The 55,250-nt window shown below is 72.0% G+C and carries 56 protein-coding genes and 1 pseudogene (2 of these 57 only partly in view); 26 read left to right on the top strand and 31 right to left on the bottom strand.

The features are described 5' to 3' along the window. Positions 1-83: the 5' portion of a LysR family transcriptional regulator gene (locus ABD331_RS28190; RefSeq protein WP_344480789.1), read on the bottom strand. The gene continues 805 nt to the left of window position 1, outside the view; only the first 83 of its 888 coding nucleotides appear in the window; it begins with the start codon at positions 81-83; its stop codon lies beyond the left edge, outside the window. A gap of 72 nt (positions 84-155) precedes the next feature. Here ABD331_RS28190 and ABD331_RS28185 point away from each other — a divergent pair, with 72 nt between their 5' ends. Both ABD331_RS28185 and ABD331_RS28180 read left to right on the top strand, forming a co-directional pair. Then, entirely contained in the window at positions 156-824 is a 669-nt protein-coding gene (locus tag ABD331_RS28185) for a type 1 glutamine amidotransferase domain-containing protein (protein WP_344480787.1), read from the top strand. A gap of 95 nt (positions 825-919) precedes the next feature. After that, positions 920-1,879: an alpha/beta hydrolase gene (locus ABD331_RS28180; RefSeq protein ID WP_344480785.1), complete on the top strand. Its 960-nt coding sequence runs from the start codon at positions 920-922 to the stop codon at positions 1,877-1,879. Here ABD331_RS28180 and ABD331_RS28175 read toward each other — a convergent pair. Continuing rightward, the gene (locus ABD331_RS28175) at positions 1,876-3,042 is read right to left on the bottom strand and encodes a helix-turn-helix domain-containing protein (RefSeq protein ID WP_344480782.1); all 1,167 of its coding nucleotides are present in this window, start codon (positions 3,040-3,042) and stop codon (positions 1,876-1,878) included. The two genes, ABD331_RS28180 and ABD331_RS28175, sit on opposite strands and share 4 nt — an antisense overlap. Positions 3,043-3,094: 52 nt before the next feature. Between ABD331_RS28175 and ABD331_RS28170 the strand changes: the two genes are divergently transcribed. From ABD331_RS28170 to ABD331_RS28160, 3 genes are read left to right on the top strand one after another with little or no spacing between them, the layout of a single operon-like run. Continuing rightward, entirely contained in the window at positions 3,095-4,189 is a 1,095-nt protein-coding gene (locus tag ABD331_RS28170) for an acyl-CoA dehydrogenase family protein (protein ID WP_344480780.1), read from the top strand. Beyond that, entirely contained in the window at positions 4,186-5,169 is a 984-nt protein-coding gene (locus tag ABD331_RS28165; protein WP_344480779.1) for an acyl-CoA dehydrogenase family protein, read from the top strand. The genes ABD331_RS28170 and ABD331_RS28165 overlap by 4 nt, the downstream gene beginning before the upstream one ends. After that, the gene (locus ABD331_RS28160) at positions 5,166-5,993 is read left to right on the top strand and encodes a TIGR03619 family F420-dependent LLM class oxidoreductase (protein ID WP_344480778.1); all 828 of its coding nucleotides are present in this window, start codon (positions 5,166-5,168) and stop codon (positions 5,991-5,993) included. Before ABD331_RS28165 ends, ABD331_RS28160 begins: the two co-directional genes overlap by 4 nt. On the opposite strand, the gene ABD331_RS28155 is transcribed toward ABD331_RS28160, so the two are convergent. The 8 genes from ABD331_RS28155 to ABD331_RS28120 form a co-directional block, all read right to left on the bottom strand. Further along, on the bottom strand, positions 5,971-6,720 hold the full coding sequence (locus tag ABD331_RS28155) for a hypothetical protein (RefSeq protein ID WP_344480776.1): 750 nt from the start codon (positions 6,718-6,720) through the stop codon (positions 5,971-5,973). The two genes, ABD331_RS28160 and ABD331_RS28155, sit on opposite strands and share 23 nt — an antisense overlap. 74 nt (positions 6,721-6,794) lie before the next feature. Further along, positions 6,795-8,756, bottom strand: coding sequence for a CHAP domain-containing protein (locus ABD331_RS28150; protein WP_344480773.1), 1,962 nt, complete (start codon positions 8,754-8,756; stop codon positions 6,795-6,797). 263 nt (positions 8,757-9,019) lie between these two features. Beyond that, entirely contained in the window at positions 9,020-9,769 is a 750-nt protein-coding gene (locus tag ABD331_RS28145; protein WP_344480771.1) for a glucose 1-dehydrogenase, read from the bottom strand. Next, on the bottom strand, positions 9,756-11,774 hold the full coding sequence (locus tag ABD331_RS28140; protein ID WP_344480769.1) for an acetate--CoA ligase family protein: 2,019 nt from the start codon (positions 11,772-11,774) through the stop codon (positions 9,756-9,758). The genes ABD331_RS28145 and ABD331_RS28140 overlap by 14 nt, the downstream gene beginning before the upstream one ends. Continuing rightward, positions 11,771-13,279, bottom strand: coding sequence for a class I adenylate-forming enzyme family protein (locus tag ABD331_RS28135; protein ID WP_344480766.1), 1,509 nt, complete (start codon positions 13,277-13,279; stop codon positions 11,771-11,773). Before ABD331_RS28135 ends, ABD331_RS28140 begins: the two co-directional genes overlap by 4 nt. 34 nt (positions 13,280-13,313) lie before the next feature. Next, complete coding sequence (locus ABD331_RS28130; protein WP_425566059.1) at positions 13,314-13,637, bottom strand: VOC family protein; 324 nt, start codon at positions 13,635-13,637, stop codon at positions 13,314-13,316. Next, positions 13,634-13,996: a Zn-ribbon domain-containing OB-fold protein gene (locus tag ABD331_RS28125; RefSeq protein ID WP_344480763.1), complete on the bottom strand. Its 363-nt coding sequence runs from the start codon at positions 13,994-13,996 to the stop codon at positions 13,634-13,636. Before ABD331_RS28125 ends, ABD331_RS28130 begins: the two co-directional genes overlap by 4 nt. A 54-nt stretch (positions 13,997-14,050) precedes the next feature. Then, positions 14,051-16,162 (bottom strand): protein kinase domain-containing protein, encoded by a 2,112-nt coding sequence (locus ABD331_RS28120; RefSeq protein ID WP_344480760.1) that lies wholly within the window; start codon positions 16,160-16,162, stop codon positions 14,051-14,053. Positions 16,163-16,325: 163 nt separating this feature from the next. On the opposite strand from ABD331_RS28120, the gene ABD331_RS28115 reads away from it, so the two are divergent. Next, a complete protein-coding gene (locus ABD331_RS28115) occupies positions 16,326-16,919 on the top strand; it encodes a cysteine hydrolase family protein (RefSeq protein ID WP_344480757.1) in 594 nt (197 codons plus the stop codon). Next, the gene (locus ABD331_RS28110; protein WP_344480958.1) at positions 16,919-17,662 is read left to right on the top strand and encodes an SDR family NAD(P)-dependent oxidoreductase; all 744 of its coding nucleotides are present in this window, start codon (positions 16,919-16,921) and stop codon (positions 17,660-17,662) included. Before ABD331_RS28115 ends, ABD331_RS28110 begins: the two co-directional genes overlap by 1 nt. Before the next feature lie 12 nt (positions 17,663-17,674). Here the strand turns inward: ABD331_RS28110 and ABD331_RS28105 are convergent, their stop codons facing one another. Further along, a complete protein-coding gene (locus tag ABD331_RS28105; RefSeq protein WP_344480754.1) occupies positions 17,675-18,970 on the bottom strand; it encodes a serine hydrolase domain-containing protein in 1,296 nt (431 codons plus the stop codon). Positions 18,971-19,001: 31 nt separating this feature from the next. Here ABD331_RS28105 and ABD331_RS28100 point away from each other — a divergent pair, with 31 nt between their 5' ends. Beyond that, positions 19,002-19,910, top strand: coding sequence for a cyclase family protein (locus ABD331_RS28100; protein ID WP_344480751.1), 909 nt, complete (start codon positions 19,002-19,004; stop codon positions 19,908-19,910). A gap of 10 nt (positions 19,911-19,920) precedes the next feature. Here the strand turns inward: ABD331_RS28100 and ABD331_RS28095 are convergent, their stop codons facing one another. Then, positions 19,921-21,060: a cytochrome P450 gene (locus ABD331_RS28095; protein ID WP_344480748.1), complete on the bottom strand. Its 1,140-nt coding sequence runs from the start codon at positions 21,058-21,060 to the stop codon at positions 19,921-19,923. Positions 21,061-21,158: 98 nt separating this feature from the next. Between ABD331_RS28095 and ABD331_RS28090 the strand changes: the two genes are divergently transcribed. After that, a complete protein-coding gene (locus ABD331_RS28090) occupies positions 21,159-21,752 on the top strand; it encodes a TetR/AcrR family transcriptional regulator (protein ID WP_344480745.1) in 594 nt (197 codons plus the stop codon). Between the two features lie 13 nt (positions 21,753-21,765). Here ABD331_RS28090 and ABD331_RS28085 read toward each other — a convergent pair whose 3' ends face one another. Continuing rightward, complete coding sequence (locus ABD331_RS28085) at positions 21,766-23,250, bottom strand: AMP-binding protein (RefSeq protein WP_344480742.1); 1,485 nt, start codon at positions 23,248-23,250, stop codon at positions 21,766-21,768. Further along, complete coding sequence (locus ABD331_RS28080) at positions 23,247-24,311, bottom strand: LLM class flavin-dependent oxidoreductase (protein WP_344480740.1); 1,065 nt, start codon at positions 24,309-24,311, stop codon at positions 23,247-23,249. Before ABD331_RS28080 ends, ABD331_RS28085 begins: the two co-directional genes overlap by 4 nt. 97 nt (positions 24,312-24,408) lie before the next feature. On the opposite strand from ABD331_RS28080, the gene cpt reads away from it, so the two are divergent. After that, a complete protein-coding gene (gene cpt / locus ABD331_RS28075; RefSeq protein ID WP_344480737.1) occupies positions 24,409-24,939 on the top strand; it encodes a chloramphenicol phosphotransferase CPT in 531 nt (176 codons plus the stop codon). On the opposite strand, the gene ABD331_RS28070 is transcribed toward cpt, so the two are convergent. Continuing rightward, a complete protein-coding gene (locus ABD331_RS28070; RefSeq protein ID WP_344480734.1) occupies positions 24,936-26,087 on the bottom strand; it encodes an MFS transporter in 1,152 nt (383 codons plus the stop codon). The two genes, cpt and ABD331_RS28070, sit on opposite strands and share 4 nt — an antisense overlap. Before the next feature lie 109 nt (positions 26,088-26,196). Between ABD331_RS28070 and ABD331_RS28065 the strand changes: the two genes are divergently transcribed. Further along, positions 26,197-27,213 (top strand): ROK family transcriptional regulator, encoded by a 1,017-nt coding sequence (locus tag ABD331_RS28065; RefSeq protein ID WP_344480732.1) that lies wholly within the window; start codon positions 26,197-26,199, stop codon positions 27,211-27,213. Between the two features lie 81 nt (positions 27,214-27,294). Here the strand turns inward: ABD331_RS28065 and ABD331_RS28060 are convergent, their stop codons facing one another. The 4 genes from ABD331_RS28060 to ABD331_RS28045 all read right to left on the bottom strand — a co-directional run bounded on the left by ABD331_RS28060 (position 27,295) and on the right by ABD331_RS28045 (position 33,148). Then, positions 27,295-28,428, bottom strand: a complete 1,134-nt coding sequence (locus tag ABD331_RS28060; protein ID WP_344480729.1) for a M20 family metallopeptidase — start codon at positions 28,426-28,428, stop codon at positions 27,295-27,297. A 20-nt stretch (positions 28,429-28,448) separates the two neighbouring features. Next, a complete protein-coding gene (locus ABD331_RS28055; RefSeq protein WP_344480727.1) occupies positions 28,449-29,993 on the bottom strand; it encodes an AbgT family transporter in 1,545 nt (514 codons plus the stop codon). Positions 29,994-30,080: 87 nt separating this feature from the next. Beyond that, positions 30,081-31,502, bottom strand: coding sequence for an ATP-binding protein (locus ABD331_RS28050; protein WP_344480725.1), 1,422 nt, complete (start codon positions 31,500-31,502; stop codon positions 30,081-30,083). Then, positions 31,499-33,148: an NAD(P)/FAD-dependent oxidoreductase gene (locus ABD331_RS28045; RefSeq protein WP_344480722.1), complete on the bottom strand. Its 1,650-nt coding sequence runs from the start codon at positions 33,146-33,148 to the stop codon at positions 31,499-31,501. Before ABD331_RS28045 ends, ABD331_RS28050 begins: the two co-directional genes overlap by 4 nt. 85 nt (positions 33,149-33,233) lie before the next feature. On the opposite strand from ABD331_RS28045, the gene ABD331_RS28040 reads away from it, so the two are divergent. After that, on the top strand, positions 33,234-33,806 hold the full coding sequence (locus ABD331_RS28040; protein WP_344480720.1) for a TetR/AcrR family transcriptional regulator: 573 nt from the start codon (positions 33,234-33,236) through the stop codon (positions 33,804-33,806). A 36-nt stretch (positions 33,807-33,842) separates the two neighbouring features. Here the strand turns inward: ABD331_RS28040 and ABD331_RS28035 are convergent, their stop codons facing one another. Together ABD331_RS28035 and ABD331_RS28030 are read right to left on the bottom strand one after the other, a co-directional pair. Further along, positions 33,843-34,604 carry an SDR family oxidoreductase gene (locus tag ABD331_RS28035; protein WP_344480718.1) on the bottom strand — a complete coding sequence of 254 codons (762 nt, stop codon included), beginning with the start codon at positions 34,602-34,604 and terminating at the stop codon, positions 33,843-33,845. A 36-nt stretch (positions 34,605-34,640) separates the two neighbouring features. Then, on the bottom strand, positions 34,641-35,498 hold the full coding sequence (locus tag ABD331_RS28030) for an RNA polymerase sigma-70 factor (RefSeq protein WP_344480956.1): 858 nt from the start codon (positions 35,496-35,498) through the stop codon (positions 34,641-34,643). Positions 35,499-35,668: 170 nt separating this feature from the next. On the opposite strand from ABD331_RS28030, the gene ABD331_RS28025 reads away from it, so the two are divergent. Beyond that, positions 35,669-36,343, top strand: coding sequence for a ThuA domain-containing protein (locus tag ABD331_RS28025; protein ID WP_344480716.1), 675 nt, complete (start codon positions 35,669-35,671; stop codon positions 36,341-36,343). Here the strand turns inward: ABD331_RS28025 and ABD331_RS28020 are convergent. Continuing rightward, on the bottom strand, positions 36,333-36,734 hold the full coding sequence (locus ABD331_RS28020; protein WP_344480713.1) for a TIGR03668 family PPOX class F420-dependent oxidoreductase: 402 nt from the start codon (positions 36,732-36,734) through the stop codon (positions 36,333-36,335). The two genes, ABD331_RS28025 and ABD331_RS28020, sit on opposite strands and share 11 nt — an antisense overlap. Then, positions 36,731-37,285 carry a TetR/AcrR family transcriptional regulator gene (locus ABD331_RS28015; protein WP_344480711.1) on the bottom strand — a complete coding sequence of 185 codons (555 nt, stop codon included), beginning with the start codon at positions 37,283-37,285 and terminating at the stop codon, positions 36,731-36,733. Before ABD331_RS28015 ends, ABD331_RS28020 begins: the two co-directional genes overlap by 4 nt. A gap of 53 nt (positions 37,286-37,338) precedes the next feature. Between ABD331_RS28015 and ABD331_RS28010 the strand changes: the two genes are divergently transcribed. Together ABD331_RS28010 and ABD331_RS28005 are read left to right on the top strand one after the other, a co-directional pair. Then, complete coding sequence (locus ABD331_RS28010) at positions 37,339-37,740, top strand: nuclear transport factor 2 family protein (RefSeq protein WP_344480709.1); 402 nt, start codon at positions 37,339-37,341, stop codon at positions 37,738-37,740. A 54-nt stretch (positions 37,741-37,794) separates the two neighbouring features. After that, positions 37,795-38,682 (top strand): hypothetical protein, encoded by an 888-nt coding sequence (locus ABD331_RS28005; protein WP_344480706.1) that lies wholly within the window; start codon positions 37,795-37,797, stop codon positions 38,680-38,682. A gap of 50 nt (positions 38,683-38,732) precedes the next feature. Here ABD331_RS28005 and ABD331_RS28000 read toward each other — a convergent pair whose 3' ends face one another. Both ABD331_RS28000 and ABD331_RS27995 read right to left on the bottom strand, forming a co-directional pair. Further along, positions 38,733-39,380: a MerR family transcriptional regulator gene (locus tag ABD331_RS28000; RefSeq protein WP_344480704.1), complete on the bottom strand. Its 648-nt coding sequence runs from the start codon at positions 39,378-39,380 to the stop codon at positions 38,733-38,735. A 15-nt stretch (positions 39,381-39,395) separates the two neighbouring features. Continuing rightward, entirely contained in the window at positions 39,396-40,244 is an 849-nt protein-coding gene (locus ABD331_RS27995; RefSeq protein ID WP_344480702.1) for a LysR family transcriptional regulator, read from the bottom strand. Positions 40,245-40,579: 335 nt separating this feature from the next. Here ABD331_RS27995 and ABD331_RS27990 point away from each other — a divergent pair, with 335 nt between their 5' ends. The 3 genes from ABD331_RS27990 (at position 40,580) to ABD331_RS27980 (ending at position 43,098) form a co-directional block, all read left to right on the top strand. Beyond that, positions 40,580-41,650, top strand: coding sequence for a thiolase C-terminal domain-containing protein (locus ABD331_RS27990; protein WP_344480700.1), 1,071 nt, complete (start codon positions 40,580-40,582; stop codon positions 41,648-41,650). Positions 41,651-41,725: 75 nt separating this feature from the next. Further along, a complete protein-coding gene (locus ABD331_RS27985; protein WP_344480698.1) occupies positions 41,726-42,253 on the top strand; it encodes an RNA polymerase sigma factor in 528 nt (175 codons plus the stop codon). After that, on the top strand, positions 42,250-43,098 hold the full coding sequence (locus tag ABD331_RS27980; RefSeq protein WP_344480696.1) for a hypothetical protein: 849 nt from the start codon (positions 42,250-42,252) through the stop codon (positions 43,096-43,098). The genes ABD331_RS27985 and ABD331_RS27980 overlap by 4 nt, the downstream gene beginning before the upstream one ends. Here the strand turns inward: ABD331_RS27980 and ABD331_RS27975 are convergent. Further along, positions 43,068-44,273: an N-acetylglucosamine kinase gene (locus ABD331_RS27975; protein ID WP_344480693.1), complete on the bottom strand. Its 1,206-nt coding sequence runs from the start codon at positions 44,271-44,273 to the stop codon at positions 43,068-43,070. The two genes, ABD331_RS27980 and ABD331_RS27975, sit on opposite strands and share 31 nt — an antisense overlap. A gap of 60 nt (positions 44,274-44,333) precedes the next feature. Between ABD331_RS27975 and ABD331_RS27970 the strand changes: the two genes are divergently transcribed. The 6 genes from ABD331_RS27970 (at position 44,334) to ABD331_RS27945 (ending at position 50,420) form a co-directional block, all read left to right on the top strand. Next, positions 44,334-45,200: a MurR/RpiR family transcriptional regulator gene (locus ABD331_RS27970; protein ID WP_344480691.1), complete on the top strand. Its 867-nt coding sequence runs from the start codon at positions 44,334-44,336 to the stop codon at positions 45,198-45,200. Between the two features lie 23 nt (positions 45,201-45,223). Further along, positions 45,224-45,970, top strand: a complete 747-nt coding sequence (locus ABD331_RS27965) for a sugar isomerase domain-containing protein (protein WP_344480688.1) — start codon at positions 45,224-45,226, stop codon at positions 45,968-45,970. A gap of 89 nt (positions 45,971-46,059) precedes the next feature. Next, complete coding sequence (locus ABD331_RS27960) at positions 46,060-47,418, top strand: cellulose binding domain-containing protein (RefSeq protein ID WP_344480686.1); 1,359 nt, start codon at positions 46,060-46,062, stop codon at positions 47,416-47,418. 58 nt (positions 47,419-47,476) lie between these two features. Further along, the gene (locus tag ABD331_RS27955) at positions 47,477-48,727 is read left to right on the top strand and encodes an extracellular solute-binding protein (protein ID WP_344480684.1); all 1,251 of its coding nucleotides are present in this window, start codon (positions 47,477-47,479) and stop codon (positions 48,725-48,727) included. After that, positions 48,727-49,605, top strand: coding sequence for a carbohydrate ABC transporter permease (locus tag ABD331_RS27950; RefSeq protein ID WP_344480681.1), 879 nt, complete (start codon positions 48,727-48,729; stop codon positions 49,603-49,605). The genes ABD331_RS27955 and ABD331_RS27950 overlap by 1 nt, the downstream gene beginning before the upstream one ends. Further along, positions 49,602-50,420, top strand: a complete 819-nt coding sequence (locus ABD331_RS27945) for a carbohydrate ABC transporter permease (RefSeq protein WP_344480679.1) — start codon at positions 49,602-49,604, stop codon at positions 50,418-50,420. Before ABD331_RS27950 ends, ABD331_RS27945 begins: the two co-directional genes overlap by 4 nt. Before the next feature lie 30 nt (positions 50,421-50,450). Here the strand turns inward: ABD331_RS27945 and ABD331_RS27940 are convergent, their stop codons facing one another. Then, entirely contained in the window at positions 50,451-51,347 is an 897-nt protein-coding gene (locus ABD331_RS27940) for a transposase (protein WP_425566061.1), read from the bottom strand. A gap of 76 nt (positions 51,348-51,423) precedes the next feature. Between ABD331_RS27940 and ABD331_RS27935 the strand changes: the two genes are divergently transcribed. Beyond that, entirely contained in the window at positions 51,424-52,050 is a 627-nt protein-coding gene (locus ABD331_RS27935) for a hypothetical protein (protein ID WP_344480675.1), read from the top strand. An 81-nt stretch (positions 52,051-52,131) separates the two neighbouring features. On the opposite strand, the pseudogene ABD331_RS61025 reads toward ABD331_RS27935, so the two are convergent. Both ABD331_RS61025 and ABD331_RS27930 read right to left on the bottom strand, forming a co-directional pair. Next, positions 52,132-52,233: pseudogene (locus tag ABD331_RS61025) on the bottom strand (IS982 family transposase); the annotation flags it as partial. A 19-nt stretch (positions 52,234-52,252) separates the two neighbouring features. Next, the gene (locus ABD331_RS27930; RefSeq protein ID WP_344480673.1) at positions 52,253-52,714 is read right to left on the bottom strand and encodes a GntR family transcriptional regulator; all 462 of its coding nucleotides are present in this window, start codon (positions 52,712-52,714) and stop codon (positions 52,253-52,255) included. 178 nt (positions 52,715-52,892) lie between these two features. Here ABD331_RS27930 and ABD331_RS27925 point away from each other — a divergent pair, with 178 nt between their 5' ends. Beyond that, a complete protein-coding gene (locus ABD331_RS27925) occupies positions 52,893-53,507 on the top strand; it encodes a hypothetical protein (RefSeq protein WP_344480670.1) in 615 nt (204 codons plus the stop codon). Here ABD331_RS27925 and ABD331_RS27920 read toward each other — a convergent pair. Beyond that, positions 53,502-54,566 (bottom strand): adenosine deaminase family protein, encoded by a 1,065-nt coding sequence (locus ABD331_RS27920; protein WP_344480667.1) that lies wholly within the window; start codon positions 54,564-54,566, stop codon positions 53,502-53,504. The genes ABD331_RS27925 and ABD331_RS27920 overlap by 6 nt on opposite strands. Beyond that, on the bottom strand, positions 54,563-55,250 hold the 3' portion of the coding sequence (locus tag ABD331_RS27915; RefSeq protein WP_344480664.1) for an ABC transporter substrate-binding protein. 365 nt of this gene lie beyond the right edge of the window; 688 of the gene's 1,053 nt are visible here — the last part of the coding sequence; its start codon lies off the right edge, out of view; the stop codon is at positions 54,563-54,565. Before ABD331_RS27915 ends, ABD331_RS27920 begins: the two co-directional genes overlap by 4 nt.

The raw sequence follows: 55,250 nt of genomic DNA, 5'->3' as shown, positions 1-55,250 counted from the left end.
AGCGTCTGGGCGGCGGCGGTGATGGAGCCGGTCCTGTGCACGGCCAGGAAGGTGCGCAGCAGGTCCAGCGACAGCGATGACATATCACTATTCTGATGCCTCAGGGCATATTTCGTGATTTGGTGCTGATGGCTGGGCGGGGTCATCCTAAACGTATGACCAAGCGCGTACTCATAGCCCTGACCAGCCACGACGACCTCGGCGGCGTGGAGCGGACCGGATACTACGTGCCCGAGGCCGCCCACCCGTGGGAGATCTTCCACAAGGCCGGCTTCGACGTGGACGTCGCCAGCGTCCGGGGCGGCGAGCCGCCCCGCGACGGCTACGACCCGGGCGACCCCGCCCAGGCCGCCTTCGTCGCCTCGCCCGAGCAGCGCGACACCGCCCGCCTGGCCGACGTGGACGCCTCCCGCTACGACGCCGTCCTCTACGCCGGCGGCCACGGCACCATGTGGGACTTCCCCGACGACCCCGACGTGCAGCGCGTCGGGCGCGAGGTGTACGAGCGGGGCGGCGTCGTCGCGGCCGTCTGCCACGGCCCGTCGGCGCTGGTGAACCTGACCCTGTCCGACGGGTCGCACCTGGTGGCGGGCAAGCGGGTGGCGGCCTTCACCAACGCCGAGGAGGAGCTGCGCGGCGTCACGGGCGTCGTGCCCTTCCTGCTGGCGGACGCCCTGGTCGCGCGCGGCGCCACGCACGAGCCAGGCGACAACTGGCAGCCTCAGGTGGTGGTGGACGGCCGCCTGGCCACCGGCCAGAACCCGGCCAGCGCCGCCCCCCTCGCCGAGCAGGTCGTCGAGCTGCTCGCCGAACGGCGGGCCTGAGGCCGGTAATCGCCGCCGGATGGCGGTTGTGCGCCAGGGGTGCGGGATCTGACCATCGAGGAGTAGCACTGCCGTCCCCGTGGAAGGGAACCCCCATGGCCCACCCCAACCTCGATCCGGAGCTGCGCGCCGGGATCGAGCAGTTCCCGATGCCGCCCGGCGACATGTCCGCACTGTTCGCGGACCTGCCCGGGCAGCGGGCGCAGCTCAACGCGATGATGGCCGCCGCGCCCCCGCCCGACACGCGGATCTCCATCGAGAACCGCCACGTGCCGGGGCCCGAGGGCGAGCCCGACGTACGGGTGCGCGTCTATCAGCCGGAGGAGCGCGGGGAGAGCCGGGCGGCGCTGTACTGGATCCACGGCGGCGGCATGATCATGGGCCTGCCCGAGGGCGACGACGCCCAGATGATCGAGTACGTCGAGCGGCTCGGCGTGGTCGTCGTCTCCGTGGACTACCGGCTGGCCCCCGAGCACCCGCATCCCGCCCCCGTCGAGGACTGCTACGCCGGCCTCGTCTGGACGGCCAAGAACGCCGCCGAGCTGGGCATCGACCTGAGCAGGCTGGCCGTGGGCGGGGCCAGCGCGGGCGGCGGGCTCGCCGCCGCGACCGTGCTGCTGGCCAGGGACAGGGGCGGCCCCGAAGTGGCCTTCCAGCTCCTCGTCTGCCCGATGCTCGACGACCGCAACACCACGCCGTCCAGCGAGGAGTTCACCGACGCCGTGGTGTGGGACAGGCAGGCCAACCTCTTCGGCTGGGGGGCGCTGCTCGGTGACCGGATGGGCGCCGAGGACGTGTCGCCGTACGCGGCTCCGGCCCGGGCCACCGACCTGTCGGGGCTGCCGCCGGCGTTCGTGGACGTGGGGGAGCTGGAGGTGTTCAGGGACGAGTGCGCCGACTACGCGTTGCGGCTGGCGCGGGCCGGGGTGTCGACGGAGTTCCACCTGTACCCGGGGGCCTTCCACGGGTTCGACATGCTGGTGCCCACCGCGGCGTTGAGCGTCAGGGCGCGGCAGGCGCGCGAGGCGGCGCTCAAGAGGGCGTTCGGCCTTTAGGACAGCAGGCGGACCAGGGCCAGCGCCAGGTGGGCGCGCATCCGTCCCGGCTGGTCGCCCAGCGAGAAGCCCAGCGCGGACTCCGCGCGGGCGATCCGGGCGGCCAGGGAGCTGTGGTGCAGGTGGACGGCCTGGGCCGCGCCACGGATCGAGCCCGCCAGGCACAGGGCGCGCACCGCCAGCAGCGACTCCTCGCCCAGCCGGGACATCGCCCGCACGTCGGGCAGGCTCGCGATCGCCTGCTCGGGCAGGTCGGCGAACAGGGCCAGCGCGCCCAGATCCGACCAGCGCATCACCGGGTCATGCGGGCCGGTGAACCGCAGCGCCGTGCGGGCGCGGGCCCACGACTCGGCCGCCCGCGCGCCGGGCAACTCGGGCCCGATCCCGATCCTGGCCGCGTCCGGCAGCTCGGGCCCGATCCCGGCCCTGGCCGCGCCCGGCAGTTCGAGCCCGATCCCGGCCCTGGCCGCGCCCGGCAGTTCGAGCCCGATCCCGGCCCTGGCCGCGCCCGGCGGCTCGGGGTCGATCCCGGTCCCGGTTGGAGGCGCGTCGGGCAGCTCGGCGTTCAGGGTGGTGGCGACCAGGACGGCCTCCGTGTCGCCGATCGTGGCGGCCCGCACGTGGTGCCCCATCGCCCGCAGCCCCGAGGCGAGCCCCTGGCCGGGCAGCGCGATGGCCAGGGCCTGGAGCGGAGTGGCGGGGTCGAAGCCGAGCAGCCGCAGCGCGCGGGCGCGCTCGGCCTCGCCGGTCTCGGCCGACAGGGCCAGCTCGACCAGCGCAGGATCCCTGGCGGTGCGGGCGAGGGCGGCGGCGCGTTCGAGGGTGACCTCGGCCGCCGCCGCGTACCGTTCGAGCACGATCTCGTCGAGCCCGTGCGCGGGCCCCTCGCGTTCCATCCAGACGGCGCCGAGCCCCGAGCTCAGCTCCCGCACCGAGCCGGGGACGGGAGGGGTGTCGGCCGAGCCGTCGGCGCGGACGCGGGTGCGGCGGCCGGTGGCGGCGTCGAGCAGGCCGACAGGGCACTGCGTCAGCCGGGCGGTGGCGGTGAGCAGCACGGGCACACTGACGTGGTCGCGCACCAGCGAGTCGAAGTAGGCGATGACCCGGACCGCGCTCTCCGCGTCGGTGTCGAGGGTCGAGAGCCGCAGCAGCAGTCCCTGCACGACCTCCACACTAGCCTGGTCACGATACCAAGCGTGCGCTAGGTTGGTTCTTGTGGATCTCGACTACTCCACGGCGGAGCACGCCTTCCGCGCCGAGGTGCGCGACTGGCTGAGCAGGCACGCCCCGCCACCCCTGCCGTCCATGGACACCAGGGAAGGCTTCGCGGCGCACCGCGCCTGGGAGGCGGAGCTGGCCTCCGCGCGGCTGTCCGTCGTCTCCTGGCCCGAGGAGTACGGCGGGCGCGGCGCCTCCCTCATCGACTGGCTGATCTTCGAGGAGGAGTACTGGGCCGCCGGCTGCCCCGCCCGCGTCACCCAGAACGGGATCTTCCTCCTCGGCCCGTCCCTCCTCCGCAACGGCACCCCGGAACAGCGCGAGCACTGGCTGCCCCGGATGGCCAGGGGCGACGACGTGTGGGCGCAGGCCTGGTCGGAGCCCGAGGCGGGCAGCGACCTGGCCGCCCTGACCTCCCGCGCCGAGCCCTGCCCAGGCGGCTGGCGCCTGTACGGGCACAAGACGTGGAGCTCGCGGGCCGCCTTCGCCACCCACGGCTTCGGCCTCTTCCGCACCTCGGGGGCGCGGCACAAGGGGCTGACGTACTTCATGTTCCCCATGGACGACGTCGCCGTCCGCCCCATCGCCCAGCTCGACGGGCTGCCCGGCTTCGCCGAACTCCGCTTCGACGGCGTCTTCACACCCGAGTCCATGGTCCTCGGCGAGGTCGGCGAGGGCTGGCGCATCGCGATGGCCACCACCTCCTCCGAACGCGGCCTGACCCTGCGCAGCCCCGGACGCTTCCTGGCCACCGCCGACCGGCTCGTCGAGCTGGCCCGCGACGCCGACCCGGTGCTCGCCGACCGGGCCGCCCGATGCCGGGTGGAGGCGGAGGCGTACCAGCTGCACACGTTCGGGACGGCGCGCCGCATCATGGCGGGCGAGGAGATCGGGCCAGCCGCCAGCATGGGGAAGATCTTCTGGTCGGAGCTCGACCTGCGCATGCACGCGCTCGCCCTGGAACTGCTCGGGGACCGGGCGGAGAGCTGGCTCGACGGGTTCCTGTTCTCCCTGGCCGGGCCCATCTACGCGGGCACGAACGAGATCCAGCGGACCATCGTCGCCGAACGCGTCCTGGGGCTGCCGCGATGAACTTCGGCTTCAGCGAGGACCAGCTCGCGCTCGCCACCAACGTAAGGGACGTGCTGCGCACGCACTGCCCGCCCGGCTCGCTGCGCGCCGAGCGGCGGCCGGGATGGGAGCAGCTCGCCGCGCTCGGCTTCTTCGGGCTGCTGCTGCCCGAGCACGCCGACGGCCTCGGCCTCCGGCTGGCCGACGTGCTGCCCGCCCTGGAGGAGACCGGGCGCGCCTGCCTGCCAGGGCCGGTCGTGGAGACCGCCGTGGTCGCGCCGTACCTGCTGGCCGAGGTGCCCAAGCTGGCCTCCGGCGCGGTCAGCGTCGCCGTGCTGCCGCCAGGGCAGGCGTACGCGGCCGACGCCGACCTCGCCGACCTCCTCGTGGTCGTGCGGGACGGCCGGGCGCGGGTCGTCCAGCGTCCGGACGTACGGCTCACGCCCCGGCGCGGCGTGGACCCGTGCAGGCCGCTGTTCGAGGTGGGCTTCTCGCGGTCCGAACCCCTGCCCGGGCCCGTGGGTCCTGTGCTGGCGCGGGCCACGGTGGCCACCGCCGCGCAGCTCGTCGGGGTCGCCAGGGAGCTGCTGTCGGTCACCGTCGGGTACGCGCGTGTGCGCACCCAGTTCGGCGCGCCGATCGGGTCCTTCCAGGCCGTCAAGCACCAGCTCGCCGACGTGGCCGTGGCCGTGGAGTTCGCGGCGCCGCTGGTGTACCGGGCGGCGCTCACCGCCGAGACCTTCGGTTCGGACGGCTCCGCTACGGCCGGCTTCGCTTCGGGCGGCGCCGGGCGGGATGCGAGCGCCGCCAAGGCCGCCGCAGGCGAGGCCGCCGCCCTGGCCGCCAGGGCCGCGCTGCAGATCCACGGCGCGATCGGCTACACCGAGGAGCTGGACCTGCGGTTCTGGCTCGCCCGCGCCTGGTCGCTGTCCGCCGCGTACGGCACCACGGCCGCCCACCGCGAACACCTGCGCGACGCGATCGCCGGGAGGCGCCCGTGAAGTTCGGCGTCCCCCTCGGCCTGGTGCACCCCGACGCCTGGAAGGACGTGGCCGTCGCCGCCGACGAGCTGGGCTACGAGTCGGTGTGGCTGCCCGAGCACCTCGTCTTCGCCACCGACCTGTCCCTCGCCGTCTACCCGGGCACCTCCGACCCCGGCATCAAACCGCGGACGCCGCTGTTCGACGCGCCCGCCTACCTGTGCTGGCTGGCCGCCCTCACCACCCGCGTCCGGCTCGGCACCGCCGTCCAGCTCCTCGCGCTGCGCCACCCGTTCGTGTCGGCGCGCGCCTTCGCCACCCTGGACGTGGTCTCGTCCGGGCGGGCCATCTGCGGCGTCGGCGCCGGCTGGTACCGGGGGGAGTGGGACGCGGCCGGAGTGCCGTTCGCGACCAGGGGAGCGCGGCTGGACGAGGCGATCCTGGTGGTGCGGCGGCTCTGGAGCGAGCCCCTCGTCGCCCACTCCGGGCGCTTCTACGCCTTCCCCGAGGTCGCCTTCGAGCCCAAGCCGGTACAGCGGCGGCTGCCCGTGCTCGCCGGCGGTGAGTCGGCCGCCGCGCTGCGCAGGGCCGCCACGCTCTGCGACGGGTGGATCAGCATGCCGCACACCATCGAGTCGATCAAGCCTCAGCTCGCGCGGCTGGGGGCGGGGGTGCCGGTGACGGCGCACGCGTACGAGCTGGCTTCGCCCGGTGAGGTGCCGGAGTGGGCGGGGATCGGGGTGGAGCGGCTGATCGTCCGGCCCTGGACGCGGAGCAGGGACGCGGTTGCGCGGCTGGCCGCGTTCGCCGGCGAGTACGGCGTCACGAGCACACCCTCGACCTGACCGTCCTGCACCTGCGGGATGTCGTCGTCGTGGGTTTTGAGGTGGGCCTCGTGGTGGGCTTGGCCGTGGGCCTTGAGGTGGGCTTCTTCGTGGGGGTGGGGCGTGGCTCGTCCGTCTCGGGAGGAGCGGTGGTGGGGCGGACCATGGCCGTGTCGCCCTTGCCGCCGCCGCGCCGCGCCCTGAACGTCTCCACGTAGGTCGGCGGGGTGAACGTGCCGCGCTCGGCCTTCTTGCCGATCGCGGCCACCTGGCGCTTCATCGGCAGGTAGTACCACTCGTAGCCGTCGAGGTGGTCGTCGCAGTGGTCGTCGCGGACGCGGATTCGGGTGCGGGCCCGTACGCAGATCATGACGCGGTCCTCCTCGTCCATGATCAGAACGCTCGTCCCCAGACCGCCCTTGCGCGCGGCCCGGTAGGCGCGGCGGGGCGGCGCGTAGGGGATGCCGGTGGTCACCTTCGCGCCCACGGCGGGCACCGTGGACGTCACGGGGACGTAGTGCCAGGCATGGTCCGGCTCCCGGTCGTCGCAGCGCTGGTCCTCCTGCCTGACGCGGGTGGCCTGGCCGACGCAGATCTGGGCGTGGTCGACGGTGCTGGTGTCTCGCTGTGCCGCCGTCCGGGTGGGGGTCGTGTTGGGCGGTCGTTCCCCGGAGGCGGTGGCGGCGCATCCCGAGGCCATCAGGAAGGCCAGGCTGACGGAGGCCAGGTGGCGGACGGTCGGCGGCAAGGCACTCCCAGATCTGTCGGCATATCGCTGGACGGATCAACGACAGCCGCGGAGCGGGAGTTCCCGTTCGCCGATCATGCTCGGTGGCGGCCTCCGCCGACCAGGCGCTGCTCGTCCTCCCTGAGGGTCCTGCGGTGCCGGCGGCCCCTGAGCGGGAGGTCGGACGCGTACGCGGCGTGCTCCTCGGCGGCGGCCCGCCTGCGCCTTCCCCGGTAGGCGGCGATCTCGGGGGACTCCAGCAGGTCGCCGCCGCCTCGCCTGCCGAGCCGGCTGCGGGGCGGGTTGAAGGCGTCGAACGCGCTGGTCGCCGCCGGGATGAGGACGCGGTCGAACGAGCTGGTGTCCACCAGGCGCTGGAGCGGCCCCGTGTCCAGGACGACCTCCAGGGGGCTCGGCTCGTCGGGGAACGTGATGCGCTCCAGCGGGCCGGTCTGGTCGGTGAACGCGAAGCGGCTCGGGTCGAAGTCCGGCTCGTACGGCTCGTGGTCGAAGGCCGGGGTGAACGAACCGGGCCCGGTGGTGGTGCGGTTGTGGGGGGCCGCGTCGGTGGTGAGGTCGAACGGCCTGGTCTCCAGGGGCAGCTTGCGGTGCCGGGCGCCGCCGGAGCGGGCCGTGCCGTGACCCGCGAGCTCCCCGCCCGCAGCGTGACGCGCCGCACCCCGTCCGGTGGACCGGCGGTGCGCGTGCGCGGCGGCGTCCCCGCGGCCATGCGTGACAGCGGTCTCGCGACCGTGCGTGACAGCGGTCTCGCGACCGTGCGTGACAGCGGTCTCGCGGCCGTGCGAGGCGGCGGTCTCGCGCAGGTCCGTGGCGGCGGTCTCGCGGAGGTTGGTGACGGCTTCCGCGGCGCTGAGGGAGCGCAGGGCGGCGGACGTGGCCAGGCGGTCGGCGTTCTCCTGGAGCTCCACCGCGGTGGTCGCCGTGGCGGCGGCCGTCACGGGGGCGGGCCCGCGGCGACGGCGGCGGCCCTTGGCGCGGGACGGGCGGGCCGGCTTGGCGGGCGTGGCGGCGGCCGGGCTCATGCGCAGGCGGCGGGTCTTGGCCACGGCGAGCAGCGCGAGCGCGGCGACCAGCGCCGAGCCGATCAGCGTCGGGGAGTCGATGGCGGGCAGCGGCCCGGTGGCGGAGGCGTCGGTGTGCGACGGGAGCGGCTCGGCGGTGGCCGCCTCGGTGTCCGCGGTGGCGGGCTTGGCGTGCTTGCCCTTCTTGATCGCACCGGAAGCGGCGCCCTGCTGGGGGGAGGACTGGGTGGCGGACGGGTGCGGGGCGTTGGTGGCGCGGGGCGCCGTGGTGGCCGCCGGCTGCGGCGCGGAGGCCGTGTCGGAAGGCTTCTTGGCGGCGGTCCCGTCCGTGACCTGGCCCTGGGCCTCGGCCGGGGTGCGGCCCTCGACCTGCCCCTTGGACGGCGTCTGCTCCCTGGCAGGGTCCTGCGACTGGATCCGGCCGGAGAGGAAGGGGCTCTGGGCCGAGTGCCCGGCCTCCTGCGCCCGGGGGATCAGCGAGCTGAGCGCCTCCTCGGGGATCTGGAGCGTGCCATCCTTGGCCTGCTTCTTCGCGGCGGCCGCGTCCAGGCGCTCCTTGACGCGGTCGGGGTAGCCGTAGCCGACGACCTTGCTGGTGTCACGTTCCTTGCGCTTGGCGACGCCACCGTCGATGTTGCCCTCGATGGTGTGGATCGTGTTGCCCTCGACCTTCGTCACGATGCCGACGTGGTCGATGTTGTCGATGTCGTTGGAGCCGCTCCAGTCGTAGAAGACGAACGCGCCCGGCTTGGGCGTCTTGCCCCAGGCGCCCTGCTCCTTGAACCATTCCGCGTGCGCCACCGTCCACGCGAACTGCCCGATCCACTCCTCGTAGCCGAGCTTGTGCGCGGCCCATGAGAGGTACATGTCGCACCACGGCGCGGAGCTGTAGTCGGCGTCGAACTCGACGTTCTTGCCGTACCAGTCGCCGAACTTGGTGTAGGACCCGGATTTCTCCGAGTACCCGAGCTGGCTCTCGAGCAGTTCGATGTACTTCTGGATCTCTGGCGTCATGGAAGTATGGGGGCACCTTCCGGGCAAGATCGGGTTTGTCCACGCAGCACTGGGTAAGGGGAGGAACCCGGGACTGGTGTGACAAAACCGGAGGCCTGTCGTCTACCGTGCTGAGTGAGGTTATCAACCCGTAACCCCAGCTCACGCACGTCCCCAGGAGAAACCATGTCACTCCGGGGTTAGAAACCGCAGGTCAGAGATGCTGCCAGAAATGTCCGAGGCTAGGTGGTTTAACCCTAAAAGATCTACCTTAGGGTGAGGTCTTAGTACCCTGCTCCGGTCAGCAGGCCGCCGTCCACCGTCACCTCGCTGCCCGTGCAGTAGCTGGCCCGGTCCGAGGCCAGGAAGGCCACCACGTGCGACACTTCCACGGGCTTGGCGAAGCGCTTGATGACCATGGACTTCACGAACGCGTCCGCGTCCACCTCGGCCACGATGTCCGGGTCCAGGGCCATGGCGGTGTTGATCGCGCCGGGGTGCACCGAGTTCACCCTGATCTTGAACCTGGCCAGCTCCCGCGCCGCCGACTTGGTGATGCCGCGGATGCCGAACTTCGAGGCCGAGTACGCCGACAGGCCCTCCGCGCCGACGTACCCCTCGATGGAGGAGATGTTCACGATCGAGCCGCGCCCGGCGGCCTTCATCGGCTCGATGACGGACTTGACGCCCAGCCAGGTGCCCTTGAGGTTCACGTCGATCACCCGGTCGAAGTCCTCAAGCGACATCTCACTGATGCGACGAAATTTCAGGATTCCGGCGTTGTTGACCAGCACGTCCAGCTTGCCGTAGACCTCCACAGCCGTCCCCACGGCCCGCTCCCACTCCCCGGGGCTCGTCACGTCGTGCCGCAGATACACGGCACCGGTCTCCTCCGCCAGCGCCTTGCCCTCCTCGTCCAGCACGTCCCCGAACACCACCCGCGCGCCCTCCTCCAGGAACAGTCGCACGTGCGCCGCCCCCATGCCCCGCGCCCCGCCGGTGATCAGCGCCACCTTGCCGTCAAGCAACCCCATGCCGTCCTCCTGCCGCGACGGCCACGGCGGCCGCCTCCATGGTGCGGTAGACGGGAATGCCCGCCGCCGCCGCGATCCGACCGACCTCGTCCTCGACACCCGCGGGGGCGCACTCGCCGTTCCTGGTCACCAGCGTGATCCGCACGCCCGGGCTTGCGGCCTGGGCCGCTGCCAGGGCGCGCGTGCAGGCGTACAGGGGTTCGGGGGCGGTGCCGTAGGTGAAGAAGGCCTGCACGTTCACGTGCGCCACCACGTCCCTGTACGGGCCCGCGAGCGCGTCGATCACGTCGGCCACCAGCTCGGCCCTGCCCAGCGGGCCCACGGGCACCTCCAGGGGGTTGCCCGTCGCCACCACCCCGAGCCGGCGCAGCGCGTCCAGCCGGTCGTCCGGCAGCGGGTCCAGCGGGACGCCGGCGCGGTCGAACGCGTCCGCGGCCAGCACGCTCGCACCCCCGCTCGGCCCCACCACCAGCACCCGCTCCTCCCCCGAAGCGCGGGCGCCGTGGGCCTGGAAGTAGGCCAGCACCCCGATCAGCTCGTCCTGCCCCGACACCAGCGTCGCCCCGGTCTGCTCGGCCACCGCCTCCCAGATGCGCCGATCGCTCACCAGACCGCCCGTGTGCGAGGCCGCCGCCCGCTGCCCCTGCCCGCTGCGCCCGCCGACGAGCAGCACCACGGGCTTGCCCGCCGCCCGCAGCGCCTCGTACAGCTCGCGCCCGTCCCTGGGGTCCTCCAGGTACAGCCCGACCGCCCGCGTCCGGTCGTCCAGGGCCAGCCAGCGCAGCAGCTCGGCGGGTGTGACGTCGGCGGCGTTCCCGACGGTGACGACCCGGCTGAACGCCAGCCCCCGCCGCTCCCCGACCTTGATCACCTCACCGGCCAGCCCGCCGCTCTGCGAGATCAGCGCGACCGTCCCGGCAGGCCCCAGCCCGCCGCCCACGAACGTCTGCCGCCCCGCCGGGCAGTACACGCCCATGCAGTTGGGCCCGAGCAACCGCGTCCCCGCCGCGCGGGCCGCCGCGACCAGCTCCTCCTCCAGGTCCTGCCGCCCCGCCTCGCCGAACCCGCCGCTCATCACCTGCGTGAACGGCACCCCGCGCGCCTGCCGCACGACCTCGGCGCAGCGTTCCGCGGGCACGGCGACCAGGGCGTAGTCCACGTCGGCGTGCGCCAGCGAGGGCACCGCGGGCACCCCGCCCACCTCGGACGCGGTGGGGTGCACGGCCACCAGCGGCACGCCCGCGTCGCGGTAGAAGCCGAGGAACATGTTCCCGAAGTTCGGCCGGGACGTGGACGCCCCGACGACGGCCACGGCCTTGGGCTCGAACAGCGGCAGGAACCCGCCCACACGAGCCGTCGCCTCGGGCTGCGCGGCCTCGCCCGGAAGGTAGCGGGCGTCCACCGCGATCGTCCCGGAAGGCCCCGCGATGACCGGGTTCAGCTCGAACTCACCCAGCTCCAGCCGCTCCCACAACCCCCCCGCCCCGCCCACCGCCATGACCACCTTGACCAGAGCGTCCATGTCCACAGGAGGTCCGCCCCGCCAGCCGTCCAGCAGCGCGGCCCCGCGCAGGGACGCCAGCGCCCGCCGCACGTCCGTCTCCGTGACCGGGCAGAGCCGCAGCGCCGTGTCCCGCAGCGCCTCCGCCCACACCCCGCCCAGCCCCACGAGCAGCACCGCCCCGAACGCCGGATCCCGCACCAGCCCCACGATCAGCTCGACCCCGGCCGCGGCCTGCTCCTCCACGAGGAATCCGGCGGGTTTCAGCCGCTCCCGCATCGAGGCCGCCGCGGCCCCCAGCTCCTCGTACGCCAGCCCGAGCACCACGCCCCCGGACTCGGACTTGTGCGTCAGCCCAGGCCCGAACGCCTTCAGCACCAGCGGCCCGGCCAGCTCCCGAGCCGCACGGAAGTCGTCCCCGAGCACCACGACCCCGCGCGGCACCGGCACCCCCGCCTCCGCGAGCAGCGCCTTGACCTCGTGCTCGTACGGCCCCGCGGTCACGGCATCAGCTCGCGGATCTTCCTGCGCAGCAGCTTGCCCGGCCCGCCGGAGGCGTCCTCGGAGTGCGGCAGCTCGCCGACGACCACGATGTGGTCGGGACGCTGGTGCGCGGGCAGCAGGTCGGCCAGGGCGAGGGCGAGCTTGGCGGCGTCCAGCGACTGTCCGGCCCGGGGGACCACGGCCAGCAGCACCTGCTGCTCGGCCGCCCCCTCCGGCACGCCGACGGCGCCCGCCTCGGCGACCCCGTCCAGCGCGGAGGCGGCCTCCTCGATGACGGACGGCTGGGTCCAGATCCCGCTTTTGAGAATGGAGTCCTCGCGCCGTCCGAGCACCCGCAGCACGCCGTCGGGGGAGATGGCGCCGAGGTCGCCGCCGACGTACCACTCGCCGCGCAGCACCTCCGCCGTCCTGTCGGGCAGCCCGTCGTATCCGGTCATGCGGTGCGGCCCCGCCAGGTTGATCTCGCCGACGGCGTCCGTGACGGGGGCGCCCTGCGGGTCGGTGATGCGGACCGCGTTGCCCGTGCGGGCGCGTCCGGAGGAGCCGAGCGGGGTGGAGCCGTCGTCCACGCGGCCCATGCACGTGTACGGGGCCTCGGTCTGCCCGTAGTAGGAGTACACGCCGGCCTGCGGCAGCCTGGCCTTGATCCGGTCGAGCATGGTGGCGGTCAGCGGCTCGCCGCCCAGCATGATCACCTGGATGGACGACAGGTCCACGCCCTCGTGGTCGGACGAGGCCAGCAGCGCCGAGTAGAACGAGGGGATCTGCGACAGGTGCGTGACCCGTTCGCGTGGCACGACCCGCAGGAAGTTCGCCGGTCCCCAGTCCTGCTCCAGCACCAGCCGCATCCCGGCGTAGAGCGCGGGCCCGGCGATGGCGGGGAAGCCGATGCCCCAGATGATCGCGCCCGTGCCGAACACCGAGTCGGGCCCGCGCGGCACGTCCAGCCAGATCTGCGCCGTGGCCAGCGACGAGGCGTGCGTGTGCACGACGGCCTTGGGCAGCCCGGTCGTCCCGGAGGTGAAGTACAGCGCGAGCGGGTCGTCGTGGAAGCCGCCCAGCGGCGGCTCCTCCTCCGAGGACCCCTCCAGGTCCCGCACGTGGATCCAGGCGGTCACCTCCGGCAGGGACGGCCTGATCTGCTCGACCACCGACTCCACCGTCGCGTCGTACACGAACGCCGTGCACCGCGCCGCCGCCACCACGTCGCGCAGCGTCTCCACCGGCCAGTACGGGTTCAGCGCCGCCGTGACCGCCCCGATCTTGGCTTGCGCCAGGTACACCTCGGCGACCCGTAACGTCTCGTTCAGCAGCGCCGCCACCCGCGTGCCCGGGTTGACCCCGGCGGCGAGCAGGGCGTGGGCGCGGCGGTTGACGTTCCTGTTGAGCTGGTCGTAGGTGAAGCTCTGCTCGCCGCAGTAGGTCAGCGCCACCCGGTCGGGCGTACGCAGCGCGCCGGCGGTCAGGATCGCGTGGCCGTAGTTGCCGTAGGGTGATCGGGCCATGGGGGTGCCTCCCTAATGAGCGGGCCGGGGCAGGTCAGAGGGGCGAATAGAGCACGAAAACGTTGCCCGAGGGATCGCGCAGCACGGCCCGCGTCTCGTGCGGCCCCGTCTCGGGCTCCCGCACCACCTCGCCGCCGCGCGCCGTCAGCTCGCGCACGGCCGCGGGCACGTCGTCCACCTTGTACGACGGCGCGGCCGACCCGGTGACCTGCTCGGCAGGGCCCGCCAGCGCCACGGTGACCCCGCCGCCGTCGAGCGCGGCGAACCGGTCGCCGTCGCGGAACTTCACCGGCAGCCCGTAGAAGGCGATCGCCTCATCCAGGTCGGCGACGGGGATCAGCACGTTGCCCAGCTTCACGCGGGCCTCCAATGGGGCAGGTCGTCTCGGAACGTCACGCGTACCGGCAGGCCGACGCGCACCTGCCCGGGCGGGCACCCCACCACGTGCCCGAACGCCCGCACCCCCTCCGGCAGGTCCACCCAGGCCATCACGTACGGCTCGCGCCCCTGGTAGCCCGGGGCGAACGAGCGGTGCACGACCGTGTAGGTGTGCACGACGCCGTCGCCGGAGGCGGGGTCGTAGGCGAACCCCCGGCCGCCGCACCAGGGGCAGGCGGGCTCGGGGAGGTGGATGCGGCGGTCGCAGGCCGTACAGCGCTGGATGACCAGCTCGCCGCGCCGGCAGGCGGCCCAGTAGGGGGAGGTGTCACCGCTCATCGGTGCCAAGCTAGCGCACGCTTGGTTACCCGACAAGGCCCGCTCCGCCGCCGCTCACTCCGCCTCGGACGGCTCCGGGGCGGCGGGCACGACCGGCGTCGCCGAAGGCTGCGGCCAGGGGCGCGGCGGGATGCCGGACGGGTCGTCGGGGAGCACGCCGGAGGGCCGCGCGATCGAGGCGCCGGACGGTTGCCCGGCGGGCGCGTTCGAGAGGAGCTGCGCGGCGGAGGTGCGGGAAGGCTGTGCGGGGGAGGTGCCGGAGAGCTGCGCGGCGGAACTGGCGGGAGGCTGCGTGGCAGAGGTGCCGGAAAGCCGCGCGGCAGAAGGGCCGGGAGGCTGCGCGATCGAGGGGCCGGAAGGCCGCACGGCGGGGACGTCCGAGAGCCGGGTGGGCGGGGCGTCGGTGGGCTGTGCGGCGGGGGCGTTGGAGGGCGGGTCGGGAGGTCGCGCGACCGGGCTTTCCGAGGCGGGCGGCGGTGCGACGGGGGCGTCCGACGGCGGCGGGGTGGGGGTGCCGGTGGCCGAGGCGGTGGGTTGCGGGGTCGGGGTGGCGGAGCGGGTCGGCGGGGGAGTGGGGCAGGCGGGGCCGTTCAGCGCCGCCTCGCTCACCTGCGGCCCGTTCGCCGCCGCAGGCTCCGTCATCACCAGGAGCCCGGCGTACACCCGCTCACCGCACGCCGGCCGCCCCGGCGCGTACGACACGGCGCTGTTGTACGAGGTGCTCCCGCGCAGCGTGCGCGTCTCCTCCCGGACTGTCCTGGCGGCCCCGCCGTCCCCGTCCCGCAGTGTGTACGAGATCAGCAGCCGCACCGGCCCCGTGCCGTCCGTGGAGACGGCGATCGAGCCCGTGGCGCCGTTCCAGCCGACGATGCCGGCCGACCGCACGGTGGGGAGCGACACGGAGGTGCCGCCCTGCGGGGTGGGTAACGGAGGCGGGACGGTGCCGGGCGGAGGGGTGGTGGCGCGGGCGGTCGGGGCGGTGGCGCGGGCCGTCGGGGTGGCGGTCCGGGAGGACGCGGTCTGCGGCTCTGTCTGCGCCTCCGTCTGTGCCTCGGTCTGGGCCTGGGGAGGCGGCATGAGGATCGTGCCGGGCCCCGAGGGGAACTGGCCGCCGGACAGCAGGATCGCGATCAGCGCCGCCACCACGGTCGCCCCCGCCACCCAGAGCTGCGGCGGCAGCCGGGGCACCCGCTCCCGCAGGCCCGCCGTGACGGAGGGGCGGCTGTCGGTCCTGGCCAGCGGGAAGCGCAGGGCCAGCAGGGTGGCCTGTTCCGCCAAGTGGCGGCGGCCGCGCTGCTCCCAGTCCGGGCCGTACGCCGCGACCGCGTCCTCCTCCAGCTCGGCCGCGAACTGCCTGGCGGAGGCGTACCTCTCGGCCGGGTCCTTGGCCAGGCCGCGCCTGAGCAGGTCGCGCAGCGCGTCGGGCGCGACCTCCAGCGGTATCGGCTCATCCACGTGCTTGGCACGCAACGCGGGCACGTCGGACACATCGGGCGCGCCGTTGCGGGCGTCGTGGGCGTCGTGGGCGTCGTGGGCCGGGTCGGGTGTGCCGTGCCCGCCGTTCCCGGGGGCGCTCTCCTGGCGCGCCACGTACGGCGGCCGTCCCCTGACCGCCTCGAACAGCACGCACGCCGCCGCGTACAGATCGGCCGGCGGCCCGTCCCTGCCCTGCGTCCACAGCTCGGGCGCCATGTACGGCGGAGTCCCCGCGGGCACGCCCGGCTCCTCCACGTGCACGACGACGCCGAAGTCGCCCAGCTTGGCGGTGCCGTCGGCCTGCACCAGGATGTTGCCCGGGGTGACGTCCCGGTGCGGCACGCCGCGCTCGTGGGCGGCGGCCAGGGCCCGCAGCGTGCTCTTGAGCACGGCCAGCGCCGCCTCGGGGGTGACGTGGCCGTGCTCGGTCAGCAGCGTGCGCAGCGACACGCCGTCCACCAGCTCCATGACGACGGCGGCCCTGGTGGGCGTCTCGACGTACTCGTAGAGCCGCACCACGGAGGGGTCGTCGATCTCGACGAGGTGCGGGGTGTCCGACCGGAAGCGGTCCATGAACTCGGCGTCCCTGCGCAGGGTGGCGTTGAGGTACTTGATGGCCACGTACGCGCCGGTCGACTGGTAGGTGGCGAGGAACACACGGCCGGTGCGGCCGGCGCCGAGCTGGCGCACTTCACGGTAACCAGGGACCAAGTCGTACCCCCATCAGGCAGCCGTCATGGATTCGACGGTCTCACCCGGGGTTCCGGTTGTCACGAGCCGGGAGATTTCGTCCGGTGTTATGCTGATCCAGATTCCCAAGCAAGCGCTCGGCTAAGAAGCGTGGAGGTCGCCGGTGGAGCGCGTGGCGGTGCTGGTCATGGAGATGCAGCGGGGCGTAGTCGGCGATCTGACGAAATTTCCGGACCTGGTGGAGGCGTGCGCGCGGCACGACGTCCCCGCCAACGCCGCCCGCCTCCTCCAGGCGGCCCGGCAGGCCGGGTTGCCGGTGATCCACTGCACGGCCGCGTTCCGGCCCGACCGCGCAGGCTCCCACACCGGCAACTGCCCGTTCATCGTCTCCCTGCTCAAGGACCCGCAGCACATGCTGGAAGGCACGCCCGCCACCGAGGTGCTGCCCGAGCTGTACGCGGACACCGACCTGGAGAGCCGCCGCCACCACGGGTTCTCGCCGTTCACCGGCACCGCGCTCGACATGACGCTGCGCTCGCTGGGCGTCACGTCCGTCGTCGCGCTCGGCGTCTCGCTCAACCTCGGCATCCCCGGCCTGGCGCTCGAAGCGGTGAACCTCGGCTACCGGGTGACCGTCGTCACGGACGCGGTCGCGGGCATCCCCGAGGAGTACGCACGGGCCGTCATGAAACACACGATCAGCCTGCTCGCCACCCGCGCCACCACCGCCGACCTGGTCGAGGCCTGGAAATCATGATGGACGGGCTGCGCCTGGACGGGCGCGCGGCGGTGGTCACCGGGGGAGCGGGCGCCATCGGCACGGCCATCGCCGCCGACCTGGCCGCGCTCGGCGCCGAGGTCGTGATCGCCGACGTGGCCCTGACGAACGCGTCCAAGCAGGACGCTGACCTGACGAACGCGCGGAAGCGGGCCGTACACCTGGACCTGGCCTCGCCGCAGTCCGTGGAGGAGTTCGCGGGCGCGGTCGGCGAGGTGGACATCCTGGTGCACAACGCCGGGGTCGCGATCGTGGAGCCGTTCACCGAGAGCGACCCCGCAGGTTGGGACCTCATGTGGCAGGTCAACCTGCGCGGGCCGATGCTGCTCACCAAGCTGCTCCTGCCCGGCATGATGGCCAGGGGCTGGGGGCGGCTGGTGTTCGTCTCCTCCGACGGGGCCAGGGCCGGGTCAGGCGGCGAGGGCGCGTACGCGGCCACCAAGGCGGGGCTGTTCGGCCTGGCCAAGACGCTCGCCCGCGAGGCCGCCAGGGCGCACGTCACCGCCAACGTCGTCTGCCCAGGACCCACCGACACCCCGATGCTCCGCCGGGTGTCCGAGGCGGAGCCGGGGCTGGTGGACCGGATCGCGCGGGCCATCCCGCTGCGCCGCCTCGGAACGCCCGCCGACGTGGCCGGGCTGGTCGCCTACCTCTGTACGGAACGCGCCGCGTACATCACCGGACAGACCTTGTCGGTGAGCGGCGGCGTGACCATGCACTGAACGGCCATGCGCTCACAACGAGTCGTAGACGGCCTGCAGCAGGCGCAGCCCGCGCAGGTTGCCGGAGATCGCGTTGGCCATCTTGTTCATCACGTACCCCATGGCCAGGCCGCGCTCCGGGTCGCCGACGCCGATCGAGCCGCCCGCGCCCGAGTGGCCGAACGCGGTCGGCGACGGCACCATGAACGTGGTCGAGGGGCGCATGAAGCCGAGGCCGAACGAGGTGTCGAGGCAGAGCACCCGGTCGGGGCCGCTCACCCGGGGGCGCAGGGCCTCTTGCAGGGTGTCGGGGCGCAGGATGTCGCCGGCGATCAGCGCTCGGTAGAAGCCGGACAGGCCCCGGGCGGTGGTGACCATCCCGGCGGCCGGCCAGCCCGCCCGCAGGATCACCGGGTTGTTCGCGCCGCCGTCGAGCAGGTTGATGGCGGGGTTGCCGAGGGCCCGGTTCATCAGGCTGTTCGGGTCGAGCGCCGCCTTGGCCATCTCCTCCAGCGGATTCGGCGCCCGCCCGCCGCCGGCGCCCGCCGCCGCCCCCGCATCGGCGCCGGTCCGGCCGCTCTCCGCGTCAGCCGCCGCGCTGGCGTCGGCGCCGGCTTGCTCGCCTTCCGCGTCAGCCGCCGTCCCCGCCGCGGCGGCGCTCGCCGTCTCGGTGACGGTGGTGGCGGGGCGCTCGCCTTCGGCACGTCGGCCCGCCGTGAGCCGCGCCGCCCGCCCGATCACCTCGTCAGGCGCCCCCACCCACAGCTCCAGCCCCAGCGGCCCGGCGATCTCGGCCGCCACCAGCTCCCCCACCGTCTTGCCGCTCACCCGCCGCACCACCTCCCCGGCCAGGAACCCGTACGTCAGCGCGTGATACCCGTGCGCCGTCCCCGGCTCCCAGATCGGCCGCTGACCGGCGAGCCGGGCCGCGATGGCGGGCTGGTCCTCGAACTCCTCGACCGGCACGGGCTCCTCCAGCGCCGGCAGCCCCGCCTGGTGGCTGACCAGGTGCTCGACGGTGACCGCCCGCTTGCCGGCCGCCGCGAACCCGGGCCACACCTCGGCGACGGGCGCCTTGACGTCCACCTGCCCCCGCTCGACGAGCTGCAGCAGCACGGCGGCGGTGACGGCCTTGGTGCAGGAGTAGGCGAAGGCGGGCGTGTCGCGCTCCCAAGGGCGTCCGGTGTGCCGGTCGGCGACGCCGTCCCAGAGGTCCACGACCAGCTCGCCGTCCAGGTGGACGGCGAAGGCCGCGCCGAGCTCCTCGCCGTCGGCGAAGTGCCGCTCGAACACCTCGCGGACGCGGGAGAACCGAGGATCGCAGTGCATCAGACCTCCGCAGCAGAAAGGGAGCGCTTACTTGGTCACCGAGCCTAACAACTGGGGACGCTTCGGCCCAGACGATCAGCGTGGCACCCTGAACCTGCTGACCCCGTCCGTCGTCCTGGACGCCCTGCGCAGCGCCGTCTCCGGCGAGGTGCTGAGCCTGGCCATGCCCATCAGGGGCGCCACCTCCTCACCGGCCCCCGGCACGGTGCCGCACCTGCCTGGCCGGCCGCTGCCGCAGCACTTCATGTCCGTGGACGGCGGCGACTACGCGGCCGGCGCCCGGCCGATCGGCGCGGGCCTGCGGGTGGCGGACGACGCGCTGGTCGTCACCCACCACGGCACCACCACGCACATGGACGCGCTGTGCCACATGTGGTCGGGCGACGAGCTGTACAACGGCCATCCGGCCGCCAGGGTCCGCTCGTACGGGGCCACCAGGTGCGGGATCGAGCACGTGGGCGGGGTGGTGGCCCGGGGGGTGCTGTACGACGTGCCGCGCCGGCTCGGCCTCGACCACCTGCCCGCCGGCCACCGGATCCCCGCCGGGCTGCTGGAGGAGATCGCCGTGCCCAGGGCCGGGGACGTGGCGGTGGTGCGTACGGGCTGGCCGGTGGTGTGGCAGCGCTCGCGGGAGGAGTACTGGTCCGGCCAGCCGGGGCTGTCGGCGGAGGCGGGGCGGTGGCTGGCGGCGCACGACGTGGCGGCCGTCGCCTCGGACAACGCCGCCATCGGCGGGCTCAACGCGCACGGCATGGCCGACGAGGGCGTCGAGGACGACCTGCATCTCGTGCTGCTGCACCGGCACGGCATCCACCTGATCGAGATGCTCTGGCTGGAGGAGCTGGCCGCCACGGGGCGGACGGAGTTCGTGTTCGTGGCGGCGCCGCTGCGCATCGAGGGCGGCACCGGCAGCCCGCTCACCCCGCTCGCCATCCTGTAACCCCAGGTGCTCAGTCCCAGGCGACGGGCAGGCACGCGACGCCGAACACCGCCGAGTCCCGCTTCAACGGCACCTCACCCGCCGGGACGGCCAGCCGCAGCCGGGGAAAGCGCTCGAACAGCGCGCCGTAGCCGATGCGCAGCTCGACCCTGGCGAGCTGCTGCCCCAGGCACTGGTGCACGCCGTGCCCGAAGGACAGATGCCGGCGCGCCTCCTCCCGGCGCGGATCGAGCGCGTCGGGATCCTCGAACACGCCCGGATCCCGGTTGATCATCGGGAGGGACATCGCGACGGTCTCGCCCGCGCGCACCAGCACGCCCGCCACCTCGACGTCTTCCCGCGCGGCCCTGGTGGGCGCGCCGAACTGCAGGATCGACAGCCAGCGCAGCAGCTCCTCCACCAGCCCCTCCTCGTAGGCGATCCCGCGCTCCAGCAGCGCGAGGACGCCGAGGGCCAGCATGTTCGCGGTGGTCTCGTGGCCCGCCACCAGCAGGAGCATCGCCACGTTGGCCAGCTCCTCGTCGGTCAGGTCGCCGATGAGGCCGCTGATCAGGTCGTCGGCGGGCTCGGCGCGCTTGCGCCGTACCAGCTCGCCGAGATAGCCCGCCAGGTCGGCGGTCGCGCCCGCCACGTCGCCGCCCAGCGTGACGAGCTGCAGGCTGCGGGACTGGAAGAACTCGTGGTCCGCGTACGGCACGCCGAGCAGCTCGCAGATGACCATGGACGGGATCGGCAGCGCGTAGGCGCTCACCAGGTCCACCGGCGGCCCGGCGGCGGCCATCGCGTCGAGGTGGTCGGCGGCGATGCGCTCGATGCGCGGTTCGAGCAGCCGCATCCGGCGCAGCGTGAACTGGCCGGTGAGCAGGCGGCGGTAGCGCGTGTGCTCGGGCGGGTCCATGGCGCCGAAGAAGCCCGGGGGAGCGGGGCGCCCGGTCCCGCCGGGCGTGGTGAACCGTACGGGGGCGTGCTTGAGCTCCCGGCGCGCGCTGAACCTGGGGTCGGCGAGCACGGCCCTGGCGGCCTCGGCGGTGGTGGCGAGCCAGCCGAGGTGTCCGTCGGCGAACTCCATCCGGCTCATGGCGGGCAGGCCGCGCAGCTCGGCGGGCGGGTCGAAGGGGCATCGGGCGTCGCGGGTCAGAGGGAATCGCATAATTGTGAGAGTAGACTCTCAAAAGAGAGTTGTATAGCGATTCATGGCGATGTCCTGGAAGTGGACGTGAGCCGCCCCAGCCCCGAGAATGCGGAGACATGAGTGATCGACCGGGCCTGCGCGAGCGGAAGAAGGCCAAGACGAGGGCGCTGATCCAGAAGGAGGCGCTGCGGCTGTTCCGCGAGCAGGGGTACGCGGCCACGACGGTCGAGCAGATCGCGGAGGCGGCGGAGGTGGCGCCCAGCACCGTCTTCCGCTACTTCGCCACCAAGGAGGACCTGGTCATCGTCGACCAGTTCCCGCCCTTCGTGGCGGCGCTCGACCAGGTGCCGCCCGAGGTGCCGCCCGTGCGGGCGGTGCGCATGGCGATGCGGGCCATGATCGAGGCCCAGACGCCTGAGGAACGTGCGGACAGCCTGGAGCGGGAGGTCCTCATGCTCACGGTGCCCGAGCTGTGGGCGGCCAGCGTCGAGAACGTGACCGGTGTGGCCACGACCCTGCGGGAACGGCTCGCGGCACGGGAGGGGCGGCCGGGCGACGACCCCGGTATCCGGAACGTGACGGGGGCGGTCATGGGGGTGATGGTGGGGGTTTGGGCCGATTGGGTGAAGGATCGCGACATCGACGCGCCCGCCCGCCTCGACGAAGCCCTCGCCCACCTGGAAGCAGGCCTCCCCCTACCCCGCTCCTGACCTCATGCGGTGGTCAGGTGCCCGGGTAGTTGCCGCCGCCGTGGGCCGCGTCCAAGGCGTCGTAGTCGGGGGTGAAGCCGCGTTTGGGGATGGCGTCCACGAACGTCACGTGCCGCGGCTTCTTGTACGACGCCAGCACCCCCTTGACGTGCTCCACGATCTCCTCCGAGGCGGCCAGAGCGTCAGGCTTGAGCACCACGACCGCCTTGACCACCTGGTGCCAGTCGGGATCGGGCACCCCGATGACGGCGGCGTCGGCGACGGCGGGATGGGTCTTGAGCGCCCGCTCCACCTCGGCAGGGTAGACGTTCTCGGCCCCCGACTTGATCATGCGCAGCTTGGGCCCGATGAAGGTGATGGTGCCGTCGGGCTCGCGGCGCCCGAGGTCGCCGGTGTGGTGCCAGCCGTGCGCGGACTTCTCGGCATTTAAGTCGGGCCGGGCGAAATATCCGGAAAAGAGGGTCTTGCCGCGGGCGCAGATCTCGCCCGTCTCGCCCACCGGCAGCTCGGCCCCGTCCGGATCCAGGATGCGCACCTGGGCCAGCGGCGACGGCCGCCCCGCGTACCCCGCCCCGCCCTCCGCCAGCCCCAGGAACGTGAGCATCCCGCCCACCTCGGTCTGCCCGTACCCGCCCATCTTGGACCGGCACCACGGAGAGTCGTCCACGGTGATCATGTCGTCCCACTCGGCCGAGTGCGCGACGAACCGCAGCGAGGACAGGTCGTACTTGCCGCCCGCGTTGGCCTTCACCACCGCGTCGATCATCCCCCCGAACACGAACGCCTGCGTCACCCGCTCGGCGTCCACCAGCCGGCACACCTCCTCGGGGTCGAAGGCGGGCGTGAACACGTTCGTGCCGCCGATCTGCAGCGTGGCCAGGCAGAACATCATGGTGCCCACGTGGAACAGCGGCCCGTTGTTCAGGAAGGTGAAGCCGGGCTCCATCTGCCGCACCACCAGCAGCGAAGTGGCGTGCGCGACGAGGGCGGAGCTGCTGAGCAGGGCGGCGCTGGGCCGGCCCGCGAAGGCGGCGGTGTAGAGGGCCAGGACCGGCTCGGTGTCGGCGACCTGGGCGAACGCCCGTTCTGGAGCTTCGGCGATCAGCCGTTCGTACTCCTCGCCCGCCTGGATCCATCGCGCGTCGCGCAGCGGCGCGGCGGTCTCGGAGTGCTCCCAGAAGACGGCCGCGGGCGTGAGGTCGGTGAGGACGAAGCGCAGCTCGTCCTCGGACTGCCGCCAGTTCGCCGGGCAGAAGATCGCTCCCAGCCTGGAGCAGGCCAGCAGCAGCTCCAGCACCGCGTACGCGTTCTGCCCCAGCCACAGCACCCGGTCGCCCGCGGACACCCCCAGCCCGTCCAGGGCGGCGGCCAGCCGGGTCACCCGCTCGTCCAGCTCGGGGTAGGTGAGCCGGGTCTCGCCGTCCACCACCGCGGTCACCTGGGGGCGGCTGCGGGCGTGGTCGGCGAGCACGTCCGACAGAGTCAGGCTGTGGATCATCGTCCGCCTCCAAAGGCCGGCATGACTTCGGTCGCGAAGAAGCGCATGACCCGCTTCATGTCCTCCAGCGGCATCGGCCGGGTGCTGCCGAAGTCGCACAGGAGGTTGGTGAACCCGGCGTCCCTGAGCAGTGCGACCTGCTCGATCACCCGCGCGGGGTCCCCGATGACCTCCAGTTGCTCCCACCGGAAGTCGGCGGAGAGCGTGCCGCCCTTGAGGTAGCGGTCCTGGTAGTACTCGAAGCCCTGGGCGGCCTTGCCGGTCTTGTGGTCGATGGGGGCGCTGCGCTCGTTGAAGATGCGCGAGCGGTCGAACGACGCCTCGAACCGCTCCTGGTCGGCGCGGGCCTGCTCCAGGGTGGGGGCGACGTAGACGCTGCGGGCCACGACCAGCTCGGTGGTGTCCGGGTGCCCGGCCTGCGCGGCGGACTCGCGCCAGGTCTCGGCCGCCTTGACGACCTTCCTGAACGGCGCCGCCGGGTCGGCCAGGATGGGCAGGCCGCGCTCGGCGTACATGGTGACGGTCTCGGGGGAGACGGCGGCCACGTGCAGCGGCGGATGCGGGCTCTGCAGGGGCCTGGGCACCAGCGACACCTCGGCGCCGGTGCGGTAGAACTTCCCCTCGTGCTGGTACGCCTCCCGCGTCCAGAGCCCGACGATCACCTCCAGCGCCTCGTTGAACCGGTCGCGCGCCTCGGCCAGGTCGATCCCGAACCCCTCGAACTCGAAGCTCTGGTACCCCCGCCCGATCCCCAGGTCCAGCCGCCCGCCCGACAGCACGTCGACCTGCGCGGCCTCCTCGGCGACGTGCACGGGATTGTGCAGCGGCAGCACGACGATGCCGGTGCCGAGCCTGATCCGGGAGGTCCTGGCGGCGGCGTGGGCGAGCATGGTGAACAGGTTGGGCACGACCCCGTAGTCCCTGAAGTGGTGCTCGGCCAGCCGTACCCCGTCGAACCCCAGCTCCTCGGCCAGCTCGATGAGCTCCAGGTGGTAGTCGTAGACGTCCTTGAAGCTCTGCCCGTCGAACCGGTGGAAGAGATGGAAGGTCGAGAACCTCATGCGGCATCCCCTCAGCAGGTAAACCAAGCGCTCGCTTGGGAGCGTATCAGCCGAAATGCGGTTTCGCATCACCGCAGGGTGCCCCTAGCGTGGCGTCGTGACCCAAGTGATCGTGTTGAACGGCGGATCGAGCGCGGGCAAGTCGGCGATGGCCAGAAGCCTCCAGGCCGTGCTGTCCGAGCCGTGGCTGAGCATCTCCATCGACGACCTCGTGGACGCGATGCCCGCCGCCATGCAGAGCGCCGACGGCGGCATCGAGATCTCCGACGACGGCGAGGTGCACGTCGGGCCCGATTTCCGCAGGCTGCAACGGGCCTGGCGGGAGGGTATCGCCGCGATGGCCCGCGCGGGCGCGCCCGTCATCGTGGACGACGTCTTCCTCGGCGGGCCCTCGTCCCAGCAGGAGTGGGAGAAGGCGTTGTCCGGCCTGGACGTGCTGTGGGTGGGCGTCAGGTGCGAGAGCGCGGTCGCCGCCCGGCGCGAGCTGGCGCGGCGGGACCGGCCCCAGGGGATGGCCGAGTTGCAGGCCGAGGTGGTGCACCAGGGCGTGCGCTACGACGTGGAGGTGGACACCACGCACACCGGCTCGCTGGAGTGCGCGCGGACGGTCGCCGCGCGCGTCCGTTAGTCGCGGCTCCCGACCAGGCTGCCGTCACCGGCGGGCTGGGCGGACGCGACGCCGGAGGGCCGCACGACGCGGGCCAGCAGCGTCATCACCGCCACCACACAGGTGATCATCGTGAACGCGGCCGGGTAGGACAGGCTTCCGGCCAGCCAGCCGGTGATCGGCGGGGCGATCATGCCGGACATGTAGGTGATCGTGGCCACCCCGGTCACCCCCTCGCTCGCGTTCGTGCCCGTGTTGCCCGCCGCCGCCATCACCAGCGGCATGACCACGGCCACCCCCAGCCCGATCAGCGCGAACCCGGCCATGCCGAGTGCGGGGACGCGGGCCGTCACCACGGTGAGGCCGCCGATCACCGCCACGACCCCGCCCGCCCTGACGGCCGTCACGGGCCCGAGCAGCCGGATGACCCGGTCGCCCATCAGCCGGGTGCCGGCCATGCAGAGCATGAGGACGGTGTAGCCGGCGGCGGCCACGCCGGGCCCCGCGTCGGTGACGTGCGTGAGGTAGACGGCGGCCCAGTTCGCGCTGGCGCCTTCGGCGAACACGGCGCAGAAGCCGACCAGGCCGAGCGGCAGGATCGCCCGCGAAGGGAGCGCGAAGCGGCGGGGCGCGGGGGCGTCCTGCGGCGTGACGCCGGGATCGCCGTCCCTGAGCAGCCCGCGCCCGGCCAGCCCGTGCAGGACGAGCAGGACGGCGGCGGCCACGCCGAGATGGATCCGGGCGTCCACGCCGGCCTGGGCGGCCAGGGTGCCGACGCCGCCGGCCGCCAGACTGCCCACGGCCCACATCCCGTGCAGGCCGGACATGATCGAGCGGCCGAGCCGCCGTTCGAGCACGACGGCGTGGGCGTTCATCGTGATGTCGGACATCCCGGCGCCCACCCCCGACAGGAAGAACACGGCGAACAACCAGGCGGGCGACGGCGCTAGCGCGGGCAGCGCCAGGACCACGCACCACGCCGCGAGCAGGGCGCGGGTGGCGGCACGCGTGCCGAACCGGTACGCCAGCCGCCCGGCCATCGGCATGCCGATGAACGCGCCGATCGGCGGGCACAGTAACGCCAGACCGAGCGTGCGCGGATCGAGGGAGAGATGATCCTGGATCCACGGGATGCGCGTGGACACGGTGCCGGCGATGGCCCCGTGCACGGCGAAAACGGTAGCGATCGCACGATGGTGGCTCATGGGTCGAGAAACTATCAGGCAGGCTTCCTGATGAAAATAAGTTTTAGGCAGGGACCCTGATTAATATGGGACCGTGAAGACCGCGACCCCCGCCATGGCCCGTGCGATCAACGACCGCCTGGCCCTCGACCTGCTCCTCGACCGCGGCCCGCTCACCGCGCCCCAGCTCCGCGAGCTGACCGGCCTGTCACGACCGACCGTGTCAGACCTGATCGAGCGCCTCACGCAGGGCGGCCTGATCGAGGTCACCGGCGAGTCGGGCGAGGCCAGGCGGGGCCCGAACGCCCGCGTCTACGGGCTGGTGGCGGGGCGCGCCCACGTGGCGGGGGTGGACCTGCGGCGCGAGACGATCTCCGTGGCCGTCGCCGACATCACCGGCCAGGTGGTGGGCAGCCGCACCCGGCCGATCGGCGGCGACCTCGTGGACCTCGTCGCCGAGGTCGTCACGGAGGCCGCAGGAGAGCGGGAGATCGACACGGTCGTGGTCGGCGCGCCGGGCCTGGTCGCGCCGCGCGACGGCGAGCTGGTGTCGTCCAACGACGTGCCCGGCTGGCGCACCGGCCTGGTGGCGGCCTGGCGCGAGCGGCTCGGCGTGCCGGTGACCCTGGAGAACGAGGTCAACCTGGCCGCCATCGCCGAGCTGCGCACCGGCGCCGCCCAGGGCGCCGAGGACTTCGTACTGATGTGGGTGGGCGACGGCGTGGGCGCGGCGGTCGTGCTCGGCGGGCGGCTGCGGCGCGGCGTCTCGGGCGGCGCCGGCGAGATCGGGTTCCTGGAGGTGGACGGCACCGCCTTCTGCAACCTGGTCACCGAGAGCGTGGCGAACCGGCTCGACCGGGCCGAGTTCGCCGCACGCCTGGCCAAGGGCGCGTTCGCGTTCGTCACGCTCCTGGACCCCGGGCTGGTCGTGCTCGGCGGCGAGGCGGGGCAGGCGGGCGGCGGCGAGCTGGCCGCCGAGGTGGCCGCCCGGCTACGGGAGCTGGCGCCCGCCCCGACCGAGGTGCGCGCCAGCACCGTGGCGGGCAACGCGGTGCTCCAGGGTGCGGTGCTGACGGCTCTCGACCAGGCGCGCGACCACGTCTTCGGCTAGCGGTGAGAGCGCTCTCAACCAGGCCAGGGCCGTGATCAGCGTGCTCTCGATCAGGCCAGGCCGTGATCAGCGTGTTTTCAATCAGGCCAGGGCCGTGATCAGGCCCATCGTCAGCGCCGTGCGCTCCGGGATGTGCTCGATCACCACGTGCTCGTGCCGCGCGTGCGCCCCGTCGCCGACCGCCCCCATGCCGTCCAGCACCGGCCGCCCCAGCGCCGAGACGAAGTTCCCGTCGCTGGCCCCGCCGACCGCCGCCTCGTCCACCAGCCAGCCGAACTCGGCCGCGACCTCCTGCACCTGCTTGAACAGCCGCTGCGAGGCCGGGTTGGCGACCATCGGCGGCCGGTTCCACTCCCCGGTGGCGGAGATCTTGACGCGCGGGTCCGAGACGCGCAGGGCGGCGAAGACGTCGTCGATGCGGCCCATCTCCGCCGGGTCCGTGACGCGCACGTCCACGCCGCAGGTGGCGCGCCCGGCGGCGACGTTGCGGCCGGTGCCGCCGCTGATCAGGCCGACGTTCACGGTCGTGCCGCGCTCGCGCGAGCCCGCGCCCGCCAGCGTGGTGACGATCTCGGCCAGCGCGTGCACGGCGCTGGCCCCCGCGTACGGATCCAGCCCCGCGTGCGCCTCCACCCCGGTCACGGTCACGTTGAACAGCCCCACCCCCTTGCGGGCCGTCTTCAGCGCCCCGTCCAGGGATGCCTCGAACACCAGCGTCGCCAGCGCGCCCTCGCTGGCCGCCTCGATGTACGCCCGCGAGGCCGGGCTGCCGATCTCCTCGTCGCCGTTGAACAGGAACCGCACGCTCGGATGCGGCAGCCCCAGCTCCCGCAGCCCGCGCAGCGCCCAGATCGACTGCACCAGCCCCGTCTTCATGTCGAACACGCCCGGCCCTGTCGCCTTGCCGTCCAGCACCGCGAACGGCCAGCCCGCCAGCGTGCCCGTCGGCCAGACCGTGTCGTAGTGGCTGAGCATGAGCACGGTCCCCGGCGCGGTGCCCCGGTAGTAGAGCTCCAGGACGTCGCCGTGCCCGCCGCCCTCGTGCAGGATCTCGTCGTCCGGAGTGCCCAGGTGCCCGACCGCCCGCGCGCGGATCTCACGCAGCCCCTTGACCAGCATGACCTTGTCGTAGCTGTGGGTCTCCAGCTCCACCACGGCCCTGAGGTCGTCGAGCATGGCCGGCAGGGCCTGCCGCGTCCAGTCGGTGATCAACACGAGAGTCCTTTCGAGGATGGTCAGGGGACGGGCGCTCCGGGGCCGAGCGGGACGCCGAGGCCCCAGAACGCGAAGAACACCAGCGTCCACACGACGAGCAGGGTGACCGCCAGCGGGATCGTCATCGAGGCCAGCGTGCCGATCCCGGCCGAGCGGCGGTAACGCTGCAGGAAGCCGAGCGCCATCACGAAGTACGGGCTCATCGGCGTGATCGCGTTCGTGCACGAGTCGGCGATGCGGTAGAGCGCCTGGGTGTACTCGGGTGGGATGTCCAGCAGCATGAGCATCGGCACGAACACCGGGCCGACCAGCGCCCACTGGGCCGACCCGCTGGTCACCACCAGGTTGATGACGGTGACGACGAGCAGGATGCCGAGGAACACCACGGGCCCGCTCACCCCGGCCGAGCGCAGCAGGCCGGCCCCGTGGATGGCGATGATCTCGCCGATGCCGGTCCACTTGAAGTAGGCCAGGAACTGCGAGATCGCGAAGAACAGCACCAGGATCGGCGCCATCTCGCGCAGCCCGTGCGCCATGAAGGCCGGGATGTCCTTGCTCCCGGTGACGGTTCCGGCGGCCCTGCCGTACGCCCAGCCGACGGCCAGGAACGCCAGCCCGAGGAAGACCGCGATCGAGGTGAGCAGCGGCGACTGCACGATGCTGCCGCCCTCGCCGCGCAGCGGGGAGCCCGCGGGCAGCACGGCGGCCGTCAGGGCGGCGGCGAACACCACGAGCGTGACGAGCGCGGCGCGCAGCCCGCGCCGCTCCCCGGCGCTGAGCGTCAGCGAGCCGAGGTCGTCGGGGACGGCGTCGGCGTCCACCGGCATCGACTCGACGCGCCGCGCCAGCACCCGCTCGGTGACCAGCGTGATCGCACCGGCCAGCACCACGGACGAGGCCAGCGAGAAGAAGTAGTTCGCCAGCGGCGTGACCAGGTAGGACGGGTCGACGGTGTGGGCGGCGGCCGTGGTCAGCCCGGACAGGATGGCGTCCGTCGGCGTGACCAGCGGGCTGGCGTCATAACCGGCCGAGATCGACACGAACGCCACCACGATCCCGAGGATCGGGCTGCGGCCCACCGCGCGGAAGGCCAGCGCGCCGAGGGGGATGAGCACCACGTACGCGGCGTCGGAGGCCACGTGCGACACCATCCCGGTGAACGCCAGCGCGAACGTCACCCACTTCGGCGACACCCTCGACACCCCGGAGCGCAGCACGGCGGCCAGCAGCCCCGAACGCTCGGCCACCGCGACGCCGAGCATGACGACGAGGATCGTGCCGAGCGGCGGGAAGGAGGTGTAGTTCTCGATCGCGTCGCCGACCATCATCCGCACGCCCTCGACGGACAGCAGATTCTGCGCCGTGACGGTCTTGCCCGTCGCCGGGTTGACCGCCGACGCCCCGGCCGCCGCCAGCCCCCAGCTCACCAGGGACAGCAGCACGCTCAGGATGACGAACAGCCAGAAGGGGTGCGGCAGCTTGTTGCCCAGCCGCTCGACGGCGACGAGCACCCTGAGCAGCACGTTCAGCGATCGCGACTCCGTCACCGACTCCGGCGTGCTCATGGGGGCGGTCTCCTTCCCGCATTTCGGTCACCCATTACACGCGGTCAGGAGACGTCCTGACAAGTCAGAGTCGGTAACGATGCGCGATCAGGTGGTGGCCGTGGGCTCCCGGAGCGGCAGCCGCACCTCGAACCAGGTCTGCCCCGGGGTCGAGCGCACCTTGATCTCGCCACCGTGCCGGCCTGCCACGATGCGGTAGGAGATGTCCAGGCCGAGGCCCGTGCCCTCGCCCACGCTCTTGGTGGTGAAGAACGGCTCGAAGATCCGGTCCTTGATCGCCTCAGGCACGCCGTGGCCGGTGTCGCCGATCTCGATGATCGCCTCGTCCTCGTCGTGGGCGGTGCGGATGGTCAGCGTGCCCTCCCCGTCCATCGCGTCGAGGGCGTTGTGGATGAGGTTCGTCCAGACCTGGTTGAGCTCGCCCGCGTAGCAGGGGATCTCGGGCAGCGTGCGGTCGTAGTCGGTGACCACGGTGACGCCGGGCGGGATCTTGCCGCGGAAGATCGCGACCGTGCTGTCGAGCAGGTCGTGCACGTTCACGAGCTGGAACGGCGCCCGGTCCATCTGGGAGTACTGCTTGGCCGAGCGGATCAGCGTCGTGATGCGCTCGGTCGCCTCGGTCACCTCGTTGAGCATCTGCGAGATCTCGATGGCCTCGGCCAGCCAGTGCAGCGCCTTCGGCGTGTGCTCCTCGCCCACCTTGGTGCGGATCTTCCGCAGGTAGTCGCTGGTGAAACCGGCGTTGACCAGCGCGGGCGCCAGCTCCCACGGGTCCTCGACGCCCACCTCCTCCAGCGCCTCGCCCAATTCGTCCTCGGCGTCGGAGATCTCCAGCGGTGAGCGCTTGTCCAGCTTGCCCAGGTTGCTGGTGCACGCCTCCTGCGCCTCGATCAGCGCGCGCAGCTTCTCGGGCGCTATGCCGTCCTCGGCGAGCTGGGCGAGCTGGAAACGCGAGGCCTTGATGAGCGAGCGCAGCTCGCTGACCGCCCGCACGGCCGCCGCGGCCGGGTTGTTCAGCTCGTGCGTGAGCCCGGCCGTGATCGTGCCGAGCGCGCTCAGCCGCTGCCGCCGGTCGATGATCTCCCGCTGCATGCGCCCGCCGGACAGCATGCCGTCGAGCAGGTGCATCGCCATCGGGAACCACTCGGCCACGATGTAGGCGAACTTCTTGGCCGGCAGCATGAACACCCGCGACGGGGCGGTGGCGCGCAACGTGTGCTGGTAGGTCTGCGGCGCCCGCTCGCCCAGGTAGGCCGAGGTGGCGCCGCCGTAGACGCCGGGCTGCGAGGTGCGGGGCATCGCGACGGTACCGGCGCTGACCGTCTCGGTGATCATCTGCATCTCGCCCTCCAGCAGCACCGCGAAGCAGTCGGCGGGCTCGCCCTGCCGGAGGACGTCCTCGTCCTGGGCGTAGCTCTGCACCCGGCCGGTGCTCGCCAGCTTGGTGAGCTGCTCGTCGGAGAGCCGCTCGAAGAGGAAGAGTTTGCGCAGCTCGTCAATGTCGATCATTGCTTCTCCAGGTACCGATGCACGAGCGCGACGGCCATCGCGCCCTCCCCGACGGCGGAGGCCACCCGCTTGATCGATTCGGCCCGCACGTCGCCCGCGGCCAGCACCCCCGGCACGTTCGTCTCCAGGAAGTACGGCTCGCGCCGCAGCGGCCAGTTGCGCGGCCGTCGCCCGCCCTGCACCAGGTCGGGCCCGGTCAGCACGAAGCCGCGCGCGTCCCGCTCGATCGTCTCGCCCAGCCACTCGGTGTACGGCTGCGCCCCGATGAACACGAACAGCCACTGCGCGTCCACCGGGCGCTCCTCGCCCTTGGTGGACAGCGTCAGCCGCTCCAGGTGCCCGTCGCCGCTCCCGCCGACGACCTGCGTCTCGACGTGCACCTCGATGTTGGGGATCGCGGCGATCTGCTCGATGAGGTAGTGCGACATGGACTTCTCCAAACCATCACTCCTCACCAACAAATGGACCTTGCTCGCGAATCCCGACAGGTAGACGGCCGCCTGCCCGGCCGAGTTCGCCGCGCCCACGATGAACACCTCGGTGTCCTTGCACGCCGGCGCCTCGGTCAGCGCGGCGCCGTAGAAGACGCCACGACCCACGAACTCGTCCAGCCCCGGAGCCTCCAGCCGCCGGTAGGTGACGCCGGTGGCCAGGATCACCGCGTGCGCCGCGATCTCCCCGCCGTCCTTGAACCCGATCACCCGCGCCTGCCCGCGCGGCTCCAGGCTCGTCACCTTGCGCGCGGTCAGCAGCTCGGCCCCGAACTTCAGCGCCTGCCTGCGCGCCCGGTCGGCGAGCTGCTGGCCGGAGACGCCGTCGGGGAAGCCCAGGTAGTTCTCGATCCTGGAGCTCTGGCCCGCCTGCCCGCCCGAGGAGTACGCCTCGACCAGCACGGTGTTCAGCCCCTCAGAAGCGCCGTACACCGCCGCGCCCAGCCCGGCCGGGCCGCCGCCCACCACGATCAGGTCGTAGAAGTCGGTGGCCGGGGTCGTCGAGAGGCCCACCGCCGTCGCCAGCGTCGCCTGGTCGGGCGACTCCAGCGTGGTGCCGTCGGCCGTCACCACGAGCGGCAGATGACAGCCCTCACCGGCCGCCTTCACGAGCTGCGCGCCCTCCGGGTCCTCCGCCAGCATCCACTGGTACGGCACGTGGTTGCGGGCCAGGAAGTCACGCACCTTGTACGACGGCGCCGACCACCGGTCACCCACCACCCGCAGCTCCGTGCGCTCCACCCGGTCGGTGCGCAACCAGGCGTCGAGCTGCCCGTCGATCACCGGGTAGAACTTCTCCTCCGGCGGGTCCCACGGCTTGAGCAGGTAATGGTCGAGATCGACGACGTTGATCGCCTGGATCGCCGCGTCGGTGTCGGCATAGGCGGTCAGCAACACGCGGCGCGCGTACGGATACATGTCCATCGCCGCCTCCAGGAACTGCACGCCGTTCATCTGCGGCATCCGGTAGTCGGCCAGGATCGCCGCCACCTCGTCGCCGCGCAGCCGCATCTCCCGCACCGCGTCGATGCCGTCCCTGGCTGTCTCGGCGCGCACGACCCGGTACTCCTGCCCGTAACGGCGTCTCAGGTCACGGGCGACCGCCCGCGAGACGCCCGGATCGTCATCCACCGTCACGATGACCGGCTTGTCCATGCCCCACGTCCTTCTTCATGGTCTTCCTACTCAGAGGATGTCATGTACGCCCGTGTGAGTGAGCACGCGCTCATATCATGAGCGAATGGGCACACGCGACCGCATCCTCGACGCGGCTGAGCAGGCGATTCACGAGTTCGGCATCGCGGGGGCCACCACCAAGCGCATCGCCCAGCAGGCCGCGTGCTCCGAGGCGCTGCTCTACAAGCATTTCGGCAACAAGGAGGAGATCGTCCTCGCCGTGCTGCTGGAGCGCTCGCCCGCGCTCGGCCCCGCGCTGGCGAAGCTGCGGCGGAGCGTGGGGCAGGGCGACCCGGCCGCCAACCTCGTCGAGTTCACCGGCAAGGCCCTGGAGTTCTACACCAGGGCGGCGGCCGTCGCCGGAGGGGTGCTGGGCGACCCGCCGCTCATGGCCGGGTTCAGGGCCATGCTGGCCAAGGCCGACCTCGGCCCGCACCTGCCGATCCAGGCACTGGCCGAGATCCTGCGGGCCGAGCAGCAGGCCGGCCGCGTCGAGGCGGGCCTCGACGCGGACGCCGCCGCGTCGCTGCTGATGGGGGCCTGCTTCCACCGGGCGAACCTGACGCACTTCGTGGACCTGCCCGACGACGACGCGACCTGGTCCGCCACGATCGTGCGGACGCTGCTCAGGCGATGACGCGGGCCTGGTCCGCCACGATCGTGCGGACGCTGCTCAGGCGATGACGCGGCTCTCCCCGCCGTCCACCAGCAGCGAGACGCCGTTCACGAACGAGGCCCGCTCGCTGGCCAGGAACGCCACCACGTCCCCCACCTCCTCGGGCCGGCCGATGCGGCCCACCGGCACGCTCTCGCCCCGCTTGCGCAGCGCCTCCTCGCCACCGGCCAGCTCACGCAGCCGCTCGGTCTCGATGGGGCCCGGCATCACGTTGTTGACCCGTACGCCGTCGCCGCCCACCTCGCGGGCCAGCGTGCGCACGACGCCCGCCACCGCGGAGCGCATGGCGTTCGACAGCGCCAGGTCGTCCAGCGCCTCGCGGGCCGACCTGCTGGTGATCGTGACGATCCGGCCCCAGCCGCGCGAACGCATCTCCGGCAGCACCGCGTGGACGAGGCGCACGGTGCCCAGCAGGTTGCGCTGGACGGCGACGTCCCAGTCGTCCAGCCCGACCGCGTCGAAGCGGCCGGCCGGCGGGCCGCCCGCGTTCGCGACCAGGATGTCGACGGGGCCGAGCACGTCACGCGTCTCCTCGGCCAGCCGCCGGGCGGCGCCCGGATCCTCCACGTCGGCCAGCACCGCGTGCACGACCTTGCCGAACTCCTGCAGCTCCACCACCGCGTCCGCGAGCTTCTCCGGGTCGCGGGCGCTGACGCACACGTCGCAGCCCTCCCGCGCCAGAGCCTTGGCGGCGGCCAGCCCGATGCCCGCGCTGCCTCCGGTGACGAGGGCGACCTTGCCCGAGATGCCGAGATCCATGGGGCGACTCTATCGACCGGACGCCCCGGGGAGCGCTCAGGCCAGGTGCACGCGGCCGAGCTTGTCGGGGTTGAGCACGTTGTAGATCTCGCTGATGCGGCCGTCCCTGATGCCGATCATGACGAGCTGCTGGTGCCCGCCGACCTGGGTGGCGGCCGCGGGCACGCCGTTGGCCTCGACCAGCCGCCCGCCCTTGAACTCGTAGCGCGACTGCAGCCCGAGCAGGAACGCCGCCACCTTCTGCCGCCCTGCGATCGGCCGCAGCGCCGCCCTGACCTTGCCGCCGCCGTCGTTGTAGGACACCACGTCCTCGTGCAGCAGCTCCGTGAGCGCCGCCAGGTCGCCGCTGCCCGCCGCCCTGATGAACTTCGTCAGCAGCTCGGTGTGCTCCTCGCTGGACGGACGGAACCGGTCACGCCCCTGCGCCAGCCGGGTGGACGCCCGGTGGTGCAACTGCCGCGCGTTCGCGACCGACGAGCCGACGATCTCGGCGATCTCGTCGTACGGCAGCTCGAACGCCTCCCGCAGCACGAACACCGCCCGCTCAGGCGGCGACAGCCGCTCCATCATGTGCAGCGTCGCGTACGAGACCGTGTCGCGCAGCTCCGCCGTGTCCAGCGGCCCCGCCTGCGACGTCTCGACCGGCTCCGGCAGCCACGGCCCCGTGTACGCCTCCCGCTTGACCCGCGCCGAGCGGAGCTGGTCGAGCGCCAGCCGCGACACCACCGTCACCAGGAACGCGCGCGGCTCCCTGATCTCGTCGTGATCGACCGCCTGCCAGCGCAGCCAGGCCTCCTGCACCACGTCCTCGGCGTCCCACATGCTGCCGAGCAGGCGGTAGGCCAGCCCGAGCAGCATCGGCCTGTGCTCCTCGAAGTCGTCCACGACCGGCATCATGCCCTGTCCCCGAAGCACGAGGTGTGCCGGGGCCGCCAGTTGAGCAACGCCCTGCGCGATGAACCGTACCTTCCCCCTCTTGCGTTACGAGGACCGGACGGGGCAAGGGCGCCACATGTGACAGCCAACGGGTGGAAAACCAGAGGCGTCCATGATGAGCTGGGCAAGTGGCGAGAAATCTGATCCTGTCAGGAGGCCTGTTCCATGACTTCGCCGCCACCTCGGCCGCCCTCTCGGAGGTGCTCGCCGAAGTGGGGGTCGAGTCGGAGATCACCGAGGACATCGCGGGCGCGCTGAGCGAGCCGTCGGAGGTCCAGCTCATCACGGTCAACGCGCTGCGCTGGCAGATGACCCAGGACCGCTTCGCCGACCTGCGTGACCAGTGGCGCTTCGGCTTACCGGCACAGGCCCGCACCACGCTGCTCGACCACCTCGACCGGGGCGGCGGGCTGCTGTGCATGCACACGGCGTCGATCTGCTTCGACGACTGGCAGGGCTGGCCGCGCGTGCTGGGCGGCTGCTGGACCTGGCCCAAGTCCCACCACCCGCCGCTGGGCTGGACGGGCGTGCGGGTCCACGGCAGGCACCCGGTGGTCGACGGGCTGCGCGACTTCGACGTGGTGGACGAGGTCTACAGCGACCTTCACGTGCTGCCCGACGTCGAGCCGCTGGCCTCCTCCAACGGCCAGCCGATCGTCTGGGCGCGGCCGGTGCGGCGGGGCCGGGTGCTCTACGACGCCCTGGGGCACGACACCCGCTCCTACGACAACGAGGTCCACCGGACGTTGCTGCAGCGGGCGGCGCTGTGGCTGCTGAAGCGGCCGGTGACGATCACGGAGTAGCCGACCACTCGCTCCACCTGGTCACCTCGACGAGGATGACGGGGCCGGCGGGCCGGCGTTCGCCGTACTGCGCGTACTTCGCGACCAGCGCGTCGAGCGCCCGCTCCCGGTCCTCGCCGCCGTCCAGGACGCGGGCGAGCCCGTCGGCGCGCACCCACCACAGGCGCGTCCAGTCGTCCTCGTAGTGGTCGGCCAGCACGCTGACGGCGGGGTTCGCCCGGATGTCGCGCAGGCGGGCGAGGTCGGTGGTGGTCTTGGGCTTGTGATCGACGGCCGTCACCACCTGGCCGCTCATCATGGCGAAGGTGATGGGCACCACGCGGGGCGTGCCGTCGGTGGCGAGCCTGGCCAGCCGCGCCACTCGCTGCGCGGCGAACCGCGTCACGCTCATCGTGCTCCCACCAGGCTCTCGATGCACGGCCGCAGCAGGTCGAGGATGTCGTCGGCGGGCGCGTCGGCCAGCGCGCTGTGCTTGAGCAGGTAGCGGTCCACCACCAGCCCGGTCATGATCGCGGAGATCAGCGCGGCCCGCAGTTCGGGGCGGTCGGCGGGGATCGCCCGCTCGATCGAGCCCAGCCAGTCGCGGCCCGCCTCGCGGAAGTCCTCGGCCGCCTCGCCGTGGGTGAACATCGAGCGCAGCACGGCCAGCGAAGCCACCGGCGGCCCCTCCAGGCGCCTGCGCAGCGTGGCGAGCAGAGCCTGCGCCGGATCGCCCGGCGGCAGCTCGTCGGCGGGCAGGTGGGCGGCGGTGGCGAACAGCTCCTCCTTGGAGCCGAAGTAGTGCATCACCAGCCCCGGCCTGACCCCGGCGGCGGCGGCGACCGCGCGGATCGTGGTGCGTTCGTAGCCGAGCTCGGCGAACGTCTCGCGGGCGGCGGACAGGATGCGGGCTTCGGTGTCGCGGCGCTGCTCGGCGCGGGTGCGGCGGGACGGCTCTGTCACCGGTTCATTGTACGGGTGTTCAACAATTCCGATTTTCGTTGTACGCTCGTTCAATGAACATGTGTACAACGAAAGTCGCGGAAGAGGTGCTGCGGACGAGCCTGGCGGGCGACACCGAGCGCCTCCTGGAGCTCATGGCCCCCGACGTCGTGGTCGAGTGGCCGTACCGTCCCGAGGGCGTGCCCGGCGAGCTGCGCGGCAGGCAGGCCTTCGCGGCGTTCGTGGCCGAGCACGGCGGGGCGATCACCTTCCACGAGTACACCGGCGTCGAGATGCACCAGACGCTGGACCCCGAGGTGGTCATCGTCGAGTACACCGTCCACGGCACGGTCACCGCCACCGGCCGGCCGTTCGAGCAGCGGCCGGTGACCGTCCTGCGGGTTCGGGACGGCCAGGTCGTGACCTACCGCGACTACGTCAACCCGCTGCCCGTCATGGAGGCCCTGCGCCTGTAGGACATGTCCGGAACCTACAAGACCGACCGGCGGCGATCTGGGCACGATGAGGGCATGAACCCGAACCTTGACCTGATCCCAGGCTTCCTGGCCGGGCACGGGCGCGTCCTCGACCGCCGCCGCTACGACCTGCTCGCCGGCGACGGCGACGCGGCCGGCCTGCTGGCGGCCCTTGAGGGATACCGCAACGCCGACGGCGGCTACGGCTGGGGACTGGAGCCGGACCTGCGCTCGCCCGAGAGCCAGCCGGGCGCCGCGCTGCACGCCTTCGAGGTGTTCGAGGAGGCGGGCCCGGCCACCTCGCCGCACGCTGCGACGCTGTGCGACTGGCTGGAGACGGTGACGCTGCCCGACGGCGGGCTGCCGTTCTCGCTGCCGCTGACGTACTCCCACGCCACCGCGCCCTGGTGGTCGGGCGGCGACTCGACCACCTCGTCCCTGCAGATCACGGCCGTCACCGCGGCCGCCGCCCACCGCGTGGCCGCCCACGATCCCGCCGTGGCGGCGCATCCGTGGCTGGAGAGGGCCACCCGCTACTGCTTCGAGACGATCGGGGCGCTGGAGGAGGCGCCGCACGCGTACGTGCTGCTGTTCGCCGTGCGGTTCCTCGACGCCGTGTACGACACCCGGGCCGGCGCCGCCGACCTGCTCAAGCGGCTCGGCGCGGTCATCCCCGGCGACGGCCGGGTGCCCGTCGCGGGCGGCACCGAGAACGAGGCGCTGCGCCCGCTGGACTTCGCGCCGTTCCCCGGACGGCCGGTGCGCGACCTGTTCGAGCCTGCGGTGATCGCGGCCGACCTCGTCCGGCTGGCGGGGGAGCAGCAGGACGACGGCGGGTGGACGGTGGACTACGCGCGGATCTCGCCGGCCGGGTCGCTGGAGTGGCGCGGCGCGGCCACCGTCAACGCGGTGCGCATCCTGCGAGCCAACGGCCTGGCCTAGAGCGTGGTCTGGGGCGTCACGTGGTCCTGGGCGTCACGTGGTCCTGGGCGTCACGTGGTCTGGGGTGTCGCGGGGTCCAGGGCTGTCACGCGCCTGGCCGACTCCGACTCCTGGGCCATGCGGCGCAGCGTGTCGAGCGCCCTGCCGTACAGGACCGTGCCCAGCACCAGCGCCTCCACGGCGGCGTCGCGCGGCCCGTCGAACGGGATGCTGTCCATCTCCACCTCCGACACCAGCTTCCGCGCCACCTCCACGTACGGCGTCAGGTCGACGGGCACGCCGAGCTGCCGCATCCTGACCAGGGTCTGGGTCAGCTCGTCGCGGGTGGGGGCGTCGGGGTGGAGGTCCCAGCCCAGCTCGGCGACGAAGGCGTCCACCTCGGCGCGGGCCGCCTGCCACTCCTCGCCGGGCTCCGGCTCGACGGCCGGGCTCAGCGCCCAGTGGGCCGTGCCGAGCATCTGGTGCACGGGCATCGACTCGTCCTCGACGGCGGCCACGATCTTCTTGATCGCGGCCACGGAGAGCCGGCCCACGTCCAGCAGGGCCCGGATCAGGCGGAGCCTGCGCAGGTGCGTCTCGTCGTACTCGGCTCGGGTGGCGGCCGTCTGCACGCCCTGGTGGAGCATGCCTTCGCGCAGGTAGTACTTGATCGTGGGGATGGCCACCCCGGACTTGGCGCTGAGCTCGGAGATCCGCATCGTTAGATAATAGAGCTATCCAGAGCGTGCCAGATGCCGGGCCGCGCTCACCAGCTCGTGCACGTCGGACTGGCGGTTCCACAGGAAGACCACCTCGATCGGCGGCACGTCCTCCTTGATCGGAATGAACACCAGCGAGCCGGGCACGGTGGTGCCCTCGCGCACGCACAAAGCGTAGCCGGTGCCCTCGCCGACCATGCTGACGACCGTGTCGTGGCTGGCCGCCGACGGGCCGAGTCGGGGGTGCAGGCGCTGGCGTACGAAGGCCTCCAGGAAGCGGCGCGCTCCGGCCACGGCGTCGGACTCCGGCATGATGAGCGGCTCGCCCGCCAGGTCCGCCAGCGACAGCGTCTCGTACTCCGCCAGGTGGTGCTCCCGGTGCAGCAGCGCGCGCACCGGGAAGCGGTGGATGAGCATGCGGCCCACCCCGCGCGGCAGCGAGCCGGGCGCGTAACCGAGCCCCGCCTGCAAGGCGCCGTCCGCGATCGACACCATCTGCTCGGCCGTGCCCATCGGCGCCATGCGCAGGCGGCCGGTGCGCAACTGGGAGAGCAGCCGGGCGGCGACGTCCGCCAGGCCGTCGGCCACGCCCAGGCGGGCCGTCTCGCCCGTGCACCTGGCGGCGGCCACCGCCCGTTCGAAGGCGTCGACGGCGACGGTCGCCTGGGCCAGGAACGCCTCGCCCGCCTCGGTGAGCGTCACCCCGCTCGACGATCGGCTGAACAGCTCGACGCCGATTTCCTTCTCCAGCGCCCTGAGCTGCTCCGACAGCGTGGGCTGAGCGATGTGCAGCGCGGCGGCGGCCCTGCGGAGGCTGCCTGCTCGTGCGATTGCCATCGCGTACCGGACATAGCGTAGATCCATCGCTCACCTCGGCGTAATGATGATGAGCTATCGGTAGATCGCACCTCCGTATTACAAGAGGGGCCAGCTTCCGTGAAGATGTCCAGTCACCTGTTCGCACGGATATTTCCGCACAATCACTCTGAGGTGCTGGTCAGGCGGGTTGTTGGGGATTTCGCCGCAGTGTGCGTCAAATGCCTTGGGACGTAAAGAAACGGCGTTATGGCCGCCCGTATATTCGGCCGGTGAAAGGCCGGGCCGGAGGGCGGCAGCATAGGCCAAGCAAGCGATTGCCCGACCGTATGGACCCCCAGTAGCGTGGCGGACGACCAGTCGCTCCGCACGGAGGGAGTGCCATGCAGCCCTTCGCGGGCCGGGCGGCCGTGGCCGGGATCGGGATGACCCCCTTGACCAGGCAGTCCGGCCGCACCGAGCTGGAACTGGCGACCGAGGCGTGCCGGGCGGCCTGCGCGGACGCCGGCATCGCGCCGTCCGAGGTGGACGCCGTCCTCAGCTACCACCTGAACGACTCCGCGCCCGTCGTCCAGGTCGCCAGAGCCCTCGGCATCGACCGGCTCGGCTGGCACAACGACCTCGCGGGAGGCGGCACCCAGGCGGCCTCCATCCTCGGCGACGCGGCCATGCTCATCCACTGCGGCCTGGCCCGCAACCTCCTCGTCTACCGCGCGCTCAACGGCCGCTCGGGCAAGCGCATGAACACCGTCTCCACCGGCCCCCAGGAACGCTTCACCTACGGGATGGCCGGCCCCATCCCGATGTTCGCCCTGGCCGCCACCCGCTACCTGCACGACACCGGTCTCACCGCCGAGCACCTGCACGCCGTCGTCGCCCAGTCCAGGCAGAACGCCAAGACCAACCCGCGCGCCCTGCGCCGCGAGCCGCTCGAACTCGCCGACTACCTCTCCAGGCCGTACGTCTGCACCCCGCTGCGCACCGTCGACTGCTGCCAGGAGACCGACGGGGCGTGCGCGCTGCTGGTCAGCGGCGTGCTGGACGGGCCGCGCGTGCGAGCCGTGGTGCGCGGGGGCGGCCCCGGCTGCTCGGCGATGGACCGCGCGCCCGACGTCACGGCGATCTTCTCGGCGTACGTGGCGCCCATGCTCTGGGAGGCGTCCGGGCTGCGGCCGTCGGACGTGGACGTGGCGGTGCCGTACGACGCCTACTCGTGGCTGGTGCCCCGGCAACTGGAGGACTTCGGGCTGGTGACGCGCGGGGAGCTGGGGGCGTACCTGCTGGAGCGCCGCCACGCGTGGCTGAACCCGCACGGGGGGCTGCTGTCCGAGGGGTACGTGCACGGGCTCAACAACGTCGCCCAGGCCGTACGCGAGCTGCGGTCGGGCGGCGAGGTGGCCCTGGTGACGGGGTTCGGCGGCAGCTACGGAAGCGCGGCTTTGCTCGTACGGTGAAATGCCGCGGGTTCTTGAGACATGTGAGGGGTGTCCCAATCCCGCAACCGAGGAGGCCGACCATGGGAACCGCCCGTGGATGACGACCGGAAACACCGGTTCGAGGCCGTCTACAAGGAGACGTACGAGCACATACTCGGCTACGCCGTACGCCGCTGCGAGTCCCCCGAGGACGCGGCGGACGTGGTCGCCGAGACGTTCGCCATCGCCTGGCGCCGCTTCGACGCGCTCCCTGCCGGCCGCGAGGCCAGACTCTGGCTGTACGGCGTCGCCAGGAACGTGCTCGCCAACCACCGGCGCGGCCTGGCCAAGCACCGGCACGCGGAGCTCGACCAAGACGTCGCCGACCTGTACGCGCACTCGCCCGAGCGCAGCGTCGAGCTGAGCGCCATCGCACGCACCTTCCGCGAGCTGCCCGACGACGACCGCGAGCTGATCTCGCTCGTCGCCTGGGAGGGCCTGGACCCCGGAGAGATCGCCCGGGTCCTGGGCTGCTCGCGCAACGCGGCGCGCATCCGCCTCCATCGCGCCCGCAAGCGCCTGTCCAAAGCACTATCTAACGCCGGGATCACGGCCGACGGCTTCGCTGTGGAGTTCATATGAACGAGCTGAGCAACCTCGCCAGAGTCAGCGACGAGGAACTGTCGGGGCAGGCGTCCGGCGCGGGGGCGCGGGCCCTGTTCGAGGCGATCACCGCCGAGCAACCCCAGCCGGAGGCCGCCAGGCCGCGCCGCCTGCTGGCCGCCGTCGCCGCCGCAGCGGCGCTGGCCGCCGGCGTGACCGTCGTCAACCTGACAGGAGGCGCCACCGTGTCCTACGCCAGCGCCGAGCTGGACATCACGCAGGAAGGCGGCGCATGGGTGGCCCGGATCAAGGACCCCTACGCCGAGCACGAGAAGTACACCAAAGGGTTCGCGGCCGTCGGGCTGAACGTCCAGGTGCAGATCGTCCCCACCTCGCCGAGCCGCGCGGGGAAACTGCTCCAGCAGGGCGGGGGCTCCAGCGTCTGGACGGGAACCGAACCCGAGGCGTGCGAGGCGGGGCGGCCCGGCTGCACCCTGATCGTCAAGGTGCCCGTCGGCGCCGGCGGCGGGGCATGGGTCAAGTTCGGCCGCCTGGCCCGGGCGGGGGAGGCGTACGACCTGCCCGGGCGGGCCAACGCCGCGGGGGAGCCGCTGGAGGGGGTCAAGGTCAGCGGGCGGACCGTGGGAGAGCTGACCGCGGAGGCTCGGCGGCGGGGGGTGCGGACGGTCTTCCAGATCATCACGCCTGGTGAGAACTACGAGGGGTACTCCATTCGGGCCGGGCAGAGCTCCGCCGGGGTTCGGGACGACTGGTACGTGTGGGAGGCGGAGGCGGTGGCGGCCGATGTGGTGAGGCTGCTGGTCACCGAGAAGCGGCTGCCGAAGAACCCCGTCTATGGGGACACGGAGCCGCCGGTGGGGTGATGGCCAGTCGGGTGACGGGCGGTCGGGTGATAGGCGGTCGGGTGGCGGCCGGTGGGGTGATGGGCGGTGGGGCGCGGGGTGGTGAAGGTCGCGTGCAGCGCCTCCGCCTCCCCGGCGGGCAGCACCATCCGAGCGGCCAGCCAGGCCGCCGCCCCGGCCGCGTCACCCGCCGTCACGACCACCGCCGCCTCCGCCGCGCGACCCCCTGCCGAGCCCGCCAGCGCGCCGCCCCCCGCTGCGTCGCCCGCCACCGCCGCGTCGGCTGCTACCGCACCGCTCGCTGAGGGCGCGGTCGCTGTGTCGCCTATCGTCGGCGCGGCCCTGCTCGTCAGCAGCTCCGTGACGGCCTGCCGCACCGGCCCCTCGCTCGTCAGCACGCTCCCGGCGAGCACCACAGGCCCGGAGTCGTGCACGTCGCGCAAGGTCCCCACCAGCCGGGCAGCCGCCTCCCGCACGATCCCCACCGCCACCGGATCACCCCCCGCAGCCGCCCGGCTGACCAGCGGCGCCAGCTCGGCCAGCGCGAGCGGCGGGCGCGCGTAGACCGCCGCCGCCAGCCGCGCCACCGGATCCTCGCCCAGCCCCTCGGGCGCAAGGTGCCGCACAACAAGCCCCGCCAGCTCACCGCCCGCCACGCCATCGCCCGCCAGGGCACCGGATGTCACCCCACCGGATACCACCCCGGCGGCGAGGGCGCGGATGGTGGCGCGGGCGGCGGCGCGGCCGAGCCAGAAGCCTGACCCCTCGTCCCCGAGCTGCCACCCGAACCCATCGGCGATCGCAACGGTCCGATGCCCGATAATTTTTGCCGCGATGGCCCCCGTCCCCGAGATCAGCACACTCCCCGAAGCCGCCGCCGTACCAGCAGCGAAGGCAGTCACCAGATCCCCCACGGACGCGACAGGAACCCCCGGCAACACCTCGCGGAAGACCTGCTCGCAAAGCGCCGCACACGCCTCTGGACTCCCCGCCATACCCACCACCACCTGCACCGGAGCCACGTCGACCAGAGCCGCCCGCACGGCGGCCGTCAGGTTGGCGGCGGCGAGGTCCCGCCCCAGCGCCCCCGGATTCGCCCCGCCCGCACACCCCCGCCGCACGAGCTCGCCCGCCACGGTGAACAGCGCCGCCCGCGACGACGTCCCTCCCGCATCAACCCCAAGAACCATGCGCATGTCAAAAATTATTGCCCAACAGCCTTGACGACACCACTCTCTGAGCATAATTATCGCCGCGTGGAACTCCTCAACCGCATCAGAGCCGACCAGCACGACATGCCCGAAGCTCTGCGCAAGGTGGCCGACGCCATCCTCGAAGGCCCCGCAGAGGCCGCCCGGCTGACCATCGTCGACCTGGCCGAGCGGAGCGGGACGTCCACCGCCACCATCACCCGCTTCTGCCGCGCCCTGGGCTTCGCCGGCTACGCCGAGCTGCGCGTGGCCATCGCCACCGAGACCGGCCGGGTCGCGCAGCAGACCTGGGAGACCGACATCGGCCAGGAGATCCTGCCCGACGACAGCCTCGAACGGGTGCTGGGCGTCGTCTCCGGCAACGACATCCGCCTGATCCAGGAGACCCGCGACCAGCTCGACCTGGCCGTGGTGGAGAAGGTCGCCCAGGCGGTGGCCAGGGCCGGGCGGGTGCTGCTGTTCGGGGTGTCGAGCAGCGCCGCCGTCGCCAGCGAGATGGAGTACCGGCTGCAGCGCATGCGCGTGCCGACGTGGAGCAGGTCCGACGCCCACAGCGCGCTGACCGACGCGGCGCTGCTCGGGCAGGGCGACGTGGCCATCGGCATCTCCCACAGCGGCAGGACCCGCGAGGTCATCGAGGTGCTGGCGGAGGCGGGCAGCCACGGCGCGATCACCGTGGCCGTCACCTCGCAGCCGAAGTCGCCGCTGGCCGAGGTGGCCGAGCTGGTGCTCACCACGGCGAGCCGGGCCACGAGCTTCCGCTCCGAGGGGTTCGCCGCGATCCATTCGCAGCTGCTGGTGCTCGACGTCGTGTACGTGTCGGTCGCCCAGCGCACTTACGAACGCACGAAGCAGGCGTTCGACGTCACGGTGAGAGCGGTCGCCGGACACCGCTTGCCCGCCGGGGACTAAGCAGACTTCCCGGAAGGGGATGCATGACCATAAATCCGCAGGACTTCGCCGACCACATCGCCCACCTCGTCCGGACGATCCCGGAAGATCCGGAGATCACCCGCGCCGCCGACCTCTTCACCAAGGCGCTGACCGCCGGCGGCGTCATCCAGGCGTTCGGCTCCGGCCACTCCGAGGCCGTCGCGATGGAGATCGCCGGCCGGGCCGGCGGCCTCGTCCCCACCAACCGCCTCGCGCTCAGGGACATCGTCCTGTACGGCGACGCGCCCCGCTCCGAGCTGGACCGCTACGACCTCGAACGCGACCCGGCGATCGCCCGCACCATCCTCGACCTGGCTCCCGTCCAGCGGCACGACCTGTTCGTCATCATCTCCAACTCCGGCGTGAACGGCGTGGTCGTCGAGCTCGCCACCCTCGTCAAGGAGCGCGGTCACGACCTGATCGCGATCACCTCGCGCACTCACGGCGAAGCCGCCGCGTCCCGCCACCCCTCGGGCCGCAAGCTCGCCGACCTGGCCGACGTCGTGCTGGACAACCATGCCCCGTACGGCGACGCCGTCCTGTCCCTGCCCGACGGAGGCGCCACCGGGGCCGTCTCCACGATCACCTCGGCGCTGCTGGCCCAGCTCGTGGTCACGCAGACGGTACGCAACCTGCTCGAAGCCGGCGAGGTGCCGCCCGTCTACCTCTCGGCGAACGTCCCCGAGGGCGACGCGCACAACCTGCGCCTGGAGGCCCTGTACGCGGGCCGCATCCGCCGCGGCGCCTGACCTTCTCAAGCACCACCGTCCACGCCACTCGCTCTCTTTGGCATGCACACATTTCGGGGGCCGCACAACCCGCAAGGAGAACCCCACCCATGTCCCGAAATTTCGGAAAAATCCTCGTCTCCTTAGCCCTCCCCGCCATCCTCATCGCGGTGACCCTGATCGCCGCCCCGGCCAGCGCCGCCCAGGCCGTCCGCCTCCAGTACCGCACCAGCGCCCCCGGCGCCACCACCGCCCAGGCCGAGCCCTGGCTGCGCCTGTTCAACGACGGCACCACCACGATCCCCCTCGACCAGGTCAAGATCCGCTACTACCTCACCGGTACGGAGACCTACCGCTTCGCCTGCTCCTGGGCCGTGGTCGGCTGCTCCACGATCACCGGCAGATTCGCCCCGCAGGAGGGCGGCAAGCAGTACCTGGAGGTGGGCTTCACCTCGGGCAGCCTGAGCCCCGGCCAGAACACGAGCGACATGCAGCTCCGCTTCTACCGCGCCGACTGGCAGACGTTCACCCAGGGCGACGACTACTCCTACGGCGCGAACACCGCGTACACCAACTGGGACAAGATCACCGTCTACGTGAACGGTCAGCTCGCCTGGGGCAACCCCACGGGCACGGACCCCGACCCCGACCCCGACCCGACCGACCCGCCGGGTGGCGGCACCGGTGAGCTGTTCGACGACTTCACCTACTCAGGCCCGAACGACCCGCTCCTCGCCCAGCGCGGCTGGACCGTCCGCGCCAGCTCGGGCGGCCCCGGCGTGCCCGGCGCCACCTGGTCGCCGAACGCCGTCTCGTTCCCCGGCGGCCTGCTGACGCTCGACTCGTCCACGAACGGCACGGCCGCCGGCACCGTACAGACGGAGCTGTCCACCGCGAGCCGCAAGTTCCGCGAGGGCACGTACGCGGCCCGGGTCCGCTTCAGCGACGCCCCCACCGGCGGCCCGGACGGCGAGCACGTCGTGCAGACGTTCTTCACCATCACGCCGCTGCGCTACAACCTGGACCCCGACTACGGCGAGCTGGACTTCGAGTACCTGCCGAACGGCGGCTGGGGCGAGCCGTCGAACATCCTGTACGCGACGAGCTGGGAGACCTACCAGGGCGACCCGTGGCAGGCCGTCAACACCCACACCGAGGAGCGCACGAGCTTCGCCGGCTGGCACGACCTCGTCATCCAGGTCTCGGGTGGCCGGATCAAGTACTACGTGGACGGCCGCCTGTTCGCCGACCACGGTGACATCTACTATCCCGAGACCCCGATGTGGATCATGTTCAACCAGTGGTTCATCGATCTCCAGGGGGCCACGGGCACGCGTACGTACCGGCAGCAGGTCGACTACCTCTACCACAGCAAGAACGAGGCCGTCGCGCCCGCCACCGTCCTGAGCCGTGTCGCCGCGCTGCGCGCCGTCGGCACCGCGTTCAAGGACACCGTCCCCAACCAGTGACATCACCCCGCGCCCGCCTCGCGCGGGCGCGGGGGCACCCCCCGTGAAGAGGAACGTCATGAGACACCGCATCCTGGCCCTGGCGGCCGTGCTGGCGCTGAGCGCGTGCGGCACCCCGGCCGAGGAGCCCAAGGCGAGCGGCGGCCCGGCGAAGCTGACCGTCTGGATCATGGACGGCAGCGTCACCCAGGAGCTGCTGAAGAAGTTCGAGACCGAGTACGAGGCGGCGCACCAGGGCATCGACCTCGACATCCAGATCCAGGCCTGGGACGGCATCGGCGAGCGCGTCACCGCAGCCCTGGCCAGCACCGACGCCCCCGACGTGATCGAGGTGGGCAACACCCAGGTCGCCCAGTACTCGGCCAGCGGCGGCGTGACCGACCTGACCGCCAAGGTGGGCGAGCTGCAGGGCGCGGACTGGCTGCCGGGCCTGGCCCAGCCGGGCAACATCGACGGCAAGCAGTACGGCATCCCCTGGTACGCCGCCAACCGCGTGGTCGTCTACAACAAGGACCTGTTCGCCGACGCGGGCATCACACAGCCCCCGGCCACACGCGACGAATGGCTGGAGGTCACGAAAAAGCTCAACAAGGGCGGCAACCAGGGCATCTACCTGACCGGCCAGACCTGGTACGCCCTGGCCGGCTTCATCTGGGACGAGGGCGGCGACCTGGCGGTCCAGGAGGGCGGCAAGTGGAAGGGCGCCCTCGACACCCCGCAGGCCCTGGCCGGCATGGGTTTCTACAAGCAGCTCCAAGCCCTCGGCAAGGGCCCCAAGGACGCCGACGAGGCGAACCCGCCGCAGCACGAGGTGTTCGCGCAGGGCAAGGTCGCCCAGATCATCGCCGTCCCCGGCATCGCCGCCCGCGTCCTGGAGGTGGACGCCAAGCTCAAGGACAAGATGGGCTTCTTCCCCATCCCGGGCAAGACGGCCGACAAGCCGGGCACCGTCTTCACCGGCGGCTCCGACCTGATCATCCCGGCCGCCTCGCAGCGGCAGGAGGAGGCGTACGAGGTGGTCAAGGCCCTCGCCGGCGAGCAGTTCCAGACCGAGCTGGCCAAGGCCATGAGCTTCGTGCCGAACCGCACCTCGCTGGCCGGCGTGCTGGCCGGCGAGGAGGGCACCGCCGCCATGGCCAAGGGCGCCGCCAACGGCCGCGCCACCCCGAACACCCCGAACTGGGCCGCCGTCGAGGCCACGTCCGTCATCAAGCAGTACATGACGGCCGTCCTCACCGGCGCCGACCCGGCTGCGGAGGCCCAGAAGGTCTCGGAGACGATCACCACGACCCTGAACAGCGGATCCTGATGCGAGGTCGTTCCCCCTGGCCCTACCTGCTCATCGCGCCCACGGTGGCGGGCGGGGCCTTCCTCCTGCTCTACCCGCTGCTCAAGGCGGCGGTGATCTCGTTCCAGCACTTCCGCATGGGCGAGCTGATCAGAGGCGGGGCGGCGTTCGCCGGCCTGGAGAACTACGCCGAGCTGCTGTCCGGCGAGGAGTTCTGGCAGGTGCTGCTGCGCACCCTCGTCTGGACCGCGATCAACGTGGTGCTCATCGTCGGCCTCGCCACGGGCATCGCGCTCATGCTGCCCCGCCTGCGCCGCGGCCTGCGGCTCGCCCTGATGAGCGCACTCGCGCTGGCCTGGGCCACCCCGATCATCGCCGCCACCACCGTCTTCCAGTGGCTGTTCCAGTCGGAGCTGGGGGTGGTCAACTGGCTGCTGGTGACGCTCGGCCTCGACTCCTTCCGCGGCTACACCTGGTTCGCGGACGGCACGGCCACGTTCGCCGTCCTCGTCATCCTCGTCGTCTGGCAGTCGGTCCCGTTCGCCGCCCTCACCCTCTACGCCGGCCTCACCACCATCCCGGTGGAGCTGTTCGAGTCGGCCAGGATCGACGGCGGCACCGGCTGGCAGGTGTTCTGGAAGGTCACCTTCCCCATGCTCCGCCAGCTCTTCGCCCTCGTCGCCTCCCTGGAGGTGATCTGGGTGGCCAAGTGCTTCCCCCAGATCTGGGTGCTCAGCCAGGGCGGCCCGGACGGCGCCACGACCACCCTCCCGGTGTACGCGTTCAAGATCGCCCGAGTTCTGCACCGCTACGACCTCGGCTCCGCGGTCGCCATGCTCACGGTGCTCCTGCTCGCCATCGCCCTGATCAGCAACCTGCGCCGGATGGTCCGCTCATGAAGAGACTCCTCCTGAACGCCTCGGCCGTCGCCGTGCTCCTGGTGACGATCTTCCCGGTCTACTGGATGTTCCTGACCGCCTTCAAACCCACCCGCGACATTCAGTCCGACACCCCTGCCTTCTGGCCCGCCCACCCCACCTTCGACCACTTCGTCACGGCCGTGAACGCCGCCGGCTTCTGGACCTACTGGCGCAACAGCCTCCTCGTCACCGCCGCCGCCGTCCTCGCCGCCCTGCTCGTGGCCCTCATGGCGTCCTTCGCGGTCGCCCGCATGCGGTGGCGCGGGCGCGGCGCGTTCGTCGTGGCGGTCTTCGCCGCCCAGATGGCGCCCTGGGAGGCGCTGCTCGTCCCCGTCTTCATCATCGCCCGCGACACGGACCTCCTCGACTCGCTCGCCATGCTCAGCGGCGTCTACTTCATGATCACGCTGCCCTTCACCATCGTCACCCTGCGCGGCTTCCTGGCCGCCATCCCGCCCGAACTCGAAGAAGCCGCCCAAGTCGACGGCTGCAGCCGCCTCGCCGCCTTCCGCCGCGTCATCTTCCCGCTCCTCGCGCCGGGGCTGATGGCCACCTCGCTGTTCGGGTTCATCACGGCTTGGAACGAGTTCGCGTTCGTCAACGTGCTCATCATCAAGGACCAGGAGCAGCGGACGCTGCCGGTGTGGTTGTCGTCGTTCCGGGACGTCTTCGGCACCGACTGGGGCGCCACCATGGCCGCGGCCAGCCTCTTCGCCTTGCCGGTTCTGCTGTTGTTCCTCTTCCTGCAGCGGCACGTCGGGACGGGGATGACGGCGGGGGCGGTCAAGGGGTGAGCATGCCCTAGATCGCTGATGTGAATTTGGTTAGTGGTCATAGGCGGTCAGAGACCGTTTCACTGGTGCGTCGGTGTTCCAGTTGTGCCAGATTGCGGCGTTGAGGGCGAGGATGCGCTGGCTGATGCGTGCCCAGAGGCCGTCCGGGTGGCGGGCGTTGTGGCGTTCGAGGCCGAGCTGGTTCTTCAGTGTCCAGATGATCGCCTCGATGCGCTGGCGCAGCCAGCCGGGAAAGGGAAGGGCGCGTGCAGGCTCGTCTTCGCGGGTCGGCCGGATCAGGAGATGGCCCAGGTCGGCGGCGGCCTTCTCGATGCCGGCTCCGGCGAATCCCTTGTCGCACACGATCGGGCATGGCCCGCCGGCTATCGGGTGGACGTGCAGCAGGTGCAGGGCCTGCTTGCGTTCGTCGAGCTCTTTGGGGTGAGCCAGGCTGAAGCCGGTCACCGCGCCGTCAGCGGTGGTGATCAGCATCAGCTTGGCGCCCCAGTAGAAGGCGTGGTGGGACTTGTCCATGCCGTATCCGGCGATCTCGCCCAGGCTTGACCGGTTGACCGTGACCCGCGAGGCGCCGCAGCGGATCGGGGTGCCGTCCATCAGCCGCAACGGCTCGTGCCAGGTCGGGACCTGGCGGGCCAGCCACAACGCCGCCGCCGACATGGCCGGCCCCAGCGCACGCAGTTGCCGGTTGTACTGCGACTGGGACGGCAGTCTGGGGAACAGGTGCCCGATCCGGCCGGCCGCCATCCGCATCCAGCGGCGTTCGTCGTCACATCGCAGCAGCACTTGCGCCACTGCCACGACCACCGCCTCGGCCGGGGTCAGCACCGGCGGCCGGCCCCGCCCGCGAGGCCGGCCCTGCGAAGGCATCACGTGATCGTCCAGATGCACGTAGAGTGCGGTCAGAAGGGCGTCCAAGTCAGTCTTCACACACCGACCATGGACGCCCTTCGTCACGCCCGCAGCCGATCACCAAATTTCACATCAACGATCTAGGGTGCTCCGCATGGGCGAGTTCCTGGCGGTCTCCGCCTTCATGACCGAGGACGCCGACGCCGTACGGGCCGCCGCCGGCCGCTTCTTCGCGGCCCACTTCTGCCCGGCCGCCACACCCGCCGCCTCACCGGTGACCGACGACGACGTACTCCTCTTCCCGCCCGCGAACCGATGGACCGTGGTGATGTGGCCGCCCTACTTCGCGGACCTCGCCGCCGTGGAGCCCATCTCACGCGACCTCGAGGTGGTGGCGAGCACCGTACGCATCCACGACGGTGACTACTGGAGCCACGCGCTGGTGCGCGACGGCGTCACGGTGGATCGGTTCGCCTCCATGCCGGACTACTTCACCGACGACGCCCGGGAGATCGCTCGCCTCGCTGACAAGTACGCCGGGCGGGCCTCGGTGGTCGCCGAAGCGGTCGGCTGTCCCGTTGAGACGATCGCACCCTACTTCGCGGGCGGCGGCCGGGCCTTCGCCGAGGATGAGTTCGAGCTGGACGACCCATGGGTGTTCGTCGATTTCTGGGGGAGGATCGGCGTCCGGTATCCGGAGGATGTGTCGGCGTTTGCGGGGCGGCTTCGGCTGACGCCTGGGTGGCTGGACAAGCTTCCCAGCGGAGACGCCGAGCTCTAAACGAGTAAATTAAAAGGGTTAGTGGTGCGGCGGGGGCTATGCGCAGGCGCTTGTTGTACGGAACGTAGTGCAGTCGGGGGCCTCGGAGTGAATGCCGAGCAAGGCCTGGGCCACGGCTAGGGTGAGCAGTTCGGCGTCGGGCAGTTTCGACTTGCGTCCCAAGCCGCGGCCGGTGGTGGGCATGTTGTCAGGGGGCCGGCCACTAGTCTTTCTGACTGACGTAACTGCCGCGCCGAGCAACGGTGTAAATCCAGCCCTGCTCACGCAGCAGCGCTAAGCCGCGCCGCACTGTTTCACGTGCCGCGCCGTACTGCTTCGTCAGCGCCGCCTCGCCGGGTATTGGGCGCCGAGGGGCGTATTTGCCCGCTTTGATCTTCTCGGCGAGGTCCGTTGCGATCTGCTGGAAGAGCGGCACCCTGCGCTTTTTTCGCGGCGCTTCCCAGGGGAGGCCGACAAATGCGCCTTCGCCTCTGACGGTGTAGATGATCCCTTCTTTGCGTAGTACGTGGACTGCCCGCCTTGCGGTGGTTCTGGCTACCCCGAATTCCTGTTGAATCTCGGTCTCGCTCGGTATGGGGTGTCCGGCGGAGAGTTGGGCGACTTGAACCCGGAGGATGTCGGCGATCTGGATATAGATGTGGGTGTCGCCTTCGTAGTCGAGCACGTTGAAAATATAGGTCAAGGCGAGGGCAAGAGGGCTCGGTTTGTCTTAACAGGCGAGATGGTAACTACATGCAAATAAGAAGAAAGAACCAGTTGGCTATTAAATGTCAGCTCCGCGAAGCGGATCAATGTCAGGCCGAGACCCGCAAACCCCGAAGAGCCGGGTTACGCTGCTCGGCATGAGCAGCGCGGAGGACGTGCGCCAGGTCGTCGACCTGGCCGTCACCACCATGCGGCAAGGCGCCCCCGAGGCGTGGCAGGCCAAGGCGGGCAGCCTCGACTGGACGTGCTGGGAGACGGCCGAACACGTGGCCAACGTGCTGTTCAGCTACGCCCTGAGGTTCGGGCTGGCGAAGCCGCCGACGTCCGGCCGGGTGCCCTTCCGGATGCGTAGTGACAGGGACGACGGGCCGCCGACGATCTTCTCCGCCGATCCGGCGTCGGGGCCGGAAGGTCTGCTGACCATCCTGGAGGGGTGCGGCGGGCTGCTCGCGTCCGTCCGGCGGACGGCCGATCCGACGGTCGTGGCCTTTCACGGCTACGGCCCTTCGGACTCGGAGGGGTTCGCCGCGATGGGTGTCGTCGAGACTCTCGTGCACACCCATGACATCGCCCAAGGGCTAGGAGTGGAGTGGTCGCCGCCGAGTGAGCCGTGCGAGAAGGTGCTCGGCAGGCTCTTTCCGCACGTCAACGCGGATGGTGACGCCTGGGAGGTGTTGCTGTGGGCGACGGGACGCGCCGCCCTCCAGGATCGCCCGCGGCTCACCGAATGGCGCTGGTACAACCGATCATGAGAGCTCGCTCTCGAAGCGCTTGCGCAGCGCGTCCTTCTCGTCCTCAGGCAACCAGCACGCCTCCACCCCCGCCATCGCCATCGCACGCAACCGCTCGTCCGGCACCCCGACCTGCTCGGACAGGATCCGGTACTCGTTGGCCAGCGACGTCGGGAACATCCCCGGATCGTCAGAAGCCGGAATGACGTTCAGCCCCGCCTCCAGCATCGCCGCGATCGACGCCCGCCGCCACGGCCGCCAGGAGCGCCGCGAGGTGGTGGAGATGACGGTGAAAGGCACCTGCTCGTCCCTGAGCCGGGCGACGACCTCGTCGTCCTCCAGGACGAAGTAGCCGTGGTCGATCCGGTCGCAGCCGAGCAGGTCGAGGCAGGTGATGGTGTTGGCGGCGACGGGCGCGTGCTCGGAGGAGTGCGCGGTGCGGCGCAGCCCGGCGTCGCCGGCCAGCCGGAAGGCGGCTGCGAAGCGTTCGGGCGGCCCGGAGGTCTCCAGGTTGTCCAGGCCGATGCCGGCCACGTAGTCGTGGGGGTGGTCGACGACGGTGCGCACCCAGGAGAGGGCCTGCTCGGCGGTGCCGCTGCGGTCGATGGCGGCGATGAGCCTGCCGGACATGCCGAAGTCGCGCTCCGCCATCCGGATGCCTTCGGCGTAGGCCTCGACGACTGCGGCGTAGCCGAGCTTCTCCTGGTGCGGGGTCAGCGCGTCGAAGGAGACTTCGAGGTGCCTGGTGGCGCTGGTGCGGTGGGCGTCCTCGAACGCCTCGTACGTGATGCGGGTGAGGTCGTCGGCGTCGCGCAGCACCTGGAGCACCCAGGAGGAGACCTGGAACAGCGAGTAGGAGACCTCGGGCTCGTCCGCGCTCCTGCCCTGCGGCACGGGGACGCGGGTGTTCAGGTAGAGGGCCGGGTCGGGCGGCAGCGAGTTGACGTCCGCGTAGATGCGTTCCGGGGTGTCGGGCAGGTCGAGCCGCTCGCGTCTGGCGAGTTCGGCGAAGGTGGCGGCGCGCACGGTGCCGATGAGGTGGCAGTGCAGGTCGACCTTGGGCATCAGGTCGAGGTTCACTTGCCGGCCACCTCGCGGGTGAAGCGCTCGACCCAGGTGTTGCGGGTGTCGACGAGCTGGGCGGGGTCGAGGGTCTTGAACCCGGCGGCGACCGGGTCCTTGGCCGCCTCGCCGGTCACCTTGGCGACGTCCGCCGGGATCGTGGCCTTCGGGTTGGTGGGCAGGTCGCCGGCGGCCTCGGCCATGGCGGTCTGCGCCTCGGCCGACAGCAGGTAGTCGATGAACTTGGCCGCGCCCGGCTGGTTGCGCGCGCCCTTGGTGATCATCGCCCGGTTGGTGGCCATGTAGCGGCCCTTGGCGGGAGCGGTCCAGGCGATCGGCTCGCCGGAGGTGACGAGGTTGGTGGCGAAGCCGCTCAGCGCGTCGGCGGCGACGATCTCGCCCTGCGTCAGCAGGTTCGTGACCTCCGTGGAGGAGGTGTAGAACTGCAGGACGTTCGGCGCCCACCCGGCCAGGGTCTTCAGCGAGGCGTCGATGTCGTACGGGCCGCTGCCGTACGTCTCGCCCACCCCCGAGATCATGAGCTGCCCGGCGGTCACCGAGATGTCGGGCAGCGCGACCTTGCCCTTGTTGGCCGCGTCCGCGAACAGCTTCCAGTCGGCGGCCTGCTCCTGGGTGAGGCTCTTGGTGTTGTAGATGATCCCGTTGAGCTGGTGCGTGTACGCCGGCCCCTCGTAGGAGCCC

It is taken from the genome of Nonomuraea monospora (assembly GCF_039531895.1).
GTDB classification, from domain to species: Bacteria; Actinomycetota; Actinomycetes; order Streptosporangiales; family Streptosporangiaceae; genus Nonomuraea; species Nonomuraea monospora.
This window is presented reverse-complemented; position numbering and strand designations above follow the sequence as displayed.

Bases quoted from the DNA above. Each gene is read 5' to 3' on its own strand.
- ABD331_RS27980 (WP_344480696.1), top strand. From the start codon at position 42,250: ATGAACGAGCTGAGCAACCTCGCCAGAGTCAGCGACGAGGAACTGTCG.
- ABD331_RS27955 (WP_344480684.1), top strand. From the start codon at position 47,477: ATGAGACACCGCATCCTGGCCCTGGCGGCCGTGCTGGCGCTGAGCGCG.
- ABD331_RS27995 (WP_344480702.1), bottom strand. From the start codon at position 40,244: ATGGATCTACGCTATGTCCGGTACGCGATGGCAATCGCACGAGCAGGC.
- ABD331_RS28055 (WP_344480727.1), bottom strand. From the start codon at position 29,993: ATGAGCACGCCGGAGTCGGTGACGGAGTCGCGATCGCTGAACGTGCTG.
- ABD331_RS27935 (WP_344480675.1), top strand. From the start codon at position 51,424: ATGGGCGAGTTCCTGGCGGTCTCCGCCTTCATGACCGAGGACGCCGAC.
- ABD331_RS28085 (WP_344480742.1), bottom strand. From the start codon at position 23,250: ATGATCCACAGCCTGACTCTGTCGGACGTGCTCGCCGACCACGCCCGC.
- ABD331_RS27965 (WP_344480688.1), top strand. From the start codon at position 45,224: ATGACCATAAATCCGCAGGACTTCGCCGACCACATCGCCCACCTCGTC.
- ABD331_RS28105 (WP_344480754.1), bottom strand. From the start codon at position 18,970: ATGCACTGCGATCCTCGGTTCTCCCGCGTCCGCGAGGTGTTCGAGCGG.
- ABD331_RS28050 (WP_344480725.1), bottom strand. From the start codon at position 31,502: ATGATCGACATTGACGAGCTGCGCAAACTCTTCCTCTTCGAGCGGCTC.
- ABD331_RS28010 (WP_344480709.1), top strand. From the start codon at position 37,339: ATGAACATGTGTACAACGAAAGTCGCGGAAGAGGTGCTGCGGACGAGC.
- ABD331_RS28125 (WP_344480763.1), bottom strand. From the start codon at position 13,996: ATGAGCGGTGACACCTCCCCCTACTGGGCCGCCTGCCGGCGCGGCGAG.
- ABD331_RS28020 (WP_344480713.1), bottom strand. From the start codon at position 36,734: ATGAGCGTGACGCGGTTCGCCGCGCAGCGAGTGGCGCGGCTGGCCAGG.
- ABD331_RS27975 (WP_344480693.1), bottom strand. From the start codon at position 44,273: ATGCGCATGGTTCTTGGGGTTGATGCGGGAGGGACGTCGTCGCGGGCG.
- ABD331_RS28185 (WP_344480787.1), top strand. From the start codon at position 156: ATGACCAAGCGCGTACTCATAGCCCTGACCAGCCACGACGACCTCGGC.
- ABD331_RS28135 (WP_344480766.1), bottom strand. From the start codon at position 13,279: ATGGCCCGATCACCCTACGGCAACTACGGCCACGCGATCCTGACCGCC.
- ABD331_RS27925 (WP_344480670.1), top strand. From the start codon at position 52,893: ATGAGCAGCGCGGAGGACGTGCGCCAGGTCGTCGACCTGGCCGTCACC.
- ABD331_RS28095 (WP_344480748.1), bottom strand. From the start codon at position 21,060: ATGCGATTCCCTCTGACCCGCGACGCCCGATGCCCCTTCGACCCGCCC.
- ABD331_RS27960 (WP_344480686.1), top strand. From the start codon at position 46,060: ATGTCCCGAAATTTCGGAAAAATCCTCGTCTCCTTAGCCCTCCCCGCC.
- ABD331_RS28110 (WP_344480958.1), top strand. From the start codon at position 16,919: ATGGACGGGCTGCGCCTGGACGGGCGCGCGGCGGTGGTCACCGGGGGA.
- ABD331_RS28045 (WP_344480722.1), bottom strand. From the start codon at position 33,148: ATGGACAAGCCGGTCATCGTGACGGTGGATGACGATCCGGGCGTCTCG.
- ABD331_RS27990 (WP_344480700.1), top strand. From the start codon at position 40,580: ATGCAGCCCTTCGCGGGCCGGGCGGCCGTGGCCGGGATCGGGATGACC.
- ABD331_RS28090 (WP_344480745.1), top strand. From the start codon at position 21,159: ATGAGTGATCGACCGGGCCTGCGCGAGCGGAAGAAGGCCAAGACGAGG.
- ABD331_RS28165 (WP_344480779.1), top strand. From the start codon at position 4,186: ATGAACTTCGGCTTCAGCGAGGACCAGCTCGCGCTCGCCACCAACGTA.
- ABD331_RS28000 (WP_344480704.1), bottom strand. From the start codon at position 39,380: ATGCGGATCTCCGAGCTCAGCGCCAAGTCCGGGGTGGCCATCCCCACG.
- ABD331_RS28005 (WP_344480706.1), top strand. From the start codon at position 37,795: ATGAACCCGAACCTTGACCTGATCCCAGGCTTCCTGGCCGGGCACGGG.
- ABD331_RS27950 (WP_344480681.1), top strand. From the start codon at position 48,727: ATGCGAGGTCGTTCCCCCTGGCCCTACCTGCTCATCGCGCCCACGGTG.
- ABD331_RS28150 (WP_344480773.1), bottom strand. From the start codon at position 8,756: ATGACGCCAGAGATCCAGAAGTACATCGAACTGCTCGAGAGCCAGCTC.
- ABD331_RS28035 (WP_344480718.1), bottom strand. From the start codon at position 34,604: ATGGATCTCGGCATCTCGGGCAAGGTCGCCCTCGTCACCGGAGGCAGC.
- ABD331_RS27945 (WP_344480679.1), top strand. From the start codon at position 49,602: ATGAAGAGACTCCTCCTGAACGCCTCGGCCGTCGCCGTGCTCCTGGTG.
- ABD331_RS28030 (WP_344480956.1), bottom strand. From the start codon at position 35,498: ATGCCGGTCGTGGACGACTTCGAGGAGCACAGGCCGATGCTGCTCGGG.
- ABD331_RS28040 (WP_344480720.1), top strand. From the start codon at position 33,234: ATGGGCACACGCGACCGCATCCTCGACGCGGCTGAGCAGGCGATTCAC.
- ABD331_RS28080 (WP_344480740.1), bottom strand. From the start codon at position 24,311: ATGAGGTTCTCGACCTTCCATCTCTTCCACCGGTTCGACGGGCAGAGC.
- ABD331_RS28145 (WP_344480771.1), bottom strand. From the start codon at position 9,769: ATGGGGTTGCTTGACGGCAAGGTGGCGCTGATCACCGGCGGGGCGCGG.
- ABD331_RS28180 (WP_344480785.1), top strand. From the start codon at position 920: ATGGCCCACCCCAACCTCGATCCGGAGCTGCGCGCCGGGATCGAGCAG.